A 57,280-nucleotide genomic window follows, 5' to 3' on the forward strand; every position below is an offset into this window, starting at 1 on the left:
TAAGCCCTGACCAGGCGCAGGCGGCCTTGTCGCTCGAGCACGCACGCCAGGAGCAGGCGCGGCATCTGCGATGACAGCCGGGCACAGGCCGTGCTCTGTCCCGTCGTCACAAACCACCGCCAAGGAAACGTCATGGGCAAGTACCTGATCGCCTGGATTCTCGGTGTCCCGGCATTCGTGCTGGTCATCATCTACCTGCTCTTCAATTAGACACCAGCCACCGCCGCGGAGCGGTAACGCTCTCATCCGGCATGCCGTCGGATATGCCGCGGACATCGCGAAGTGCCCAGGGAAGAAAAATGTGGTCCGCTGCAACCTGGCTCGGCCGCGCGGCGACGATCGCGACGCTTACCGCTCTGGCAGGCTGTGCGACCACCTTACCCGTCGTGTCCTCCACCACCGGCAAAGCGCAATCCGGGCGTAAACCCGCAGTCGTCACCGTTGCCCCGGCCACGTCGGACGGAAAGCGGGTGTTGGGCGCCGCAGAGTCCACCGTGGTGGTCGAGCGTATCGAGAAAGACACGACCAGCGAGCTGCTCGCGCGCCATCTGGCGTACGTCGAGGAACATGTCGAGCGTCCGTTGCTGGTCGGCAACCGTTCTCGTTTGCTGGTCGACGGTCCGCAGACGCACAAAGCGATGTTCAAGGCAATTGCTGCGGCTCGGGAATCGATCGATCTGGAGACTTACATTCTCGAAGCCGGGGAGCTCGGCGACCGGCTCGCGGAGCTTCTCACCGAGCGACGCAGCCACGGCGTCAGCGTGCGGGTCCTGTACGACGGGATCGGGTCGCTGAAAACGCCCAAGGAATACTTCGAGCGTCTCGAAGCGGCCGACATTGCGGTGTGTGTGTTCAACCCCATCAAGCCCACCGAGGACAAGCCGCGGCTATCGATTCACAACCGCGACCACCGCAAGATCCTGGTGGTGGACCAGCGTGTCGCCTTCACCGGCGGCATCAACATCAGCAGCGTCTACTCCTCGGGCTCGTTCGGAAAATCGCGCACTCCTTCGGAAGAAATCGGCTGGCGCGACACGCACATCGAGCTCGAAGGGCCCGTGGTGACGGAATTCTCCCGCCTGTTCGATTCAGCGTGGCAAGCGCAAAACTGCGAGGGCGCGCCGGCCATGCGCGCACGCCCGGCGCCGAAACCCGCCGGCAACGAAACCATGCGCGTCATCGCGCAAGACCCGCAAACCAAGCGCAACGAGGTCTATGTCGAGGTCCTTTCGGCAATCGGCCATGCCGAGCAGCGCGCCTGGCTCACCTTCGGTTACTTCGTGCCCGATCCGCAAACCGTCGCCGCGCTCAAGGGCGCAGCCGCGCGCGGCGTGGATGTGCGTCTCATGGTTCCGAGCAAGAGCGATGTCTGGCTCGGACGAGATCACGCTGCAAACCTGGCGCGCGCGTGGCCTCGGTAGTCGCTTCAAGGAAGCCTTCGCCCGCATCTGGGCTTATTACCTGTGAGCGGGCGCGCGCGTTGCGATATTCGTGTGGCGACATTTACATTTCGCTCAAACGACAGGAGAAAGACTATGAATATCAAAGCTTGGATTACAGTGGCTGCATTGACTCTGGGCTCCGTGGGGTGCGCGACCTACGATGGCATGTCGAGTGCGGAGAAGGGCGCTCTGGTCGGCGCCGGAGTAGGGGCAGTTGGCGGTGCGGCCGTCTCCGGTGGCGGCGTGCTGGGCACTGCGGCGGGCGCAGCCGCGGGCGGCCTGATCGGCAACGAGGTCGGTAAGCGCCGCTAAGCCGAATCCCACAGGCATGCAAGCGCACATAGCAATGCGCAGCTCGCGCCGTATGCCGCGATACTCACGAGGGTCGTCATGTCGAACATGGCCATCTATCTGATCGGCGTCGTCATCCTGATCGGCGGGCTGGCGTGGGGTGCGAGCGTCGCCGGGCTGTCACCCACCTGGATCGCGGTCGGCGCGCTGGTGCTCCTGGGCGCCGGTATCGTCGGCGCGGTGGGACGCACGCGCCGGCCCGAGCACTCGCCGAACGACGAGTAGTCTCAATCCAGGCCGTCGTTGCGACGGCCACTGCCTGCGATGCGCATGGCGTTACGCCATGCGCATTTTCGCATCCTGTTCCGCTCGCCGCGCCCCCACTCGCGGCAACCCCGCAACGCCGCGCCCCCACTCGCGGCAACCCCGCATGGAGAGCCGCCGTCTTGGCTCGCTCGTGCGCTATCAGGGCAGTGGTTCCGCGGCCCACGGTCTCCTCGAAAGATTCATGGCGGCCGTCGCCTTCCCCGGCTCGGGCCATTACAATGCTCCACCATGGAGGAACCGTCATGCCCGAAAGCTATGAGCTCAGCGTCAACGGCAAGTCCTGCAGCGTGCAAGCCGAGGGCGATACGCCGCTGCTATACATCCTGCGCAACGATTTGAAGCTCAAGGGCGCCCGCTACGGCTGCGGGGTCGGCCAATGCGGCGCCTGCGCCGTGATCATGGACGGCAAGGACATCTTCTCCTGCGATACGCCGCTGTGGGCCGTCGCCGGCAAATCGATCACCACGGTCGAGGGCTTGGGCACGCGCGACAAGCCGCACGCATTGCAGCAAGCGTTCATCGACGAGCAGGCCGCGCAATGCGGCTACTGCATCACCGGAATCATCATGGCCGCCAAGGCGCTGCTCGACCGTACGGCGCATCCCACCGATGCCGAGATCGATGCCGCTCTGGAACGTCACTTGTGCCGCTGCGGCACCCACAATCGCATCCGGCGTGCCATCCACCGCGCCGCGCAGGCGCTGGGAGAGGACCAATGAGCGCCGCTGCCGAAAAACCGGTCCTGCCCGGCAGCCTCAATACCAACCGCAGCCTCGGTCGCTGGATCCGTTTCGATCCCGATGCGACCGTCGGCGTGCGCGTGGGCAAGGTCGAGATCGGCCAGGGGATTCTCACGGCGCTGGGGCAGATTGCGGCCGACGAGCTCGATCTGCGCCTGGACCAGGTTCGCATCCTCACGGCGAACACCGAGTCGAATCCCAACGAGGGTATGACGAGCGGCAGCCGTTCGGTGGAGGAATCGGGCGAGGCGGTGCGTTATGCCTGCGCCGAGGTGCGTGCGCTCTTTCTGGAAGCGGCGGCGCGCCGGCTCGGCGTTTCGATCGAGAAGCTGCAGGTCGCCGAGGGAATCTTCCATGCCGACGGGAGGCAGGCCACTTACTGGGACCTGGCCGCCGGGATCGATCTCGGCCTCGAAGCGAGCGGCCAGGTGAGCCCGAAGCAGGCGGCCGACCTCACGCTCGTGGGTCGCGCGGCGCCGCGAATCGACCTGCCGGCGAAAGTCTTCGGCGAGCCATCGTACGTGCAAGATCTCGACCTGCCCGGCATGGCGCACGGGCGCGTGGTGCGACCGGCTAACTATTCGGCGACGCTGCGCTCGATGGACGAAGCGGCGGTGCGCGCGCTGCCCGGCGTGATCGCGGTCGTGCGCGACGGCAACTTCCTCGGCGTCGTGGCCGAGCGCGAAGAACAGGCGATTCGCGCGCAAGCGGCGCTTGAAAAGAGCTGCATTTGGGATGCGCCGCAGAAGCTTCCCGGCGAAGCGCAGATCTACGACTACCTGCTCGGCCGTCCGGTCGAAACCGAAGTCGTCAGCGACAAGAACGACGCAGCCGCCAAGAGCCGTGCCAAGGTGACGGTCGAAGCCATTTACCGCAAGCCGTACATCGCACACGCTTCGATCGGCCCGTCGTGCGCCGTCGCGCGCTACGACGGCAATCGCTACGAGATCTGGAGCCATAGCCAGGGCATCTTCCCGTTGCGCGGCGACATGGTGAAGTGCCTGCGCGTGCCCGCCGAGCGCATCGTCGTGCACCACGCCGACGGCTCGGGATGCTACGGCCATAACGGCGCCGACGATGTCGCGCTCGATGCTGCCCTGCTTGCCCGCGCGGCGAGCCCGCGCCCGGTGAAGGTGCAATGGATGCGCGAGGAGGAGTTCAACTGGGAGCCGTTCGGCCCGGCGATGGTGATGAAGCTCGCGGCCTCGCTCGACCAAGCCGGCAACGTGGTCGACTGGAATCACGACGTCTGGAGCAATCCGCATAGCAATCGCTCCGGCCGCGGCGCCGGGTCCACGCTGATCGCCGCGCCGCATCTGGCCGATCCCGTCCCCGTGTCGCCCCCGGTCGACATGCCGCTGCCCGCCGGCGCAAGCCATCGCAATGCCATACCACTGTACGACTTCCCGAGCCAGCGCGTGGCGCGCCATCTCATCACCGATACGCCGCTTCGCATCTCGGCCTTGCGCGCACTGGGCGGGTTCGCCAACGTGTTCGCCATCGAATCGATGATGGACGAGCTTGCGGCCGGTTGCGGCGCCGACCCGGTGGCGTTTCGCCTGCGGCATCTGAAGGACCCGCGCGGCCGGGCGGTGATCGAGCGCGCAGCGCAAATGGCCGCCTGGAAAGCGGGCGAAAAGGGCGACGGCGTGCGCGGGCGCGGGATCGGGTTCTGCAAGTACAAGAACCTCGGTTCCTATTGCGCGGTTGTCGTGGAAGTCGAGCTGGAACAGGGCCTGCGAGTCGTGCGCGCGTGGGCCGCGGTCGACGTCGGACGCGTGGTCAATCCCGACGGCGTCATCAACCAGATCGAGGGCGGGATCGTGCAGGCCACGAGCTGGACGCTCAAGGAGGCGGTGCGCTTCGACACCAGCTTCGTCACCTCGCGCCAGTGGGAAGACTATCCCATCCTCACCTTCGGCGAAGCGCCGCAGGTGAAGGTGGAATTGATCGACCGCCCCGAACAGCCGTCCAAGGGCGCGGGCGAAGGCGCGCAGGGACCGACCGGCGGCGCGATCGCCAACGCTCTGTTCAACGCGACCGGCGTGCGGGTGCGGGAGCTGCCGCTGACGCGCGAGCGGATCGTTGGCGCGATGAGCTAGTGTGGTGAATCGTAAATTCGTTGTAATTCGTCATTCCCGCGCAAGCGGGAATCCAGAACGAGACTCCGCCTGGACCCCCGCGTTCGCGGGGGTGACGAACTTCTGACTCAGGACACTAGCGGGACGTATACCCGCACCGGACGCTGAACCAGCCCGGCATCCGGGCGATACTCACCTACTCGGAGATTCTCGATGCGTGTACTCATCTACGGCGCCGGCGCGATCGGCAGTTATCTCGGCGGCATCCTGTCGGCGGCCGGCAACGACGTGACGCTGCTCACGCGCGGAGCGCAGCACGAGGCTTTGTCGACGCGCGGACTGGTTCTCAAGGGCAAGCGCAGCGGCCGGCCGGATCCGATCCGGGTCCATGCGGTTCGTCCGGGCGAGGAGAAGCCGCCCTACGACATCGTGTTCGTCACGCTCAAGGCGCACCAGATCGCGCCCAACGCCGAGCACATCGCCTCGATGCGCAGCAAGGACGGCTGCTTCGTATTTCTGCAGAACGGACTGCCGTGGTGGTATTTCGATGGCATCGATTCGCCCTACGCGGGCACCCGGCTGAAAACGCTCGATGTCGACGGCACGCTCGCGCGAGTTTTCCCCGCCGAAACGATCGTCGGCGGCGTGGTGTTTCTGCCGACGACGACGGGAGGACCGGGCGTGCTCACGGTGGCCGATCTGCCGTCGGACCGCATGGTGATCGGAGAAGTGGATAACAGCCGCAGCCGGCGGCTGGAAGACATCGTCGCGATGGTGGGCGCCGCGGGCTGGAAGAGCGAGATCAGCACCGACATACGCGGCGCGAAGTGGGGCAAGATGGCCGGCAATTCGGTGTGGAACCCTCTTTGCGCGCTGACGCAGGCGAGCAACAACGAAATCGCGATCTATCCGCCGGCGCGCGAGCTGGCCGTGGCAATGATGAAGGAAGTGATCGCGGTGGCCCAGTCGGTCGGGGCGAAGCTGAACGTCGACGTCGACAAGACAGTGGCCGAGGTCGCGAGCCGACCCGCGATGCTGTCCTCGACGCTCGGGGACGTGCGCGCCGGGCGCCAGCTCGAGCTGGCGGCGCTGGATCTCGCAATCATCGAGATGGGCGAGCTGACCGGCGTGCCGACACCGAACCTGAGGGCGATTACCGCCTGCGCCGGCGTGCTCGACGAGCGCATCGTCAAGGACGGCGTCGCGATCCGGCCGGTCGCGGTGCGCTGATTCGGAGCAGCGGCGGGTGAGCGCGACACCGGAGCCGGTGATTCTCGGCCGCATCGAGGCGCGCAAGGAAGGCGGGCGCGTCGCCTACGTGACGATCAACAATCCGGCCAAGCGCAACGCATTGGCGGCCGAGGACCGGGCGAAGCTCGCAGCCACCATGCGCGAGCTGGCGCAGGACCCGGAGCTTCGCGTCGCAGTCATCACCGGTGCGGGCGACAAGTCCTTCATCGGCGGCGCCAACATCGGGCAGATGTCGACGTTTCCCAATCCCGACGCCGCTGCCGAAGGCAGCCGCATGACGCATCTCGCCTGCGACAGCATGCGCCGCATGCCGGTGCCGGTGATTGCGCGCATCAACGGATATTGCCTCGGCACCGGGATGGAGATCGCCGCGTCCTGCGACCTGCGCGTCGGCTCCGACAATGCGCTGTTCGGCATGCCGGAGGTGCGGCACGGCATTCCGTCCGGCATGGAAGCGTGCCTGCTGCCGCGCCTGATCGGCTGGGGCAAAACGATGGAGCTGGTTTTCACCGGCAAGATGATCGATGCAGCCGAAGCGCACCGCTGCGGCTTTCTCGAGCGCCTGGTGGCACCGGACGCGCTCGACGAAGCGGTCGAATACTGGGTCGAAGCCATCATCACGGCCGGCCCGCGCGCGATCCGGCTGCAGAAAGCGCTGCACGCCGACTGGGAGCGCATGGCAATCGCCGATGCGGTTCAGCGCGGCATCGAGGCGATCGGGAAGGCGCACATGACCGACGAGCCGCGGCGGCTCATGCAAGCGTTCCTGGAACGCCGGCAGAAGCGCTGAACGCGCAACAAGCCACGACCCGCGCATCCGGGACGGTATCTGATCTGGCCCCACAACCATTTACACGCACGGAGGCGTTCATGTCCGAATCGGCCAAGCAAGCATTCGAGCAAGCATCGTTGGGGGCACAGAACACGGCCTACGAGAAGATCGCCCGGCTGGATCCCGAATACTTCGAGAAGTTGAAGGGCTTGTACGTGGATGCCACCTTCGGCCGGGAGGGCGCGCTGCCCAGGAAGATACGGGAGCTGATCATGGTCGGAATCACCTGCGCGCTGAACAGGCCGCGCGGGGTGCGCCTGCACAGCGAACGGGCGCTCGCGCTCGGCGCCACGCCGCGCGAGGTGCTGGAAGCGATGGAAACAGCCGCCATTCCCGGTGGCATGCCCGGGCTGTGGCTGGGCGTGGAAACGCTGGACGAGATCCTGCAGCGCAAGGGTATCGCGCTCGAGTGAGCGGCAATCAGCCTGAGCGGATGACAGCCGCAGGTGTCCAGCTTGGACGCCCACGCGCTCGCCGACCTTCGCCCAACCTTCCGATCCCGATGCCGGGCTTCTCAGCCCCATGACGTTTGCAATCATTCACGGTGGCGCCGTGAACGCCGGCTGAGCTTCCCGAGAACGAGAACTACGCCGCCGCTTCGAGAAGCTCCAGCACCTGCTCGGCGGAGGTGATCCGGCGCGGATTGGTGTGCAGCCAGCTGTCATGCAGCGCGTTGGCCGCGATGACGGGAAACTGCTCGGCCCCGACGCCGACCTCGGACAGCCGGCCGGGCAAGCCGAGCTCGGCCACCAGCGCGGCGATCACGTCGCCCGCCTCCTCGCCCGGATGTCCCATCGCCGCGGCCACCAGGCGCTGGCGCTCGGCGTTCACCGCCCGGTTGTAGCGCAACACGTGCGGCAGCATGACGCACGAGGTGTAGCCGTGAGCAACGCCGCAGGTTCCTCCGAGCACGTGCCCGATCGCATGGCTTGCGCCCATCTGCGCCCCGCCCTGCCGGCCCGCCATCGAGAGCCAGATGCCGAGCTGGCAATCGAGCCGCGCTTCCAGGTCGGCCGGATCGCGCTTCACCCGCCGCAGCGCCTGGCTCAGCAGCTTCAACGCCTGAACATAGCTCGGATCGCCCACGGGACTGGAGAACGGCGAGCACAGCCCCTCGGTCGCATGATCGAGCGCGCGGATTCCGCTCGACAGCCACACCCACAGCGGCGTGTGCACGGTAGGCGCGGGATCGAAAATGGTCACGCGCGGCACGATCAGCGGATGGCGGAAACTATGCTTCTCCTTGACCCGGGTGTCGGTGCAGCCGGCCTGCGCGTTGAACTCGCCCGCCGAGAGTGTCGTCGGAATGGCGACCTGCCGCACCGTGGGACCGTCGAAGCTCGGGATGCTGCGCGTGCCGTCGGCTTTCACCACTGTACGGAAGCGATCGAAGTCGTCCGGCGCGCGGATGTCGTGGCGCAGGCAGAGCTGCACCATCTTGCCGGCGTCGGTGCACGACCCGCCGCCGAAGGTCACGATCAGATCCGCAGCCACCGAGCGCGCCGCCGCGGCCGCCTCGAGCACGGCGTCTCGCGGCGTGTGCGCAGGCATGCGGTCGTACTGCCCCGCATGGCGGCTGCCGAGCGCAGCCCGCACCTTGACGACCTCGTCCGTGGTGCGGTTCATGGTCCCGCTCACGATGAGAAAGACACGCTGCGCGCCGAGCCGCTCGGCTTCCTCGCGCAAGGCCTGCGCCGCCGGTTGGCCGTAGACGATCCGCTCGATCGCGGGAAATACCAATACGCCTGAACGCATGCCGCTCTCCCCTGCCTTGGCGCTGGAATGATAACCGGGCGCGGCCCATTCGGTGCCGGCTGCGTGCGAATGAGGCACACTACGTCGATGAGCATCCGCCGCGGTGTCATTCTGCAGGCAACCTACCGCGTCGCGGCCGGCCGCGCGGGCGCCCGCTCCCCGATCGTGCATCTCTACGGCCGGTTCGAGGACGGCAGCACCTTCGTCGTGCGGGACGATCGCCGGCGCCCGTGCTTTTATATCCGCGCTGCCGACGCCGAGCGCGCGCGCTCGCTCGGTGTGCCCGCGCCCCGGCCGAGCGAGCGGCGCAGCTTCGACGGGGCCGCCGTCAGGCAGATCGAAGTCGCGGTGCCGTCCGACGTGCCGCCGCTGCGCGAGCGCCTGCATCAGGCCGGCATCGACACGTTCGAGGCCGACGTGCGCTTCGCGCAGCGCTACCTGATCGAGCGCGGCATCAAAGGCGGCTGCGAGATCGAGGGCGAAGCCGTGCCAGGAAAAGGAATAGCGTGGTTGTTCGCGAATCCGACGCTCAAGCCCGCGACTGTCGCGCTCGCGCCGCGCGTCCTGTCGTTCGACATCGAGACCGATCCGAAGGCCGAGCGGCTGCTCGCGATCTCGCTTTACGCGCCCGGCATCGACGAGGTGCTGATCGTCGACGGCGCGGGACGGGCGATGCCGGAACGCGCGATTCGCTGCACCGACGAGGCCGCGGCGCTCGATGCGTTCTGCGCGCGTATCCGCGGGCTCGATCCCGACGTGCTGACCGGCTGGAACACGATCGACTTCGATCTCACTGTGCTGGTGCGGATCGCGGCACGGCTCGAGCACCCGCTCGAGCTCGGGCGGGAGCCCGGCGCAATACGACTGCGCAGGGCCGAAGGCTATTTCGGCAGCGGCCAGGCAGCGATCCCGGGACGGCTCGTGCTGGACGGCATCGATCTGCTGCGCGGCGCGTTCGTGCGCATGCAGGACTACTCGCTCGACGCCGTCGCACGCGAGGTGCTCGGCGAGGGCAAGGCGGTCGCGGGCGACGCGCGCGAGCGGATGGCCGAGATCGAGCACAACTACGCGCATGATCTCGCGGCGTTCGCGCTCTACGCGCGCACCGATGCGCGGCTCGCCTACCAGATCGTCGACAAGCTCAGGCTCGTGCCGCTCGCGTTCGCGCGCAGCGCGCTCACCGGCATGACGCCGGACCGCGTCGCCGCGAGCATCGCATCGTTCGACTTTCTCTATCTCTGCGAGCTCGAGCGGCTCGGGATCGTCGCGCCGACCGTGCGCTCGGACGACGCGCGCGTGCACGCCGCGCAGCATGGCGGTCACGTGCTCGCGCCCGTCACAGGGCTGCATTCGAGCGTCTGGGTGTTCGACTTCAAGAGCCTGTATCCGAGCATCATCCGCACGTTCAACATCGATCCCCTCGCCTACGTCGCCGAGCCCGTGCCCGACGACGATCTGATCCGCACGCCCGAGGGTGCGTTCCAGCGCGAGCCCGCGATCCTGCCGCGGCTGCTCGACGAGTTCTTCCCGCGGCGCGAGGCAGCGAAAGCGAGCGGCGATGACGTCGCCTCGCAAGCGATCAAGATCCTGATGAACTCGTTCTACGGCGTGCTCGGCACGCCGGCCTGCCGGTTTTTCAATCCGGCGCTGGCGAATTCGATCACCGGCATGGGCCGCGAGCTGCTGCTGTGGTCGAAGCGCTGGTTCGAGGCGGCCGGTTTCGAGGTGCTCTACGGCGATACCGACAGCCTGTTCGTCGCTTCCGGCCGCGCCGATCCCGAGGCCGCACGCGCCGAGGCCCGGCGGCTCGTGGCCGAGCTCAACGGCGAGCTCACGCGCTACGTCGCCAGCCGCTGGCGGGTGCAAAGCCGGCTCGAGCTCGAATTCGAGAAGCTGTATCTGAAACTGTTCTTGCCGCGCGCGCGGCACAGCGCACGCGGCGCGAGCAAGCGCTACGCGGGGCTCGTCCACGGCCGCGGCCACGACGAGGTCGAGTTCGTCGGCATGGAAGTCGTGCGCCGCGACTGGACCGCGCTCGCGAAGCAGGTGCAGCGCGAGCTCTACGCACGGCTCTTCGGGGACCGTCCGGTCGATGGCTATCTCGCCGAGATCGTGCGCCGCGTCAGGAGCGGCGAGCTCGACCAGGCGCTCGTCTATCACAAGAACCTGCGCAAGGCCACCGGCGACTATACGGCCGGCACGCCGCCGCACGTCGCCGCGGCGCGCAAGTCGACGCAACCGCAGGCACGACTGGTCAGCTACGTGATGACCACTGCCGGCGCCGAGCCGCTCGATAACCGCAGGCACCCGCTCGACCGCGAGCACTATGTCGCCAAACAGGTCAAGCCGGTCGCCGAGCCCATCCTCGAGACGCTCGGCCTCGATTTCGAGCGCGTCATCGGCGACGAGCGGCAGGCGTCGCTGTTCTGACGCAGCGACGATCGAGCGCAACATTTTCACTCGCGGAGCGAGCTCACAGGACCGGAGCGAGACGCAACCACTCGGCTCACGCGGATTGGTCTGCGCAGAGTCGTCAGGCGCTCGTTTCACGACCAGGCAGTCGGCGCCAGCTCGCCGCAGGGCCCAGCGAATGCTTGCCGAGCGGAAGAGGGCACGCTATCGTCACGCGATGGAGCCCTTCCGGCATTTCATCTCCAGCGTGCGTGCGTACGGCATCCCGGCCGCGCTGGCGGCACTCGCCGTTTGCATTGCGCCTCCGGCGTTCGCCGCGAGCTCCGTGCACGTCGTATACCCCGTCAAACCGATCCGAATCGTGGTCGCGGCATCGCCCGGCACGGCAGACGACTTCTTTGCGCGCGTGCTGGGCAAGGAGCTCGCGGAGTTCTACAAGCAGCGGGTCGTGATCGACAACCGGCCCGGGGCAGGCGGGCTGATCGGCAACAAGATCGTGTCGCTCGCCGCGCCCGATGGCTACACGCTCGGCATGGTGAGCGTGACGCGGCTCATTACCGAGCTGATACGCGACGAGCCGCCCTATCGGGCGCTGGCGGACATCGTCGGGGTCGCGCACGTGGCCTCGATCACCAATGTGCTCGTCGTCGCGCCTGCGTTGCCCGTGCGCAGTGCGGTCGAGTTCGTCGCTTATGCCCGGGTGCGTCCCGGTGAGCTCAACTACGCCTCTCTCGGCATGGGCTCGGCATCCCATCTCGCAGGCGAGATATTCACCCGTGCGCTGCGGGTCCATGCCGTGCACGTGCCATTCAGCCGGCTTCCCGACTCGTACGTCGAAATGATGCTGGGTCGCGTGCAGTACGCGGTGCATACCTTGCCCGCGGTGCTCGCGTTGGTCCGCGAAGGCCGGCTGCGCGCGCTCGCCGTGATGTCTCGGAGCCGCAGCCCCACTCTGCCGTGGCTGCCTTCGATTGCGGAAAGCGGTCTCCCTGAGGCGCAGTTCGATCGCTGGTCGGGCGTGGTGGCCCCCACGGGCACCTCGCGGCGCATTGTCGAGCAACTGCACGGGGACATCGTGCGCGCCTTGCGCAAGCCAAGCCTGCACGATCTTTTCCTGAGCCAGGGCGCCGAGTCGACACCGGAGAGCATGCCCGAAGGTTTCATGCGCCTGATGCAGGAGGAATACCTGCACTACGAGGCGCTCATGCGCGGCTGGGGCATCCGCAATGAGTAGGTCGCCAGGCCCGGACCGGCTTCGAGCGGTCGCGATCGGACCGCAATGAGCACCACGTCATCCGGCCGGGACGCCTAGCCGGCGATTAGTGAATTCTTAGGATTCGCCGGTCGCCGGAGGCTACTCGATGTCGACGAGTTGCAGCGGCCGATCGACGCGCAGCTCGAAGCGGCCGCGCCCAGTCTTCTCGATGCGCACGCACGCCTTTCGTTCCGCCAGCCGACGGGCGAGCAGAATGAGCCGCGCCTCCAGGTTGTCGCTCAGATCCGGCAGCCGGATGCGCCGATCGAGTCGCAATGCCTTGTTGCTGAAGCTCACGCGCCCGCGCTCGATGTAGTCGCGCACCAGCGCGCAGAAGATGGCGCCTGCCACGCCCTTGATGAGATAGTCGTCGTCGAGAAAGACGCTGTCGTTCTCCGCGTAATGCCGCACGACCACGGTCGGGCCGGGCGCTGCCTGCGGCGCCTCGACCGCCGCTTCGATCTCGTCGGCATCGACCTGCTGCGCGAGCTGGATCGCCATGCCGAGCTGACTTGCCAAGGTCACCAGCGCGTCCTCGTCGTCGTAGCCGAAGCGCTGATCCTGCGGGCTTTCCATGTAGAGCACCCCGAGCACGCGCGCCCCGGCTCGAATCGGCACGGCGAGCTGACTGCGCGCCTCTGCCAACCCCGGCAGCGGAATCTCGGTCTCGATGCGCGCGCCGTGGCCGCTGCGCCTGAGGCTTTCGCGAATCGCGCGGCCGTACGAATATTCCGCGCTGAAATGCCCGATGCGTATCGGCGTACCTTCCCGTGCCGCCACGCCAATCACGCCGTCACCGAGCGCGATTTCCGCGCCGGCGCCGGAAGCGGCGTAGCCGCGGCTTGCCACTGTGTACAGGCGGCCAGCCGCGGCATCGAGCATCAGCACCATCGCATGGCGGATGTCGAACTGGTTCTCCAGACACGCGAGCACGCCCGTCAACAACGCTTCCAGATCCGAATGAGCGCGCATCGCTTCCGCGCATGCGCGAAGCGCCGCGAGCATGTTCTGTCGCGGCAGCGGCGCCGGCAGCGTCTCACCCGGCACCCGCTCGATGTCGAGCACGCGGTAGATGTCGGATCCGAGCAGGCGAAACACGCCGCTCATTCCCGTGTGCGAGGCGATGCCGGCGAGCTTTGCCTTCATGATCTCGAACACCGGCCCTTCCGACTCGGTTCGCAGGTACTGCAGCGACAGACGGTAGTGGGCAGCCGTGATCGGATCGATGACCGCGACCTTGGCGTAGGGCGAGGCGAGAATGTTGCGCCGGGTTGTGTTGAAGAACTGATAGGACAGCGCGACGCGCTCCGGGTCGACGTACTGCACCTGCGACAGGTACGCGATGTTGGGCGTGCCGTCCGGCGCTGCCGTGGCGATGTTGCCCGGTACGGCGCCATCGAGGCAATCGCGAAAGGATTCCAGGCGAATCTTCATGCGTTCGCCGGCAACGCTTCGCCGGCACGCGGCCCGGGTGTCTGCAAGAATGCGGCCGCGATCGTGAACTGCACCGCGACCAGTTCGTCCGGCGGGCAGGCGAGCAGCGCGCGCATGTATGCCTCGGAAAAGCCGAACGGCGCAACGTCGGCAGCGAAGACACGCACATAGCGCTGCACCAATTCATGATCGCGCGGTTCCAGGAGAACGATGCGCGCATCGGTTCCCTTGAGTTGCAGCGTGCGATGCGTGCTCGGTTGGGTGAAGACGACCGCGACCGTAGCAGTGCGGCGAACGTCGTCGAGCACTGCCGCGCCGGGCGTGGCCGCAAGCAGCAGCGTGACCACCCGCCGATCGGACGAGACCCTGCAGCCCGTGGCGCGCGCGATGTTCGGAAGCGCGCCGGGCCCCTGCGCCAGGCATGAGATGGTGCTACTATCACCACCGAATTGACGGTAAATTTGGTGACTATGTTTACACGTACGCTCGGCCGGCCTCGCTCGTCGTTCTTCCTGTTCGGGCCGCGCGGAACGGGCAAGAGCACCTGGATCCGCAGCCACTTCGGCGACGCTCACGTCGTAAACCTGCTTGCGGCAGATTCGATGCTGCGCTACGAGCGCAACCCGGAGCATTTCCGGCAGGAGGTGCTCGCGCGGCCCACCGATCAGTGGATTGTCGTCGACGAAGTGCAGCGCGTCCCACGGATCCTGGACGAGGTCCACTTCCTGATGGAAGAGCACGGCTACAAGCGCTTCGCGCTGACCGGCTCTTCCGCCCGCAAGCTCAAGCGGGGTGCGGCCAATCTTCTCGCGGGGCGCGCCGTGCTGCGGAAGCTTTTTCCGTTGACGAGCCGTGAAACAGAGTTCTCGGTCCCGACGGACCAGCTTCTGCGCTATGGCGCCATGCCGATGAGCGTAACGGCCGGCGATGACGAGGCTCGCGAGGAGTTTCTGCGGGCATACGTGACGACCTACCTGAGCGAAGAAGTCAAGGCCGAGGGCCTGGTGAGGGATCTTGGCGGCTTCAGCCGGTTTCTCGAGGTGGCATCCCTGGCCGCGGGACAGACGACGAACGTCTCCGGCATCGCGCGCGACGCGGCGGTCTCACGCGAGACGGCACGCGGCTACTTCGAGATCCTGGTCGACACGCTGATCGGGCACTGGCTGCCCGCCTACCGGCCTCGCGCGAAGGTCAAGGAGGTCGCGCTGCCGAAGTTCTACTGGTTCGATGCAGGCGTGCTGCACGCGGCGGCGGGCGGCTTCGACCAGCCGCTGCCGGCCGACTGGGACGGGGTGCTCCTCGAGCATCTCGTGCTGCACGAGATTCAGAGCTACCTGGACTACGCCGGCGTCAAGGGATCGCTGGGCTATTGGGGGACACCGAGCGGCGGCGAGGTCGACTTCGTCTGGTGGCGCGGGGACGATGTGGTTGCCATCGAGGTCAAGCATGATCGCCGCTATCGCCGCGAGTACAAGAAGGGCATCGACGCGTTCCTCGCCGCACGCCCCGCCCGCAGTTACATCGTCTACCGCGGACAGCAAGAGCTCGACGTCGAGGGCACGCGCGTGCTGCCGCTCGAACGCTTCCTCAGGCGTCTGCACGCCGCAGAGATTATCGGCTGACAAGCGCTTCGCTTCCGGTGCGTGATCGAACAGCAGATGCCCCGCCACATCCGCGTCTCGCTTCGCCATGGCATCGAGTATCGCGTCGTAATACGTGCCTCCTGCAGCAAGACCACGAGGCACGCCACCGCGATCAGTGCGGCACTTCGCCGCGCACCAGCACCCGATAGAGCAGACGGTACTCGTTCGGGTCGTAGTCGAAGTGGGCGCGATGCATGGCGGCGCGGTTGTCCCACAGCAGCATGTCGCCCTTGCGCCACGTGTGACGGTAGACGAGCTCGTCGCGCACCGAGCGCGCGAGCAGGTCGTCCAACAGCGCCTGCGATTCTGCCGGACTCATGCCGACGATGTTCTCGGTCTTGACCGGATGAAAATAGAGCGCCTTGGCGCCATTGTCGGGATTGGTTCGCACCAGCGGCTGCAATACCGGCTCGGGCTTGCGCTCGGTCTGGGCGTCCGCCGACTGGCCCGAGTACGTCGCCGCGGCGCTGCCCTGGAAGACGTTCACGGTCCTCATGCCTTCGATGCGCTGCTTGATCTCTTGCGGCAGCGCCTCGTAGCCCGCACGCATGTTGACCACGGCGGTATCGCCACCCGAGGACGGCAGCGATACAGCATAGAGGCAGGTGTACTTGGGCGGGCGCACATGGTTGGTGTGATCGGTATGCCAGCCCGCGCCGTGCTTAACCCGCTTGCCCGACTTGTCGGTATGGCGGTTGGATACCTCGTGCACCAGCGGACAGCCGGGCAGCGCGTATTGCGTGAAGTGCTGCTCCATCGGTTCGCCGAAAAGCGACACGGCGGCAAGATATTGCTCGGGCGTGAAGTCCTGATCGCGAACGACCAGCGCGACGTTCTCGACCACGGCCACGTTGAGGCGCCGGCGCGTTTCGTCGTCGATGTCCGCACGCAGATCGATGCCAGTGACTTCGGCGCCGATATGGGGAGACAAGCGGGCAATGTTCATGATGCTCCTCCGCACGGCCGATTTCGCAAGCTTTGCGCCGCGAACCGGCAGCGCACGCTACTTCATCCGGTACTGCTCGAGCTTCGCTTCGTCGAGCTCCAATCCCAGCCCCGGTCCCTGCGGCAGCGGCAGACTGCCTTTCGAAATGTCGAGGCGCGTCTTGCACACCGTGTCGCGCACCTTGAGCGGCCCGACGCATTCGAGACCGGCGACCACGTTGCACGACGATGCCGCCAGCATGATTTCGGCAATCGTGCTCGGATCGAGCCCGAAGCCGTGGCCGATCACGCATGGAATGCCGGCCGCCTCGGCGGTGGCCAGCATGCGCGCCGCGCGCAGGATGCCGCCCGCCTGCTTGATGCCGAACTTGACGTAGTCGGCCGCGTCGGCCTTGATGACTGCGACCAGGCTCTGGTGATCGCTGACAGTCTCGTCGGCCATGATGGGGATGCCGCCTTCGCGGCGCACGCGCGCGAGCCCCGCGATGTCCTCCTTCGGCGCGGGCTGTTCGAACAGCTGCAGGTCGTACGGCCGCACCATGGCGCAGAGCTTCAGCGACGTATCGGCGGCGTAGAGGCAATTGGCGTCGATGCGAAGCTTCATCGCATTGCCGACCGCGGCACGCACGGCCGCGACCCGGTCCCGGTCGGCCTCGATGCCACCGCCCACCTTGATCTTGGCCGAGCGAAAACCGGCCGCGAGCCAGCGCTTGGCTTCCGCTGCGGCCTCCTCGGGCGGCAGCATGCCGATCCAGCCGTTGAACTGGACGGCCTCGAGCTTGGCGCCGCCGAGGTAGGTGTGGATCGGCACGCCCAGCAGACGCGCCGCAAGCTCTACGCAGGCCATCTCCACGCCCGCCCCTGCGCCGGGCTGCGTGGGCGCGAGTTGATCCAGCCGCTCGATCAGAGCATTGACGTTGAGCGCATCGAGTCCGACGATCGCCGGCGCAATGCGATCGCGCATCGTCGCCAGCAGCTCGACCGCGGTTCCAGGCGACTTGGCAGCCGCGGATGGCTCGATGCTGCTGATGCCGACCGTGCCGTCGGCGGCGGTGAGGCGCACGACGGCACACTTGGTCACGTCCTTGGTGATGCCGGCGCTGGTGAAGGCCCCCGTCAGGGGCATTGCGATGCCGAAGATTTCGACGCGTTCGATGCGCGAGCTCATGGCGGGCTCCCGTTGCGGTCCGGAAGCGCTGAGCCTATCACTTCGCGCATCACTTCGCCTGCGCGATCTCCATCAACCCGCGCAGCGCGAGGTAGTAGCCATAGAGACCGAATCCCGTGACGACGCCGCGCGTGTGCCGCCCCACGTCCGAGATGCGGCCGCGCAGCGCCGGGTTCGACACGTGCACTTCGATCGTCGGGAAATTGACCTGCGCGATGGCGTTGTTGAGCGCGGCATAGCCGACGGTGAAGCCGGCCGGGTTGATCACGCAGCCGTTGCAGCCGGCGTCGTGCGCAGCGTAGAGCTTGTCGATGATCTCGCCTTCCTGGTTGGAGTGGAAGATGTCGAGCCCGACCTTCAACTCGGCCGCGTACTTGCGCACGTGCTCGTCGTACTGCGCGAGCGTCGTCGGACCGAACAGCTCCAGCTGCGACTTGCCGCGCATGTTCATGCCGGCGCCGTGAATCACGAGGATGTTCGCCATTGCCGCCTCCTATGTTCTATCCAGAAACCTGCCCGCCCTGCAAGGGAGGGAAGAGACGCCATGCACATTCGAGGATGCAATCCGCGCTGCTCGTATGGGCGTCTCTTCCGCCGCGCTACTGCGGCTTGATTCCGGCCTGCTTCACCACCTTGGACCACTTGGCCGTCTCGGCGGCCACGAATTTGCGAAACTCGCCCTGGCTCATCGGGTCGGGCTCCGCGCCGTCGTTGGCGAAGCGCTTCATGATATCCGGCAGCGCGAGGATACGCGCCACGTCCTTGTCGAGACGGTCGACGATCGACTGCGAGGTGCCGGCGGGAACGACCAGGCCCCACCAGTTGGCCGCCTCGTAACCGGGCAGACCCGATTCGTCGATCGTCGGCAGCTCCGGCATCGCCGCGATGCGCTTCTTCGATGCGAGGCCGAGCGCACGCAACTTGCCGGCGCGGATTTGCGGCAGCGCCTGCACCAGCGTGCCGATGATGTATTGCGAATTGCCGGACATGACGTCCACCATTGCCGGGAAGCCGCCCTTGAACGGAATGTGCATCACCTCGATTTTCGCCATCGATCGGAACAGCTCGCTCGCCAGATGCACCGAGCTGCCGACGCCGGCGCTGGCAAAGTTGAGTTGCCCCGGCTTGGCTTTGGCCAGCGCGATCAGTTCTCCGGTGGTCCTCGCCGCCAAGCCGGGATGCACCGACAGCACGTTGGGGCCGTTGCCGATCTTGGTGACGAAAGTGAACGACTTCACGGGATCGAACGGAAGCTTCTGGTACATCGACGGGCCGAACGCGAAGGCCGCCGAGATCATCAGCAGAGTGTGTCCGTCCGGGCTGGATTTCGCCGCGAGATCGATGCCGAGATTGCCGCCGGCCCCGGACCGGTTGTCGATGACGAAGGGCTTGCCCAGCCGCTCGCCCAGGTGCAGTCCGATCAGCCGGCCGATGATGTCGTTGCTGCCGCCGGGCGGGAACGGAATGATGAACCGGACCGGCCGGGCGGGCCACTGCTCGGCTGCGTGCACGCCCGGGGCGAATGCCAGAAGAAAGACTGCAGCTGCGATCGACGTACGACGCTCTGACACGTGACCTCTCCCTTCCGGGTGTGATAATCGAAAGACGCTTTTGCCGGCAAACCGGATCGGCCGCAGCCGACGCCGCTCGGCGAAAAACATTCGAACACGATCCGATTGCATTCGCTTGTCATCGCGCTTGAATGCCCGCGCCATTCTAACCAACTCTCCCGCCCGGGGAGATCTCAGCCGGTTGCGGTGGCTAAGGACGCGCGGGCTCGATGCTCTCGCGCAACCAGCGCACGACCTGCTCGGCGACTTCGCCATTGTTGCGGTCCATCATCAGCATGTGACTGTTGCCGGCGAGACCGGCTTCGGGCAGAAGCAGAAACCGCGCTCGGCCGCCGGCCGCAGCGATCGCGTTGACTGTGTCGAGGCAGCCGTTGCGCCGCACATCGCCGTTGCGACCCGGAGCGCCGACGCTGTGGTCGCCCCAAAGCGACAGTACCGGCGCGCGCACGAACCGGGTCGCGATCTCCTCCGTCGTGACCGGCGCCATGTCGCCTTCGATGTTCACGAGCGCGCTCACCCGCTCGGCTCGGCGCCGCACCACATCCATGCCGTACGCCCCGGATTGGGAGTGCACCATGACGATCGCCGGCCCGATTTCGTCGAGCAGCGCAACCAGGGCCGCTACCGTGGCGGCACCGCCGGCCTCCAGCGTCACCTCGGCGTTCGGAACCAGCTGCGCGCTGTAAGCGGCGAAGTGCTCGAATGGAAACTGCGTGTCGGCAAACGCTTGCAGGTAGCGCGGCCCGATGCGGAAGTTGATCCACGCGCGCTCGTGGGTGGCGACCGGCACGGCGATGATGTCGGCCACTTGCGACTCCCCGCGCGCGCGGTTGATCCGCGCGGCGGCAAAGCCGGAACGCCCGCGACCCGAATGATCGACCACGTAGACGCTGAAGCCCTGGCGCGCGAACCAGGTCGCCCAGCCTTCGCGTCCGTCGGGCGTCGTCTCCCAGGTCGCGCCGGTGTGGTTGGAGCCGTGCACCATGACCAGCGGCGGCATTGCGTTCGGCGTTTCGGGGATTCGATACTGCACGTACATCTGCTCGACCGTGGTATGCCCCGGCGCATCCATGCCGGAATTCGGCACGTTCGGCCACTCCGTGGTCAGCACCCGGCCGTTGACGAAAAAGCTGCCTTCGTCCCGCAGCCGCAGCGGTCCACCGAGCGTCGCGCCACGGAAGCAAGCAGCGCACTTTGCTGCAATCGATCCTTCTTCATGGATACCTCGCTCGCATCTTGTATGAAGGGCGCGATTTTTTTGCCCAAAATCCCGCATCGACGATGAACCTGCAAGCACCGGGGCGATCCTATCAGAGCCCACGCTCGCTCAGGGGCGTGCGAGTAGGAACTTCAGTCTGGGCGCCGTAGCGATGAGACGGATGCGCACGCGAACACTCACCATCGTCCTGCTCGTGCTCGCCGTGGCTCCGGGTTTGTTGTTCTATGGCCTGACCCGCACCGCCCTCTACGGCGAGATCGTCAAGTCGCTCGGTGCCAACACAGTGCTTGTGATCGCGATCGTCCTGCTGGTCGTATTGATCGGGGCCGCGGTGTTCGCGGTCGTGTACGGCCTCGCACGCGACGACGATCAACCGCTGCGCCGCCGCCACAAGCGCGGAGGATCCTGACGGCCGCGCAGGCGCGGGGAAGACGAATCAGGTCGCGAGCCGGGCGCCGCTCTCGGCCTGGAAGCAGGCGCGCTTGGCGGCGATACCCCTCATGAGCCCCTGCCAGGACTTCACGAACGCCTGCGCTCCGTCGCGCTGCAACTGCGCCGCCAGCGCAGCGACATCGATCCCCGCCGCACGAAAGTGATCCAGCATCGCGGCTGCTTCGACTGCGTCGTCGGCGAGCGGTTTCTTCAGCGCGCCGTGCCGGGCGAACGCCAGCAGGGTAGCGTCAGGCATCGTATCGATGGTGTCGGGCGCCGCCAGCGCCTCGACGTAAAGCGTTTCGGGAGCGCTCGGATCCTTGGTTCCCGTGCTGGCCCAGAGCAGCCGCTGCGGAGCCGCGCCTGCGGCGGCGAGCTTGCGCCAGCGCTCGGAGTCGAGCAATTTGCGATACGCTGAATAGGTCATACCGGCGACCGCGATGCCGAGCCGATTGCGCAGCTCGTCCGGTACTTTCGCGCTCACCGCCCGATCCCAGCGGCTCACGAACAGCGATGCCACCGAGGCGACGCGCGGGTCGAGCCCCGCGGCGATGCGCCGTTCGATGCCGCGCAGGTAGGCCTCGGCCGCCGCCTGGTAGTGCTCGGGCGAGAACAGCAGCGTGACGTTGACCGGTACGCCCGCGAAGATGGATTCCTCGATGGCGCGCACGCCCTGCGCCGTGCCGGGGATCTTGACGAACAGATTGTCGCGCCGAGCGAGACTGCGGATCGATTTCGCCGCCTCGACGCTGGCGGGGGCATCGTAGGCGAGCAGCGGCGAGACTTCCATCGACACCCAGCCGTCCACCCCGGCCGTGGAATCGTGGATCGGGCGGAACAGATCGGCCGCGCGCCGCAAGTCATCCAACGCAATCGATACGAACAGCGCCTCTTCGCTTGCGCTGCCTTCCGCAGCGGCCCGAATCGACGCATCGTAGGCGTCGTAAGAACCGATCGCCTGCTCGAAGATAGCGGGGTTCGAGGTGAGCCCTGTCAGCGCGTATTCGGCGATGTAGGTTTGCAGTATCCCCTCGTCCAGGTGCCGGCGGCTGATGTTGTCGAGCCACAGGCGCTGGCCGAGGTCGTGCAGATATTGTGTCGCGTTCATGGCTGCTCCTTGTTCCGGGTCCTGCCCGCGTCTTCTATGCCCTTGCAACACGCGTGCACGACGCCAAGGTCGTCTCGTTCGCGCCCAGCACGTATACTGTAGGCTCGAATCGAGGACACAATGAACAGCATCTGGCGTTTCTACAAAGACGAAAGTCGGCAGTGGCGCTGGCAGCAGGTCTCCGTGAGCCGGGTCGTGCTGTCGGAGTCGTCGCGTGGCTATGCGGCCTACGAGGCCTGCATCGCCGACGCGGAAGGGCAAGGCTACGTATACGTAGCACCCAAGGACAAGCCGGCCCGGCCGCGGGCGCGCTAGTCGAGACCCACGGGCAGCCCGGACGACCGCCGCCGCCGCTCTGGCGCGCGCGAGCGTGATAGCCATGCGCGTACGGAAAGATGGCGATGAGCACCTGCTCGTCGCGGCGCGAAAAATAATTTGACCGGGCTCAGTCGAGCGCGTATAAGGGCGCTGGGTCCTTCAGGCGTCGATTTTTCTGGTCCGATGTAACGCCACCGGCACTACTCCGATCCCCTTAAATCCTCCCTCGACGGTCCGCGGCGAGCGCTACCGGCGCTCAAATCAACTTTTCAGGACTAAAGCAAGCATGAGTACAGGTACCGTCAAGTGGTTCAACGATGCCAAGGGTTTCGGTTTCATCACCCCGGACGACGGCGGCAAGGACCTGTTCGCGCATTTCTCCGCGATCCAGGGCAGCGGCTTCAAGTCGCTCAGCGAAGGCCAGAAGGTCAGCTTCGATAAGACCACCGGGCCCAAGGGCGACCAGGCGTCGAACATCCGACCGGCGTAACAGCGCCGGCAGAGCGCTGACGTACGCAGCACGAAAGGCCCGGTTCGCCGGGCCTTTTTCGTTGCGCTCCGCGCGAGCATCCCTTGGTCTGTGAACCAAGGGCCATCGCCCGCGATTCCGCGGACATGCTTTCAACATGGCGCTGATTCGCAGGCGTGCTATGCGCCGAGCGTATCGTCCGCCTCCGGCCATAACCTGGGAAAAAGCCATCGCAGCGACTTCAACGGAATGGCGAACGCGACGGGACCCAGGCGGCTGCCGGAACGAAGCAATCCGTAATCGAGCAGGCTCGCGAGCACGCGTCGTGCCGTGCGCTGCGGCAGACCCGTCATCGCCAGAAACGTACTGCGCTCCACGGCCCCGGTGAGGGCCACATAGTGAATCGCAGGCAGCGCTTCGGGACGCACCACCGATTTCTCCGAACCGATGCCCCAGGGACGAGCTTGCAGGAACTGCAACATCTCTTCCAGTCGGTCACGAAAGCGGTCGAGCGCGAGCATGCCGCGCATGAATTCGACCTGGTCCAGGCACACGTCGAGGAAGTACTGCGCAAAGGCCACCAGTTCTTCGGTCGACAGCGGCCCGCGGCCGTCGTAGTCGTTGCGGCGGGGCAGATCAGCGTTGTTCAACCGCGCGTAGTAGGTCTCGTGCGAGCGTGCGAGGCCGCGCATCGGCGACCAGAGCCCGTCCGAAAGACCGAGGCGATACAGTAGCAGGTGCGTATGCAAGCGCGCAGTGCGCCCGTTGCCGTCGATGAACGGGTGCACCCAGGTCAGGCGGTGATGAGCGCAGGCAGCGCCGACAATCAGGCGCTCGTTGCCGCGCAGGTCTCGGTAGCGGGCAGACCATGCATCTATGAACTCCGACACGTCCTCGGCCGATGGCGCGATATGACGGCCCGTGACGACCCGCCTGGTGCGCCAGGCGCCGGCAACGATCGGTTCGCCTTCTTCCGTCAGCCGGTCGGATTCGGGCAATCGGCCGTAGAGCGCGGCATGGATCGCGCGCACCCGATCCGGCGAGAAGAGCTCACGGGCTTCGAGAGCCAGTAGGCTGCGTTCTAGCTCGACCTCCGCTTCCATGTGAGCGATCGCCAGCCGTTGCCTGCGCTGCAATTCCCGGTCCGCATCGAATTGCCGCTCGATCGCGCGCTGGATGTCCGCCGGCAGCGTGTGCTGGCCCTCGATCTTGTTCGTGTAGTAGGAGTTCATCGCTCGCAGAGTAAGCGCGAGAGATGCGCGAATCGAAGGACTCGCCTGTCCCAGCAAGCGGTGGCAATCCACGATCAGTCGCGAGGCCCGATCGAGCAGATCCCCGAGCATGTGCTCCTCGGGGAAAAGCGGCTGGAACAGATTGGTGGCGGCCACCCGGACGCCCTTCTGGACGATTCCTTGACCGCCTAGCTTAGAGAACAATCCGATATAACACAATGCGATACCAATACGACCGAGCGGAACCTTGGACGACTTCCTGGCCATCCCTCGAGCGAGCCGTCTGAAGCTACGATATGAGCCGATGGCACGAATCGGCTCGACGCGAGTACATTGAACAACGCGAAATTCGCAATTCCTGCGAATTAGTGCCCTACTGCTTGCGAATCCCCGCCTGCTCGATCACCTTCCCCCAGCGCGCCTGCTCGGCCTTGCGGAACGCGCCGAACTGCTCCGGTGTCGTGCCGTTGGCCTCGAATCCGTGCGAGGCGAGCTTCGCGTGGATGTCCGGCGCATGCATGGCTTTCACCATTTCGCCGTGCAGCCGGCCGACCCGCTCGCGCGGAACGCCCGCAGGTAGCAGCGCGCCGTACCAGTTGAGCACTGCCACGCCGGGGAGCGTTTCGTTCACCGTGGGCAGCTGCGGCAGGATGGCCAGGCGCTTCGGCGCCGTGGTGGCCAGCGCGACGAGCCGCCCCGCCTTGACGTGCGCCAACCCGATCGATACGGCGTCGATGCAGTAATTCACCCGCCCGCCCATCAGGTCGTTGAAGGCCGGGGCGCTGCCCTTGTACGGAATGCGGCGCGTATCGATGCCGCTGGCGAGCCGGATGAGCTCGCCGGAGAGGTGCGGCAGACCGCCATCGCCGCTCGAAGACCAGGTGAGCTCGCCGGGTTTCGCCTTGGCGTAGGCGATGAGATCGCCCAGCCCCTTGAACGGCAACGAAGGATGCAGGTAGACGATGAACGGCAGCGACACCACTTGCGTGAGCGGCGCGAAGTCGCGGTCGACGTCGAACGGCAGCTGCTTGCGAATGACCGGGTTGACGCTGATATGCCCGGTCGTGCCCATGTAAAAGGTGTAACCGTCGGCAGCAGCCTTGGCGACCACCTCCATGCCGATGATGCCGTTGGCGCCGCCACGGTTGTCCACCACTACCTGCTGCCCCAGGTTCTCGGACATCTTCTGCGCGATGATGCGCCCGGCGAGGTCGATGCCGCCGCCGGGGAAGGAACCTATGACGAGCCGGATGGGCTTGTTGGGATAGGTCTGCGCGTGAGCGGCGAACCCGGTGACTGCCAGAACCAGTGCAAAAGCGATTTCGAAACCCGGGCCATGCCCGTCCCCCCCTCCTACTTTGCCGTCTGCTTCACCGCGCCCACGCCGATCCACGGATGATCGGCGATATCGAACAGGCAGTTCTCCGGCCCCTTGAACTTGTCGGAGCGCTTGGGCCGGTAGTACGTCTCCTTCTCCTTCGGGTCCTCCGGCAACTCGTCGTAGGTGACGCAGCCGTTGTCCAGGCAGCGTTTCGCCGTGCCGTCCAGATCTTCGACGAAGACGCCGAAATGATGCAGGCCGGTGAAGTCCAGACCGTGGTCGATCTGATCCTGATGAAACTTCAATACCGAAATGTTGATCGCGCCGTCGGTCAACACCACGCCCGTTGCGCGCGGGTTGTCGATGCGCTTGACCTCCTCGAAGCCGAAAACCTTCTTGTAGAACGCCGCCTGCTCTTCCGGGTCGAGACTGGCAATGGCGAGATGCTGAATGCGCGCCATGATCTTCTCTTTGCGATGAGGATCGTTATGGTGGGTGAGTAAACCGCGATTTGCTGCCGAGTATTCCGACTCAGCTTGCCGGGGTCAAGCTGGAGCTTCGACGAAGGTCAGCATGCGGACGTGGCCGCCGCAGTAATCCGAGCGTACCGAAGCCAATCCCGGAGCCCCTCCGTCATGGCCACCCAACGCCGCTCACGAGCTTGCGCTACGTTGCTTCCGAATCGCGTCCAGCGTCGCGCGCGCGAAGCAAAGATCCACCCACGCTTTCGCCTTTTCCTGCAGGCTGCGCAACAGGTACGCCGGGTGATAGGTGACGATCAGAGGCGTGCCGCGATACTCATGCACGCGCCCGCGCAGGCTTGCGATCGAGGCGTCGGTCTGCAGCAGATGATTGGCGGCCACGCGCCCGAGCGCGACGATGAGCCTGGGCTCGATCAATTCGATCTGGCGAGCGAGGTAGGGCTCGCAGCAGGTCATCTCGCGCTCTTCCGGGTTGCGGTTGTTCGGCGGCCGGCACTTGACGACGTTGGCGATGTAAACGCCCTTGCCGCGCTCGAACTCGATGGCCGCGAGCATGTTGTCCAGCAGCCGCCCCGCCTGGCCGACGAAGGGCTCGCCCTTGGCGTCTTCTTCCGCCCCCGGGCCTTCGCCGACGAAGAGCCAATCGGCCCTTTCGTCGCCGACGCCGAACACGGTCTGCGTGCGGGTGCGATGGAGCGGACAGGCGACGCACTGCGCGACCGAGCCCTTCAGTGCTGCCCAATCCATTTGCATGATGCGCTGCCGGCGCACGCGCGCCTCGGCCTCCTCCGCCTCGGGCAGCGGCGGCGTTGCGCGCCTTTTCGCAGCGACGTCCGTGTCTGGCTGAGCCGCAGGCCTGTGGGCGCGGCTCGCCGGCTCGGGCACATCGGACGATGATGACGTGACCATGGATTCCGTGTGGCCAGCTTTGCGCACGCGGCTCGCCGGCTCGGTCGCAGGCTGCGCGACGGCACGCTCGACTGCGGGTGCAGGCGTGTCCGCCACGGCACTCTCGGCCTCGGTTGCACTCGCAGCCGAAGCCTGTGACGCATCGCTGCCCGCCGGTGCGCGCAGCCGCCACAGCGGCGCGATGCCCATCTCTTCCAGGATCAGCTTGCGGCTCATAGCGGCAGCGCGAGCAGCAGCGCGTCCTCGCGCCCGCCATGGTCCGGGTAGTAGCCACGGCGCACGGTGATCTGCTCGAAACCGGTGTCGCGATAGAGCGCGCGTGCCACGGTGTTGGAAGGGCGCACTTCGAGCAACAGCAGCCGGGCGCCCTGCCCCCTCGCCAGGTCGATCTGATTGAGCAGCAGCGCCCGTCCATGGCCGTGTCCCTGCCATGGCGCGTCGATGCTGAGATTGAGCAGGTGCGCTTCGCCGGCAGCGGCGGTGAGAATGGCGTAGCCCATGAGCGTCGATTCGCACGCCATCACCGTGCCGTGGTAGCGCGCGATCAGCGAATCGGCGAAGTTTCCGCGCGACCACGGAAAAGGGTAGATGCGCTGCTCGATCTCGCAGACGCGGTCGAGGTCCTCGATCCACATCGGACGATACGCAATCGCCGGATTCGGTATCGCGCTCACGGCTGCTCCTCGATCGTCAACGCCACCTTGTCGCGCACGTACACCGGCACGGCTGCGGCCGCCGGCTTGCCGCCGCCGCGCACCATCTCGGCCGCCGCCAGAATCGCGATCTCGCGCGCGTGCGGCAGGGCGATCGGCGCGACTGCCGCCAGCGCCTCGCCGAGCCTCGCCCGCAATGCATCGGCGTAGACGATGAACCCGTTGCCGCAGCCGGTCCACGACCCGGCAGGGAGCGCCGGCACGGATTCCGGGGCGTGCACGCCCGGCGCTCGCACCGTCTCCCAGCCGCCGGCGGTTCGCCGGTATGCGGCCGAATACACCTGCCGCATGCGCGCATCCAGGCAGCACACTGCTTCGTTCGCTCCCGACGCCTGCGCCAGCGCAACCAAGCTCCCGACCCCCATCACGGGGAGCCCCGCGCCGAATGCAAGCCCTTGCGCCACGCCGCAAGCGATGCGCAAGCCCGTAAACGAGCCCGGCCCTTCGCCGAACGCGATCGCATCGAGCGCGTGCACGCCGACGCCGGCACCGCGCAGGAGCTTGTCGATCATCGGCAGCAGCAGCTCGGAGTGGCGTTGCCCCGCATGCACCGCGTCCGCCGCCACCTCGCCCTCGACCCACAGCGCGGCCGAGCACAGTTCGGTGGAAGTGTCGATGGCGAGAAGCTTCACGGAGCAGGCAAACCGAACGCGGATGCGGGAGGGGCAGGTCATTATACGGCGCCGCTGCGCCCGGTTTGCGGATGGCAGACTCGCAGGCCGCCGATTGGACACAACGCACGCGGATGCCTAGACTCAGCGGCTGCATCGTTGCTCGCGCAACCATCGCCAAGCCCCATGACCACGCTCGTCGATCGACTCAGCGACTATGTCGCCGCGCTCTCCTACCCGAGCCTTCCCGGCGACGTGGTGCACCAGACCAAGCGGCTGATCCTCGACACGATCGGCTGCGCGCTCGGCGGCTATGCCTCGGAGCCGGCGCGCATCGCGCGCGAGCTTGCCGCCACCGTAACAGCCACGCAAAGCGCAACCGTGCTCGGCAGTGGCAAGCGCACGAGCCCGGATCTCGCCACCTTCGCCAACGGCGTGATGATTCGTTATCTCGACTTCAACGACGGCTACACGAGCAACGGCGAATCGGGCCATCCGAGCGACAGCATGGCCGCCGCGCTGACGGTGGGCGATCTCATGCGCCGCGACGGGCGCGAGCTGATCGTCGCCACGGTGGCGGCGTACGAGGTGTTCTGCCGCGTCTGCGACCAGGCCGATCTCAAGCCGCTCGGTTTCGATCACGTCACCGTCGGCGGCATGGCGAGCACCGCGGCCGCGGCACGTCTGTTCGGGCTCGCGCCCGAGCCGATGCGGCATGCATTCAACCTCGGCATCGCGCCCAACGTCGCGCTCTACCAGACACGCATCGGCAACGTATCGATGTGGAAGGGCTGCGCCTACGCCAACGCCAGCCGCAACGCCGTGTTCGCAGCCATGCTGGCCGAGCGCGGCATGACCGGGCCCTCGCCCGTGTTCGAAGGCGTCGGCGGCTATTTCAAGGCGGTCACGCGCAAGCCGTTCGACCTCGGCCCGATGGGCGGCGGCGCCGAGCCGTTCAAGATCATGCAGTGCCTGATGAAGCGCTTTCCGCTCGGCCAGTATTCCCAGACCGTTGCCGAAGCCGCGATCGCCGCCCGCGACAAGATCGGATCGATCGACCAGATCGCCGAAGTGCACGTCGAGACGCTCGCGACCGCCATCCGCCTCATGGCGGGCGACGCGCAGAAATGGGAGCCCGAGACACGCGAGACGGCCGATCACAGCATGCCGTATACGGTGGCGACGGCATTGACGTACGGCGATATTGCCGACGAGCATTTCGACCCGACGCATCTGCGCGATCCGAAGCTGCGCGAGCTGACGCGCCGGGTGAAAGTGAGCGAATGGGAGGAAGCCAATCGCCGCATGCCGGAGGCGATGCTCTGCCGCGTGACGGTGACGACGAGAAGCGGTGCGAAGCACGAATCCTGCGTCGAATATCACCGCGGCCATTGGCGCAATCCGATGAGCGATGCCGAAGTCGAAGCCAAGTATCGAAAGATGGCGCTGCAACGGCTGCCCGCGGCGCGCGTCGACGAGCTGGCCGAACGGATCTGGCGGCTGGAGGAAACGCGCGACGCCGGCGATATACTGCGTCTCACCGTCATGGCCTCGCCGCATTCGAAGGATTCGCCGACATGAAAACAAAAACGCCTGCGTCGCTCGCGACAAGCAAAATGCCTGCGACATTGCGCAAAGCGAGAACGTCAACGTCGCTCGTGCGATCTGCGTGCGCCCTGCTCGGCGTCCTGCCGCTTGCGACCGCCGCGGCGGACACCTCCGCGCTCTACCCGTCGCGCCCCGTTCGCTTGCTGGTGCCCTTCGCCCCGGGCGGGGGCGCCGATACCCTGTCGCGCATCATTGCGCCGAAGCTGAGCGATGCGATGGGGCAGACCTGGATCGTGGACAACCGCGGCGGCGCGGGCGGCAACCTGGCCGCCGAGCTGGTCGCGAACGCGACCCCCGACGGCCATACCGTGTTCATGGGGTTCAGCACGGTGCTGACGGTCAACCCGGGCCTGTACCAGCTCGCTTTCAACGTGCAGAAAGACCTGCAGCCGGTGACGCTGCTCGCCACAGCGCAATACATCCTCGTCGTCCATCCCAGCGTGCAGGCGACCAGCGTGAAGGAGCTCGTGGCGCTCGCCAAGGCCAAGCCGAAGTCGTTGAACTACGCTTCGGCCGGCGTGGGCAGTCCCCTGCACCTCGCCGCCGAGCTTTTCAAGAAGCGCGCCGGCATCGACATGGTTCATGTCGCGTACAAGGGCGGAGGACCTTCGGCAGCCGCGCTGCTCGCCGGGCAGGTGCAGGTGCTTTTCGGCAGCGTCGCTTCCTCGCTCCCACACGTAAAATCCGGGCGCCTGCGCGCACTCGCGACCACAGGAGCCAAGCGCAGCAAGGTCGCTCCCGATCTGCCCACCATTGCCGAATCCGGCTACCCGGGATACGAAGTCGGTTCGTGGTACGCGCTGCTGGTCCCCGGCGCGACGCCGAAAGCGATCGTCGAGCGCATCCGCAACGAAACGATCAAGGCGCTACAGCACGCGGACGCGCAGCAGGCGATGGCGCGCCAGGGGCTCGAGCCCGAAACCAGCACACCGGCACAACTTGCGGAACGGATCAAGCGCGAGACCGCAACCTGGGCCGGCGTCATCAAGGACGCCGGCATCAAGGCACAGTAGCGCGCAGCTTGAAGCTCGCCTTCTCCCTCCGGGAGAGGGGCTGGGGGGTTAGGGCGGGAATTCGCGGACCATGGTCCGCGCCGACGGAACGGCATCGGCCTGCATGCCGATGCGCGCACTACAAGTGAGGGAGTCGTGAGCACGACGCATGATTGTCCCTCACCCTCGATCCCTCTCCCGGAGGGAGAGGGAAGACAAGCACCCCATTGGGGTGGAGTAAGGGAACGCTCGATAAACCGCAAGGAGCACCGCCATGCTTGATGCCGCCATCGTGGGTCTCGGCCGCTGGGGCAAGAACTTCGTCCAGTCGGTTCAATTCCAAAGCGAGCGGGTACGGTTCGTTCTCGGCGTCGACGCGGCGCCCGACCGGCTGCGCGAGTTCGCGCGCGCCCACGAGCTGCCGCTTTCCGCGGATTTGGCCGCCGCGCTGGCCGATCCGGCGGTGAAGGCGGTGGTCATCGTCACGCCGCACTCGCTGCACCGCCCGATGCTCGAAGCGGTGGTGCGCGCGGGCAAGCACGTGTTCTGCGAGAAGCCGCTCGCGCTCAATGCAGCCGATGCGCGCGCGATGATCCAGACCTGCCGCGATGCCGGCCGCGTCCTCGGCGTCGGACACAACCGGCGCTTGTGGCCGTCGATGCAGGCGCTCAAACGCATCACCGCATCGGGCGAGCTGGGTCAGATCCTGCACATCGAAGGCCATTTCAGCAATCTGCACTCCGACAACACGGCCGGAACCTGGCGCGATTCGCCGCTGGAATCGCCCGGCGGCGGAATGACCGGCGCGGGCCTGCACATTCTCGATGCGTTCCTGAACCTCGTCGGCCCGTTCGCGCGCGTGCGCGGTCAGCTCGTCGTGCACAAGCCCCCGCCCGTGCCGCGCGATGTCGCATCGCTCATGGTGGAGTTCTCCAACGGCGTGAGCGGCGCTTTCTCGACGGTGCGCGCCTCACCCCTGTACTGGCGCGTGCACGTGTTCGGCGACAAGGCCTCGGCCGAGTCGGTCAGCGAGCACGAAGTGCTGTTGCACCGGCACGACGCAAGCCCGCAGCGGCTGACGTTCGAGCCGGTCAACGCGCTCAAAGCGGAGCTCGAGGCCTTCGCCGATGCGATCGAGGGCCGCGCGCCGTTTCCGCTGTCCACGGAGGAAATGATCGCCACCGTGAGCACGTTCGAGGCCGTGGTTCGGGCGCTCGAAAGCGGCGAGACGGTCACGCTTTAGCCGTTCCCATCCTTACCAAGGAGGGGCGGGACGCGACGATATCGCGGACGGGGTGGTCCTCGACCGAAAACCACACCACCCCGCCTCCTTCGTCGGCACCCCTCCTCATGAGAGGAGGGGAAACACTCCACCCCGGCGCTTCGCGCCACCTCGCCTCGTGAGAGGCGGAGACTGCTTACGTCATTCCACTGAAGAGGCGGGAACTGCGTAGCACCGCAATACGCGGTTCACATGCCGGACGCCGTACGCCGCGCAAGTCGGCGCCGCGGTGTTGCGCTTGGCACCCAGCTTCACGTGAAGCATGTCACGCCGGGCCCGAATCGTTGCCCGGCGCTTGCAACATGAGCGCGAATTGCGCGTATATTCCCATTCAAACAAGGTCCGACACGTCCGCACTCGATTGCGGTCGCCTGCTTCGGGCTGCTCGACAAGACAGGTAGGGACACGCGGGGGAAGGCATGAAACTGCGCTGGTGGGTCGCGGCCGCGTTGGCATCGACGGTGGCCGCTGCGGTCGGGGGCACGTTCTCCAACGTGCTGGATCCGAAACGGGCGGCCATTGCGGCCGCCGCCGAAGCAACCCAGGAGACGGCGCCAGCCACCGACCAGCCGCCCGCACCAGCCGCCGCATCGTCATCGTCATCGTCATCGTCATCGTACGACGATGCCGGTTTCCGGCTCGGCGAAGCGGGCTTGAGCCCGTCCGCAAGAGTCGGTCGCGAGATCTGGTACAAGGCCACCGCCGGCAACGACCGATTTCACACCTACGTATTCCAGCAGCGCGTCGGCGTCATGATCGACTGGTTTCGCGTCTTGCGCTCCGACGAGCGCAGCGACCGTTTCGCCGCCTGGGGCCTCATCAACGATCCCGGCTGCTGCGCGCCCGGCTCGGCCAACTGCCCGGCCAAATCGCCCGAGGAGACCTACGGCTTCGACTGGTGCCCGGGCGACGAGACGCTGCTGCAATTTGTCGGCAAGCCCGGTTACCGCGATCCGGCGTGCGAATTCAAGGACGCGCCGCTCGATCCGAACGACGTGCACGCGAAAAACGGCGATCAGCGCCAGTCGGCGTGCGATCTCAAGTTCGGCACCTCCACCGGTGCACTGGGCTTCCGCAAGTTTCCCAATCCGAAGTTCGACAAGGCCGCATGGGTGAAGGTGAACGGCAGCTTGTCGACCTGGCAGGGCTACAACGCCAAGGTGGCCGACAAGAGCGGGGAAAAGAGTCAAAGCGCTGAAGCGCCCGCAAGCCGCCTGCAAGACGGCTCGATCGAGCCGCCGTTCCTGATCGGCACGGCGTGCGGTTCGTGCCACATCGCGTTCGACCCGCTCAATCCGCCCGAGGACCCGGCCCATCCGACGTGGGAGAACATCAAGGGCCTGGTGGGCAACCAGTACAGTCGGGTCTCGGAGATCATGGTCTCCGGCATGTCGAAGAACACGCTCGAATGGCAGATGTTCGCGCACGCTCGCCCGGGCAGCACCGACACCTCCGCCATCCCGACCGACCAGGTCAACAACCCCGGCACCATCAACGCGCTCATCAACATGGCGCATCGACCGGTGTTCGAAAACGAGTCGATCATCAAGTGGCGCAAGACCGACAGTTGCGGAGCCGAGAAGAACACCGCGGCGTGCTGGTGCGAGCCGGGGCGCAAGGGCAAGTGCTGGTCGCACGGCGAAGTGAAGGAGACCGTGCACCACATCCTCAAGGGCGGCGAGGACTCGATCGGCGCGCTGGAAGCGATCCAGCGCGTGTACTTCAACATCGGCTCGTGCTCGGAGCAGTGCTGGGTCAATCACCTGAGCGACCTGCGCCAGCTCGATCCGCAGCAGCGCGGCTTCGGTCAGACGCCCTTCAACATCGGCCAATGCCGGCGCGACTGCCCGAACTTCCGAGCCATCGAGGACCGGCTGCACAACATCCTCGACTTCTTCATGTCCTCCGAAGGCTACGCCGTCGACCTGCACGCGGCGCGGCAGCACGAGCGGCGCAAGGCCGATCCGAAGACGCTGTACACGGCCGAGAACCTGGTGGCGGACCTCGAGCAGGAATTCGGCAAGGGCGCGGTGGCGCGCGGCGAGAAGGTCTTTGCTGCGCAGTGCGCCCGCTGCCACTCCTCGCAGCCGGCGGCGATCGCCCGCCAGACCGAGGGTCTGGATTTCCGCAAGGTCTCGGAGAAGACGGGACTGCGCGAGGATTTCCTGAGCAACGACCGTTCGACCCCCGCGAGCGAAGTCGGCACCTTCCGCTGCCGAGCGCTGCACTCGAACCACATGGCGGGGCGCGTCTGGCACGAATACGGCTCCGAGACGCTGCGCGCGCGCAAACCCGATCCGAACATCGCCGAGGTGCGCGGGAGCAGTGGTCCGGACGGGCGCACCTTCTATCGCAACATCTCGCTGCTGAACGCCTGGGCGCATGCGCCCTTCATGCACAACAACGCGATCGGCCCCGAGCTGTGCGGCAATCCGCTCAACAAGGAGAACGACTTCTACGGCCAGCGTCCACGCTACGTCGATGCGAGCAACATCAAGCTGCTCGCGGCCGACAAGCAGCCGGCCTGCTTCGAATACGATCCGAGCGTCGAAGGCCGCTACAAGCTGTACACGGCTTCGATGCAAGCGCTGCTCAACCCCGACAAGCGTATCCCGAAGGTCACGCTGCTCAACCAGGACGTGGTGCTGCGAGTCGGTCCACAGCTGTGGGACGGCACCAGCCGCGAGACGCTGCTCGGCTTCCAGATCACCATCCCGTCCGAGATCGAGGGGCGCGGCGTGACCGCGGGCGCGCTCGGCAACTTCCAGCACAAGCAGTTCGTGGTCGACCTGGTGCAGGCGAAAGTGAGCCCGGATGCGTTGGAGCCGCGGCTCGCCAGCCGCTTCGGCCCCGATCGCGGCAAGCAGGTGCTGAGCGATCTGCAGGCGATCGGCGGCGAGATCGTCGACAAGCCGGGCAACCTGGTCGAAGCCCTCAGAAAACGTCCCTACCTGGTGAAGGAGGTGTACAGCTCGTGCACCGCCGACATCGAAAACGCCGGCCATCGCTTCGGCGAAGATTTGCCGGCGGCGGACAAGAACGCATTGATCGCCTTTCTGGCGACGCTGTGAGGGGCGGATCATGACGACCGAGCTCAAAGCCTTGCACGCCGCTGCGCTGGCCGTGGCGCTGTTGCTCGTGCTGGTGCTCGCGGCCTGCTCGCGCGAGGAAAGCGCGCCCGACATCAAGTTCGCCTCCTACGGCGCAGCCTACGAATCGAAACCCGATCTTGCCCAGGTCGAGCACGAGTTCCCGTTGACGCCCGAGGATCTCGCGCGCATCACGCCCACCAACATCGCGCTGCTCGACCAGGAACAGGTCGACCAGATCTACGCGCGCCTGACCGCGGGCCCCATCCCGGACGGTCCGTTCGACGGCACGCTGTTCTTCCCGCGCGGGGGTAGCGGCAAGCTGCGCCTGTCGGAGATCGTCGGCGGCGGCCTGAAAGGGTTCGTGGTGAACTTAAGCGGCGCCAAGGCCGACCTCATCGGCGAGACGCTGTGGAAAGGCAAGGTGTTCTTCCGCGACGAGCGGGTGCTGCGCAACCGCATCGAGGATCTGTCGGCGCTGAAGAAGATCGGCCTGGTGGAAGAGGACGCCGCCCATCCGCTCACGAAGATCACGGTCGACGGCAAGGAGCAGTGGCTGCTGTTTCCGGCGAAACTGTATTGCGGACAGAGCCTGCTCGACAGCCGGCGCGAATCGATCATCATCGACTACGCGTTCAGCGACGACATACCGGGCTATCGGCGCATGCCCGACATGCTCGCCAGCCGGCAAGGCTTCAAGGTCCGCGACGAGATCCGCATGGTGCGGCCCGGCTTCTACCTCGGGCGTGCCTACATCGATCGCGCCTTCGCATTGAACTTCGTGCTCTACAACAAGCAAATCGCCGAGCGCGACGGACCCGGCTTCGAGAAGACCGGCACGGTGAAGGAAGACTGCTGGACCGGGACGCAGCAGCGCACTGCCGCCACCGGTTAGCGGCCTGCTATCGATCAATGTATATGACCCGCAAAGGCGTCGGCGGCTGCGCCGATTCGCTTTGCGGTCGATCCCCGCAAGCGGGGCACCTCCGAACCGTCAGCGTAGAGCAACCGGCAAGGGCGTCGGTGCCCGGCGCCTCCACCGGGGAAGCTCACGGCGCTGCACGCCGGTTGCGCATGATGCGCCGTGTGCCGGCAGCGATGCTCACCGCAGTGCTGTCGTGCCCACCGGCCGCACTGCAGGCGGCGGCCGATCTGCCGCCGGCGGGGCGCTCGCTGTTCGATCACCTGACCAGCCGCAGCATCGACGGGCACAGCGTGCAACGCATCCCCTACCCTTTTGAGGCTCTGCTGGCAGCCCTCGAGCACCATGCCGGCACCGACACGCTCGGACGCCCGGGGCTCGCTGCCGTGCTCATCCCGCTGGGACGGTCGCTGCAGCGCAACGCCTCGGCAGGAGATTACTTCCGGCACCCGCGCGTGGTGGTTGCGATTACGGGCGAAGCGCGCACGGACGGCAGCCCGCGACTGCTGCTGAAGGATCGCCTGTTCCTCGGCTTCCAGGACGAGGCAGGCGTGATCGAGGTCATCAGCTACAACGAGCAGGCGGGACGCTTCGAATTCCAGGTGGTCACCGACTATCGAGCGGGCGCCGTACCGCGCGTCGCGTATGCGCGCAGGGCCGTGTGCAGTGCCTGTCACCACGCTGCGGCGCCGATCTTCTCGCGTCCCGGCTGGGACGAAACCAACGCCAACCCGGCGGTCGCGCGCGCACTCTCGGCGCATGCGCAAAGCTTCCACGGTGTGGCGGTCAAGCGCGGCGTGGACGTGCCGAACGCGATCGATGATTCGGTCGCGCGCGCCAACCGCATGGCGCTCGCGCAAACGCTCTGGCGCCGGGGCTGCGACGCGGCGCAGGCGCCGTCCGATCCGATCGCGTGCCGCGAGGCGCTGCTGCTCGCCGTTCTGGATCGCCGCCTGCGCGCCGCGCAAGCGCGCTACCGCACGCAGCCGCCGCAGTCCGCGCTCGATCCGCTGGCCGCGTCGTGGGCAACGCTTTGGCCCCAGGGCCTTGCCGTACCCGATCCGAACATCCCCAATCGCGATCCCTTCTTCGGCCAGGCGCAGCAGTTCGCGGCCGAACGCCCCGTCGCGCCGTGGGGCGCCGAGGAAGTGGTGCCCGCGCTCGATCCCATGTCGGCACGCCCGCCGGTGGATCGGTGGCGGCCCGATGCGCGCGGCATGGATGCGTTGCTGCATACGCTGGGGACGTTTTTCGCCGAGGCCGATGTGCACGCACTCGAGCGCGCGCTTGCGCGCGGCGATATGGGCACGGGCCGCCTGCCTGGCTCCGAGCACACGCCGCAACGCGACGCGATGCGCGACCGGTCCGGCCAGAATCCGACGACGCTCGTTGCCACCGCGAATCGCGCCGAGGAACCGGCTCGCCGGCTCGCCCGCGCCGTTGCGGCGCTGGCCGACGAAACCCGCGCCGGCACGAGCGACGCGCTCGTCTCGGCGGCGTTGCGCCGCGGCGCGCTGCTGCGCGCGCTCGCCCCGCATCTGGGCATGAAACTCGAGCTCGACTGCTGCGACCAGGCGGCGCCGGCATTGGCGCCCGCCGTGCTCGAAGGGGCCGCGCGTTCCGTGCCGGCTGCAATCCCCGAATCGTTGCGTCCCTTCTATACCCATTGCGCGGCATGCCACGATATGCCAACCGCATCGCCACCCGGTTTCCTGCACGGCAGCATCGAGACGGTGACGCGCAACATCGCGCGCTGCGCGCCGCGAATTCGATACCGTCTGGCGATGTGGCAGCTGCCGCCAGAGAGCCGCTCGAAGACGCCCATGCCGCCGCCGGTATTCGTACCCGCGTGGGAGCGTGCGGCCCCGCGCGCCGACATCGAGAGCATGATCGACTACGCGATCCGTGCGATGCCCGTCACGGCGACAGACCGCGCGCCGCAGCGCGGCTACGAGGCCTTGCCTCAATGCCGCGAACCCGGTTCGGAAACGCACGGCGCGCGGGCGCAGTGAGAGGCGCCCGCGGGCAGGGAGGAAAGCAGCGATGAGCCAGATCCACCCTTCAGTGCGGCGCAGCCGAGGCGACGGCGCGAACCCGTGGCGCTGGCGCAGGCGCTTTTTCCTGCTGGCTGCGCTGCTGATCCTGATCCCCGGGATCGCGCTCATCTACCTGGCCAACCGCTTCCTGCAGGATCGCCCGATTATTTACGAGGGCATCGAGGATCACTTCAAGTACGGTTCCACCGGCGGCGAGCGTGAATCCGGTTTCCCGTACTGGATATTCCAGGCGATGCCGCAGGTGTGTGCGCACCACCTGCCGGGCCCCGGCTACGGCTCGCTCGGATTCATCTACGAGCCCGACAAGGACCTGCCCGTCGGCATGAGCAAGCGCCGCCACATGGGCATCGACCGGGTATTCCTCAACTGCGCCGTATGCCACGCAGCCACGGTGCGCACCGACGCCCAGGCCGCGCCGCAGATCTACACCGCGATGCCCGCGCACCGCTTCGATCTGCATCGGTTCGAGAAATTCATTTTCGACTGCGTCGCCGACGAGCGCTTCAGCGGCGAGTACCTGATACCCGTGATCGATCGCATCAGCGGGGGCTTGAGCCTGCTCGACCGTTACCTGGTCTACCCGGTGGCGATCGCATTGATGCGCGAACGCACGCTCATGCTGCGCAGCCGCTTCGGCTTCGTCTTCGATCAGCCCGATTGGGGACCGGGGCGCGTCGACACCTTCAACTCGGCCAAGGTCCTGTTCAACTGGCCGATGGACCAGCTGCCGAAGAAGGAGCTGATCGGCGCCTCCGACTTCCCCTCGATCTGGAATCAGCGCCAGAAGGTCGGTATGCAGTTGCACTGGGACGGCAACAACACCCGCGTCGAGGAACGCAACAAGAGCGCGGCGTTCGGCACCGGCACCACGCCGCCCACGATCGATCTGCAAGCGATCGGGCGCATCGAGCAGTGGCTGCTCGATCTGAAGCCCCCGCGCTATCCATTGCCGATCGATGCGGCACTGGCCGAGCGCGGCGCTCCGATCTATCGCAAGCTGTGCGCGAACTGCCACGGTATGAGCGGCTCGGACTTCAGCGGCGAGCACGTCGGCAAGGTCACGCCGATCGCCGACATCGGCACCGATCGCGGCCGCCTCGATTCCTATACCTACGATCTGGCGGTCAACCAGGCGACCCTGTACGCCGGCTATCCGCACCGTTTCGCGCATTTTCGCAAGACTTACGGCTACGCCAACCTGCCGCTCGACGGGCTCTGGCTGCGTGCGCCCTATCTGCACAACGGCTCGGTGCCGACATTGCGTCATCTGCTGGACCCTTCCGAGCGGCGCCCGCAAACCTTCTATCGCGGCAACGACCTCATCGACGCGCGCAATGTGGGCTTCGCGTGGGACGTCGAGGCCGATCAGGGCAAACGCTACTTTCTGTTCGACACCCGCGTGCCGGGCAACTCGAACAAGGGCCACGAGGGCGCGGATTACGGCACGACCTTGAGCGACGCGGACAAGGACGCGCTGGTGGAGTACCTGAAGACATTCTGAGGGAGATGCCGATGGCTCACGCACACAGCAGCAAGAGGCACCTGAGGGTGCTCGCCACGGCGCTCGCCGTACTGGTGCTCCTGGTCGGCGTGCTGGCCTACGTCGGCTGGTATCGATTCTTCCGCGAGGAGCCGCAACCCGACTGGGTGACCTCGACGCCGGAAATGCGCTTCAAGTACGGTTCGATCGGTGCCGAATGGGACGCAGGCATTCCGTACTGGATCTTCTATGTCATTCCACGCGTCTTTCCGGACAAGTTTCCCGGCCCGGGCGGCTACGCCTCGCTCGGCGCGCCGTGGGAGCAAGGCCAGGAGCTGCCGATCGGCTTCACCAAGAAGACGATCGGCTTCCCGCGCGTCGCCAACACCTGCGCCGTGTGCCATACCGCCTCGTACCGCTCCAAGCCCGACGAGACGCCCACGTTCGTGGAGACAGGCCCCGCGCACACGCTCGACGTGGCGGCTTTCTTCCGGCTGCTGGTCAACGTCGCGAAAGACCCACGCTTCAATGCCGACGTCCTGATGCGCGAGATCGAGCTGGTGACCGATCTCGACTGGATCGATCGGCTCGCCTACCGTTTCGCCATCATCCCGATCACGCGCAAGCGCCTGCTCGAGCGCGAGGCGCAGTTCGCCTGGCTCTACCGCAAGGATTTCCCCGACTGGGGTCGCGGGCGCGACGACGCGATGAACCTCACCAAGTATTTCATGATCGAGGCGCCGATGGACGATACCTTCGGTCCCACCGACATGCCCTCGGTCTGGAACCTCAAGAAGTACAAGCCGGAAAAAGGCATGTTCCTCAATCTCGCCGGCGACAGTCACGACGCGTATTCGGTCATCATCGACTCGGCCCTCGGTTTGCTCGGCGCCGAGCCGCACGACAAGGAGCGCTTTCTCGCCGAAGTGAAGTGGATGCACGACTATCTTTCGAACAAACCCGCACCCAAGTATCCGTTCGCCATCGACATGGCCAAGGCCGAAGCGGGCAAGGCGGTGTTCGACGCGCAATGCGCACGCTGCCATGCGAGCGAGCGCACCGGCACGCGCATGCCGGTTGCCGAGGTGGGCACCGACCGCAATCGCCTGCAATCCTGGAACAAGCAGGCGGCGATCGATGCCAACCGGGTCGTGCGCGAGATGGGGATCGAGCGCAAGGGCCTGGTGGAGGAGACGCTCGACGGCTACATCGTGCCGTTCCTCGATGGCATCTGGCTGCGTGCGCCTTACCTGCACAACGGCTCGGTGCCGACGCTGCGGGATCTGCTCGAGCCGGTCGCGCGCCGGCCGAGCGAATTCTGGCGCGGCTACGACGTATACGATCAGAAGCGCATGGGATTCGAGTTCGATTCCGCGGAAGCCAAGCGCGTCGGCACGCGCCACGACGTGGCCGCCAAGGGCGGCGGCAATCAGGGTCACGAATACGGCGTCACGCTGCCCGCTGCCGACAAGGACGCGCTGGTCGAGTATATGAAGACGCTGTAGGAGCGCAAACCACCTCGTCACTTCGTGACACCCCTCCTCGTGAGCAGTATTAGCCCGCAGGCGGGCAGGCGCGGCTAAGAAACCTGGTTGGGTTTCTTGAGAGAGAAGGGGAAACACACCACCCGGCGCTACGCGCTACCGGCCCTCATCAGGAGGGGGGTGTTTTTCATTCCCCTCCTGCGAAGGAGGGGCGGGACGTGACCGCAGGTCACGGACGGGGTGGTCCCGGCGCACGAGAATAACGCGGACGTGCTGTTCCAAACAGCAGCCTACTCGAGAGGGCGTACCCGCATACGCGGGCATCGATAATTCGAATCGAAGCGGTTCAGCGATGCCGCGGCGGGCGCACGCGCCCGCTCATCGGCGCAAGTGTGCGAAACGAGCGCATGCCGTGCGTGGCGGCGTAGTCGCGTTTGCCGTCGCGGCCCGTATGCCACGGGCTCGAAACCCAGCGGTAGCCGACTGGCGCTGCGTCGTCCCGGCCGTCGAACGCAACGCGAGCCATCGGCGCGGGCGCGGATTGTCTCGCCTCGCCGGCAGCGAACGCGACCGGCGCTGGCGCAGGGGTATCGACCGATTCGACCGCAAACGCCGGTGCCGGAGCGAGCTGAACGTTCGCTTCTTCGCTCACGCGCTCCTCCTGAGCGGACTCTTTCCAGCTGAACCACTTGCCGGTGCCGACGACCGCAAGCGTGGCCAGCACCGGTCCGCCGGTGTGCGCCCACGGCAGCTGGGTATCGACCCACAGGCTGATCGCCGGATCGCTCACCAGCATCTCGCCCGCAACCCAGCCCAGCAGTCCGCCGCCCACGGTGACGATGAAGCTGAAGCGGTTCATGAGCTTCAGCACCAGCGTGCTGCCGTAAATGATGAGCGGAATGCTGATCACCAGCCCGATCACCAGCAGCGGCACGTTGCCCTTGGCCGCGGCCGCGACCCCGAGCACGTTGTCGAGGCTCATTACGAAGTCGGCGATGATGATGGTCTTCACGGCCGCCCACAGGCTCGAATGCGCATCGAGATCCGTCCCCTCGTTCTGGGGAAGAAGCATCTTGATTCCGATCCATATCAGCAGCAGCGCGCCGATCACCTTGAGAAACGGCAGCTCGAGCAGGAACACGGCGAAGAAGGTGAGGATCACCCGCAGCAGGATGGCGCCGAAGCTGCCGAACAAAATCGCCTGCTTCTGCTGTCTGGGCGGCAGCGACCGGCTCGCGAGCGCAATGACAACGGCGTTGTCACCGCTCAGCAGGATGTTGATCATCATGATCTGGGCGAGCGTCACCCAGAAGAAGGACGTCGTGAGCAGTTCCATTCCGGTTCTCCCGTGACCTCCGCACACGAAAGTGCGGACCGAAAGGCACGAGACTATGACCGGCTGATGAACTGACGCTGTCTACAAGATGACTTTTACCGATCGTTTACATGAACACAGCCTTACATAGAGCGCGCAGTTGCCGACCTGCGATGATCTGATGAAGTCATTCCCGCGCAAACGACGCGGAAGCGGGAATCCACACAATCAAGACTTTCTGGACGCTCGCCTGCGCGGGGGTGACGACGACGATCCTGATCAGAGCTTCCCTTGACCTGCCTGTGGAAAGATCACCCGAAACGTATTGCCGACGCCGTCGGGATCGTCGGCCAGCGTGATTTCCGCGCCGTGAATGCGAGCGATCTCCTGCGCGATGGCGAGCCCCAGGCCGCTGCCGTCGCGCGAAGTGCCGAGGAGCCGGTGGAAGCGCTCGAACACGCGCTGGCGCTCCTGCGGCGGAATCGAGGGTCCGTCGTCATTCACCGACATGAACGGGCCAGGTTCGGCGCCGACGTGAACCGTCACGCGCCCGTGCGCCTCGCAGTAGCGGATGGCATTGTCGAGCAGGTTGTCGAACAGCTCGCGCAGGCGCCCGGCGTCGCCCTCGATCATCACCGGCGAGCCAGCGCCTTCGAAACCCAGATCGATCGAGCGCTTCAGAGCTTCCGGCACCCAGCGGCTCGCGACTTCCAGAGTTACCGCGTTCAGGTCGAGCATCTCGAGGCGCACCAACGCGGCGCCCTCGGGCTCGTTGCGAGCGAGCGACAGCAGCTGGGAAACCAGGCGCGAGAGCCGCTCGAGCCCGGCCTGCAGAATCCGGGTCGATGCGCGCAACTGCGCCGGGTCGTCGTTGCGCAACGCCAGCTCGATCTGCGCCTGCAGCGCAGCGACCGGCGTTTTCAATTGATGCGCGGCATCGGCGACGAACCGGCTCTGCAGCGTCAACGCCCCGTCCAGGCGCTGCAGCAGGTCGTTGATCGAGTTGAGCAGCGGACGCACCTCGCCGGGCACCTCGGATACCGCGACCGGACTGTGATCGTGCGGCGAGCGGGAGGCCACCGCGCGCTGCAGACGCATGAGCGGCGAGAGTCCGTGACTGACGCCGACCCAGACGATCGAACCGGCGATGAGGATGAGCAGCACCTGCGGGATGATGACCGAGAGCAGGATCTCGCGCGTGAGCTCCTTGCGCTTGCCTTCCGTTTCCGCCACCCGCACCAGCGCGGCGGGGCGTGCGTTGTCGGCATTGGCGTCGATGCGCATCTGCACCGCTCGCACCGGCTCGCCCTGCATGGAGGCGTCGTACAGCACCTCGGCGCGCGGCCCCTTGGCAATGATTCCGTTCGGCCCCGGCAGCGCATCGCCCGCGATGGGCACCCCGCCTTCCGCGATGATGCTGAAATAGATGCGATCGCTCGGATCGTTCAGCAGCACCCGGCGGGCGGCATCGGGCAGTTCCAGCTCGAGCTTGCCGCGATCGACATGCACGTGCAGCGCGATCTCGTGCGCCACCTCGATCAGCGAGCGATCGTAGGCCTCGCGCGAGAATCCGAGCGCGACACGGTAGCTGATGTACGCATCCGCGCTCAGCAGCAGCGCGAGCGGCACGAGCAGCCAGACGAGCAGCTGGTTTCGCAGCATCCGCTGTTTAGCCCAAGTTCGGCTAGCCGGCATGGGACTTTTCGATCATGTAGCCCATGCCGCGCACGGTGCGAATATCCACGTCCGACTTCTCGAGCTTCCTGCGCAGCCGATAGATGAACACTTCGACCGCGTTGCTGGTCGAGGCGTCTTCCCAGCCGTAGAGGTGATCCACGATCTGCTGCTTGGTGACGACCCGGCCCTCTCGCAGCAACAGCAGCTCGACCACCGCAAGCTCGCGCGCGGATACTTCGAGCGGGATCGAATCGCAATACAGGCGCCGGCCCGCCATGTCGAGCCGCAGCCGCCCGTGGACGAGTTCGGAGCTGGTGCCGGCATTGGCGCGCCGGATGAGCGCGCGCACCCGCGCCTCCAGCTCAGCCAGGTGGAAGGGTTTGGTCAGGTAATCGTCCGCGCCCAGATCGAGACCCGTGATCCGGTCGGTCACGGCGTCGCGCACGGTGAGAATCAGCACGGGCACGCGGCTGCGGCGGGCACGCAGGCGTTTCAGTACCTCGTAGCCGTCGAGGCCAGGCAGTCCGAGGTCGAGCAGCACGAGGTCGTACTGGATCGCACCAAGCGCCCGGTCGGCATCCTCGCCGCTGCGCGCGGTGTCGACCGCATGCGCCGATTGAGACAACGCCCGTGCGACCGCATCGGCCAGCATGGCATCGTCCTCGGCTACCAGTATCCGCACACTCGCCCTGCCATGCGCAGCCTCAGCCGTGCGAAATTCCGCCTGTCCATGTCGATGGACATTCTAGCCGACGACGGACGATGCAATGCGGCCATCGTCTTTCGCGCATGCCAAAGTCACGGAATTGCGTAGATGCCGGATGCGAGTCCGCGGGGGCGAGCCAGGCAGGCAGGATAAGCACCCGCGCGAATGAAGTCGGTCGCGCCAACCGCAACGAGTATCAGGCGGCAGCGTGCAGCGGAATTTGCGCCGGAGCCCGCAGCATCGCGGTGATGTCGTCGGCGCAAACCGGCCGGCTGAAGAGATAGCCCTGCATGAGAGTGCAACCGCGCTCGCGCAGGAACGCGGCCTGCGCTTCGGTTTCGACCCCTTCGGCCACCACCGCGAGCCCCAGGCTCTTGCCGAGCGCGATGATGGCGCCCGTGATCGATGCATCCTCGGCGTTGCGGATCACGTCGCGCACGAACGAGCGATCGATCTTGAGCGTATCGATGGGAAAGCGCTTGAGATAGGCGAGCGAAGAATAGCCGGTGCCGAAGTCGTCGACCGACAAGCCGACGCCGTGCGCCTTGAGCGCGTGCAGCGTCTGGCGTGCTGCCTCGACATCTTGCATGAGCACGCTTTCGGTAAGCTCGATCTCGATCGCTCCCGGCTCGAGCTTCGCCTGCGCGAGCACCGCCGCGACCTTCGGCACGAAGTCCGGCTGGGCGAAGCTGGGGCTCGCCATGTTGACCGCGATGCTGATGGGCGGCAGCCCCGCCGCGCGCCAGGCGGCCGCCTGCCGTGCCGCCTCGCCCAGCACCCAATCGCCGATCGGCACGATCAGTCCCGTCTCCTCGGCCAGCGGAATGAACTCCCCCGGTGCGATCATGCCGAGCTCGGGATGCTGCCAGCGGATCAGTGCCTCCACGCCGGCGATGCGCCACGAAACCGCATCGACCTTGGGCTGATAGTGCAGCAGCAGCTCACCGCGCTCGATCGCCTTGCGCAGCTGGTTCTCCAGCGTGAGCTTGGTGAGCGATGACGCGTTCATCGACGGCGAGAAGAACTGGTAGTTGTCCTTGCCCTGATCCTTGGCGTGGTACATCGCGCTGTCGGCGTTCTTCAGCACCGTATCGACGTCGTCGCCGTCGTCCGGGTAGACCGCGATGCCGGCACTGGCGGTAACGACCACTTCCTGGCTGCCGAGGCTGAACGGGTGCGACAGCGCGCTCAGGATGCGCCGCGCAACCTTCGCCACGTCCGAGGCTTGCGCGAGCCCGGTCACCTGGATGGTGAATTCATCGCCGCCCAGGCGCGCGAGATTCCCGGCCAAGGGTGAAGCGTCGGTGCGCGTCACGTAGTCGGCCGAGCGCAGCGATTGCGTGAGCCGGGCACCGACCGCGGTCAACAGCTGGTCGCCGACATTGTGTCCGAGCGTTTCGTTGATGCGCTTGAAGCGATCGAGGTCGAGCACCAGCACCGCGACCTTCTGCCCGAGCCGCTGGGCGTGCGCCAGCGAATGGCCGAGCTGCTCCTTGAAGAACTGCCGGTTCGGCAGCTCCGTGAGCGTATCGTAGAGCGCGAGGCGGCGGATGCGCTGCTCCGCCTGCTTGCGCTCCGTGATGTCCTGCGTCGTGCCGTGAATGCGAATCGGGCGTTTCGCGCCGTCGCACTCGACCACCGCCTGTTCGTGCAGCACGCGTTCGGCGCCGTCGGCGCGCACGATGCGGCACTCCAGGCTGTACGGTTGCGCCAGCTCCAGCGCGCGCCGCACGGCCGCGTCCAGCTCGCCGCGGTCGCCCGGATGAACGAGCGCCGCAAAGGCTGCGTAATCCATGGGCGCCAACGCGTCGGGGTAGCCGAGAATGCGCAAGGCTTCCGGCGACCGATAGACCTCGTTGCTGGCGAGATTCCAGTCCCAATGGCCGAGCCGGGCAAGACGCTGGGCATCGGCCAGGCGCGCTTCGCTGCGGGCGAGGCGATCGAGCGCCTGGCTCGAACGCAACATGTAGCGGCAGCGATGGGCCAGGATCGGCCAGGTGATCGGCTTGGTGATGAAGTCGGTGGCGCCGGCCTCGTAGGCGCGATTGACCGATTCGGAATCGTCCAGGCCGGTCATCATGAGAATCGGTGTACGGCTGCGTGCGGGGATCGCGCGCGCCTCGGCACAGACCTCGAAGCCGTTCTTTCCCGGCATCATCACGTCCAGCAGCACGATGTCCGGGTCGACCCGAACGAGCTCGTGCAGGCCGCGGCTGCCGTCCTCGGCCTCGGCCACGTCGATGCCGGCGTTCTCCAGCGTCTGGCGCACCAGCAGGCGTACCGTGTAGTCGTCGTCGATGACGAGCGCCAGCGGCGGAGAGCTCTCGGTGCGTTGCTTCATGGCGTACCTATTACGGCCGCTTCGACCCCGAGCTTGATCGCAGTCGCCCGCACGTTCAGCCCGCCGCCTGCTGCGCCAGCTCGGCTTGCAGCGCTTGAGCGACTCGCTCGAGCTCGCGTTCGAGCTTCGACAACACTTCGGTCGCGCCGGCCGTAACGCCGCTGCGGCCGGTCATCTCCAGGTCCTTGCACAGGCCCGCCAGGGCGAGCGCGCCGAGATTGGCGCTGGCCGACTTGAGCGTATGAGCGGCAACCTGCAGTCCGTGTGCGTCCTCGCTCGACGCGGCGGTGCGCATGCTCGCGACCAGCCGTGGCGCATCCTCGGAATAGCGGTCGATCACCCGGCGCAGCAGATCGCCCGAACCAGGGCGCTCGAGCGCGCGGATACCCGCCAGGGCGGCGCGGTCGAGCACGATCGCCTCCATGGCCTCGTTCTTTTCCCGGGCAGGCACGCTCGCCGGCGCGAGGACTGCGCCATCGTGCTCGGTGGAGGCACCCGGGCGGGCATAGGCGAGGCGTAAGCCCTGCGCCGGCGCACTCGCTTTGGCCGGCGCACTCGCTTTGGCCGGCGCACTCGCTTTGGCCGGCGCGGCGGCGCCCGCGCGCGCGGGCATGCGCCCATGCGCGTACTGGGCGAGCACGGCTTCGAGCTGCTGGCGCTTGAACGGTTTCGCCAGGTAGTCGTCCATGCCGGCGGCAAGGCAGCGATCGCGATCGCCCTGCATGGCATTGGCCGTCAATGCGATGATGGGAATGCGGTGCGCAGTCGGGCTCACCTGCTCGCGGACGCGAATGGTGCGCGTGGCTTCGAAGCCGTCCATCACCGGCATCTGGCAATCCATCAGCACCAGGTCGTAGCGGCGCGCGGCCGACATCTCGACCGCTTCGGCGCCGTTCACGGCCGCGTCCACGGTGCAACCGAGGGAAGCGAGCATCGCCGTGCAGATCTCGGCGTTGACGGTGTTGTCCTCGACCAGCAGTACACGCGCATCGAAGCGTTGCATGAGCACGATGCCATCCGAGCTGCGCTCTTCGACTTCGCCCAGGACGCGTGCCAGACAGCGCAGCAACTCGTCGCGACGCACGGGCTTGCTCAGATAGGCGTTGAATCCGCAGCTGCGCGCAGTGTTCGACACATCGTTCGCCGTCATCGAGGTGAGCAACACGAGCGGCTGCGTCGCCAGGAGCTTCTCGCGCAGGTGCCGTGCGAGCTCGGGGCCCGACATGCCCGGAAGCTTCCAGTCAATCAGGACGAGGTCGACGTCTGCGCTCTGCAGATGCGCCAACGCCTTCTCCGCGCGGTCGACGCACGTGGGCTTCATGCCCCAGGCCTGCGTGTAGTGCTGCAAGATGGCGGCGTTGGTCGGATTGTCTTCGACGATCAGCACCTGCAGGCCGCGCAGCGATTCGCTCGCCGCCATGTCTTCGGGCAACGCCGCACTGATGCGCAGCCTGAGCTGGAACCAGAATCGCGAGCCCTTGCCCAGCTCGCTTTCCAGGGCGATCTGACCGCCCATCAGCTCGACCAATTGGCGGCTGATGGCAAGGCCCAATCCGGTGCCGCCGTAGCGGCGCGTGGTGGTGCCATCGGCCTGCGAGAACGGCTGGAACAGCCGCGTCCTCGCCTCCTCGCTCATGCCGATGCCGGTATCGATGACGGAGAGCTCGAGCGTGCACAGCTCGGGGTCCGCGCCGGGAGGATCGACGCGCTTCACCGCGACCACCACCTCGCCCGTCTCGGTGAACTTGACGGCGTTGCCGATCAGGTTGGTCAGCACCTGGCGCAGCCTGCCGGCGTCGCCTTCGACGCCGACCGGAACGTCGGAAGCGATGTTGCAGGCGAGCTCGACGCCCTTGGAGTGCGCACGCGCGGCGAGCAGCTCGGCCGTCTCCTCCACCACAGAGCGCAGGTCGAAGGGGCTGCAGTCGAGCTCCATGCGGCCGGCCTCGATCTTGGAGAAGTCGAGGATGTCGTTGATGATGTTGAGCAGGGCCTCGCCGGAATTGCGGATGGTCTGGGCGAAGCGGCGCTGGCGCTCGCTCAGGTCGCTGTCGAGCAGCAGCTCGGTCATGCCGAGCACCCCGTTCATCGGCGTGCGGATCTCGTGGCTCATGTTGGCGACGAATTCGGATTTTGCCCGGCTCGCGGCTTCCGCCACGACCTTCGCCTGGCGCAGCTCCTCCTCGGCGTGCTTGCGCTCGGTGATGTCGGATTCGATCGCGATGAAGTTGGTGAGCTTGCCATCCTTGTCGCGGATCGGCTGGGCGTCGATGGCGAGCCAGTAGCGGCGCCCGTCCTTCGCCTGATTGACGATCTCGACCTGGAACGGCTCGCCTTTGGCCACGCACGCAGCGATATGGGCGACCGTTTGCGCGTCGGTTTCCTCGTTCTGCAGGATGTGGCCCGGCACGCGGCCCACCACTTCGTGCAGCTTGTAGCCCGTGAGCCGGGTGAAGCCTTCGTTCACCCACTCGATGCGACCCGAGGCGTCGGAGATGATGACCGCGTTCTGGGTGCGGCTTGCGACCAGGGCGAGACGGTTTGCCTGGGCTTCGCTTTCGCGCAGCGCCATTTCCACCCCGCGGCGCTCGGTCAAGTCGGTGATGATGCCAACCAGCATGCGCTTGCCCCCGGGCAGCGCGTACCCGCGCTTGCGGGTGAGTATCCAGTGCGGCACGCCGGCGGCGTCGGTGAACGATTCCTCGTTCTCGTTCGGCATGGCGCAGTCGAACACTTCCTGGTCCTTCGCCCAGAAGACGTCGGCCTCATGCTCGGGAAATACGTCGTAATCGCTCTTGCCGAGCAGCTGCTCGCGCGGCTTGCCGATGAACTCGCACATGGCGTCGTTGAGCGCGATGTACGTGTGCTGCTCGTCCTTCACGAACACCGGGCTCGGAACCGCGTCGATGATTGCGCTCATGAACACGCGCGCGCGCTCGGCCTGCGACTCGGCGGCCTTGCGCTCGGTGATGTCCTCGAGCAGGGCGTAGTAGCCGAGCACCGCGCCGCCGTCGCCGCGGTGGGGCACCAGGCGCGAGTAGTAACACACCGCTCGGCCATCTTTGCCGGTGTACTGGCACTCGTACGAGACGATTTCGCCTTGCAGCGCCGCGTGGATCTGCGTGCGCACCGATTCGTAGAGCGTGGCGCCGATCACTTCGGGCACCGAGCGGCCGACCACCGCTTCGACCGGTCGCTCGCACCACTCGGCGAAGCGCCGGTTGACGTAGCGATAGCGAAGGTCGCTGTCGACATAGGCCACCGCGAGCGGCAGCGAGTCGGTCACGAGCCGTACTTCGTGTTCGCGCTCGAGCACTTCCCGGTTCGCTGCCGACAGCGCAGCCGTGGTCCGATCGATCACCGCGACCAGCGAGTCGATCTCGCTGCCTTCCCTGCTGTCGATCGCCTGCCCGGTGATGTCGTTTGCGAGCTTCACCGCCCGGCGCTTCAATTCGACCAGCGGGCGCACGATGCGGAAGGTCAGCAGCGTCCCGAGCACGATTGCGGCGCCGAGCAGCAACGCCGAGAGCGCAATCTGATAGTCTCGGGCCTGCTCCATCAGGTCGGCCAAATGCAAGGTGTCCGTCTCGATCACCATCACGAGCGGTTCCTCGGCAACCGCCAGCGGCAGGAACAAGCGCGCCTTGTGCGTCTTGGCGTCGGTCTGGAACAGCGGCCTTTCGCGGCTTGCGCTGCTCTCGATGACCTGGCGCACCTCGGCATCGAGCTTCTGGCTGCCAGGGCGCGAACTCGCCCATACACCCTGCGCCGAGGCGAACGAGATCTCGGCCTTCACCTGGCGCGCGAGGCGCCGCGCATAGGCGTCGTTCAGCAGCGTGCCGACGATGATCGCACCGATCGTCCGCCCCTCGAGCGACAACGGCGCTACAGCGCGGACGGCCATGCCCGAGGCCACCTCGCGGGTCTCGATGACGTCTTCGCCGGCCAGAGCCTTGGCGAGGCTGGGGAGTTGTACGCGGTCGCCGTACCTGCCCGGGTCGTGTGCGCGATACGCGATGTACTGCCCTCGGTCCGAGACCGCAAGCACATCGACTCGCGTATCGAGGTAAATCCGGTCCAGGACCGAGCGAAACGCTGCCGCGTCCTCGTCTTGCAGGGCGAGATGCTGTTTCAGCTCGGCATGGTCCTGCAGCGAGCGGGCGAGCGCGCTCAGCCGCGGCGCCTCGGCCCGAATCGCGGTCTCGACGATGTAGCCGATATGGTCGAGCTTGTCGCGCTCCGACTCATGCAAGCTGCTTTCGAGGGCGCGCATGTTGACGAAGTGGCTGACGATGGCGCTGCCCGAGGACACGAGCACGAGCAGGCCGATCAGCGGCAAGGCTATGGAGCTGCGAAAGCGCATGATCAGTCCCCAGCGGCCACAACGCACTCACGCTGCGGCGCAACATGCGATCCGCTGCGGCGGTGCTGCTCGCGCGCGCCGTGACCAAGGCGGCGCGTATGTAGTAGTTCCATTGCTGCTCTCCAGCGCGCGACCCGGGTTGTACCGGGCCGCTGACCGCGAACGTGACCGGGGCCATCCCTGCCCGCGTGCGGATCGTCCCCGGCAATATCGGCAGCCTGCCTCCTGAGGTTGAGCGGCTTCGAGCGGGCCTTGCTGGTTAGGGCTATGTACCGAATTCGTCTAGACTTTGCCGTTCACACGGCAAGAGGTAAGGGCAATGCGCGAATATCGGTTGGCGGCGATCCCCGGCGACGGCATCGGCAAGGAAGTCATCCCCGCGGGGTTGAAAGTGCTGGCAGCACTGGCCGAGCTGGAAGACTTTCGGCTTGCCGTCACGGATTTCGACTGGGACAGCGAGCGCTATCTCGCCCGGGGCGCCTACATTCCAGACGGCGGATTGCAACGATTGCAGGGTTTCGATGCGATCTTCTTCGGCGCGGTGGGCTCGCCCAAGGTACCCGATCACGTATCGCTGTGGGGATTGCGGCTGCCCATCTGCCAGGGCTTCGACCAGTATGCCAACGTGCGGCCAGCGCGGGTGCTGCCCGGCGTGCAAAGCCCGCTCAAGCTGCGCGATCCTGCCGATCTGGACTGGGTCATCGTGCGCGAGAATTCAGAAGGCGAATATTCCGGAAGCGGCGGGCGCGCGCACCGCGGGCTGCCGGAGGAAGTTGCAACCGAGGTCTCCGTATTCACCCGCGCCGGCGTGACGCGTATTCACCGTTTCGCTTTCGAGCTCGCGCGCGGCCGAGCGCGCAAGCACCTGACGCTGGTCACCAAGTCCAATGCACAGCGCCACGGCATGGTGATGTGGGACGAAATATTCTTCGAGGTGGCGCGCGATTATCCCGATGTCGCCTGGGATCGCGAGCTGGTCGATGCGATGACCACGCGCATGGTGTCGCGCCCGGGCAGCATCGATGTCGTGGTGGCGACCAACCTGCACGCGGATATCCTGTCGGATCTCGCCGCCGCGCTGTCCGGGAGTCTCGGCATCGCGCCCACCGCCAACCTCAACCCGAGCGCCGCTTCCCGTCGATGTTCGAGCCGATCCACGGCTCGGCATTCGACATCACCGGCAAGGGTATCGCCAATCCAATCGCGACCTTCTGGACCGCGGCGATGATGCTCGAGCACCTCGGAGAACAGAGTGCCGGCCGCAGGCTCATGCGCGCCATCGAAGCGGTCACGACGCGCAAGATCTTCACGCCGGATCTGGGCGGGGAAGCCGATACGGCCGTCGTCACCGCCGCCGTGATCGCAGCGCTAAACAAGGAAGTCTGAGCGGGACAGACGCAATTCACGAAACCCCTGATCGGCTGCTCGACCGTCAGAGACGAGGGTGTGGTGTTCCCCTCCTCGTCGAGGAGGGGTGGCGGCGCAGCCGACGGGGTGGTGGGGCTTGGCTGCCGAGATACCACCCCGTCCACGACGCAGTCGTGTCCCGCCCCTCCTTGGCAGGAGGGGAGAACAAAAGAATTCTGCCTGCTCGCGGGTCGCGCTGCCTGCGTTCTACGCCTGTGCCGCGAGCGCGGCCAGCATGCGCTGGTGCGCGCTCGCGCCATAACTCACGCAACGCACCTGCTCGATCGAATCGATCCGATCGAGCTCGGCGGCAATCGTCCGGGCCGCGATGGTGCACGCCCGCTCGACGGGAAATCCATAGGCGCCGGTGGATATTTGGGGAAAGGCGATCCTGCGTACACCGTGCGCGGCGGCGAGCGCTAGGCTCTCCCGATAGCAGCCCGCGAGCAAGCGCTCCTCGTCAAAATCGCCGCCCTGCCATACCGGGCCGATGGTGTGGATGATCCATTTCGCGCCGAGACGAAAGCCCGGCGTGATCTTGGCCGCTCCGGTGGCGCAACCGCTTAAGCTTGCGCAAAACGCGCGCAGCTCCGGACCGGCCGCGCGGTGAATCGCGCCGTCGACCCCTCCGCCGCCGAGCAGGCTCGCATTGGCTGCGTTGACGATCGCATCCACCGGCTGGATGGTGATATCGCCTTCGACTGCAACGATACGCTGCATGGTCACTCCTCCGACGAACGCCTCGCTTGCACCGGAAATGTTAGCAGCCTTGCATTCAAGCGATCGCCTTGTCGCGCCGTAACAGGCTTCGTCAACGTGCCGACAGGCAGGTGCGTGCCGCCGCGAATTGCCCGCGCGCACTGCACGCGTTTCAGTCTCGCACGACAGGCCGCCAGAGCCGACACCCAGCCTGACCAGGAGGCAATTTGTCACGAAACGCTTCATGTCCGCGAAGAGAACGTCTCAACCGACTGCCGATAGCGTTGCCGTCCTGGTCATCGAATCCAGCAAATTCGAGCGGCGCTCGCTCTGTCGGCTCATGCGTGCCGCCGGCGCACAGCGTGTAGCCGAAGCGGCCAATCTCGAAGGCGCACGCCATCTGTTGGCCGTTCGCCAGTGGCCGCACTGGCTGCTCGTCGCTGACCCGGACCGACTGGGCGAGGACTGCCTCTATGTCCTGCGCGACCTGGCTGTCGAGCAAACGCTCGCAACGGCCCTGCTCCTGACGCAACGCCGGCAGCCTGAAGCCGAAGGCTTACGCAGCCGCGCGGCCCAATGCGGCTTACCTGTCCTTGCCGTCATGCGAAAACCCCTCAGCGCGGAGCAGGCGGGCACGCTGCTGCGCGGGCTCGGACAGCCTGCCGCCACTGCGACCAAGGCGCCGTCCCTGAGCAGGGACGAGCTGAACGAGTGCCTGCGAAGCGGACGCGTACGCGCGCGCTTCGAGCCCAAGATCAACCTGCAATCCGGCCGGCCGGTGGCCTGCGAAGCCATCTCCTACGTCTCGCATGCACGCTACGGCGAGGTGCCCGCCGCCGGATTCGGCCACGCGATGGCGCAACTCGGCGCCCAGCGCGTGATGACCGCAACCGTGCTGCGCGACGCCGCCGCGTTGGTGCGTTCGCTGCGCGCCAAGAGCCTGGATGCCAAAGTGTCCGTCAATCTCGGTTACGAGGTGCTGTCCGAGTGCGGCGACGCGAATGCGCTCGACGCCTATGTGCGTACGCTCGGAGTCGCAGCGGCGGACCTGGTGCTCGAGATCGATGCGGGCCGGCATGCCGCCTCGCCGAACTTCGCCGACAATCTGGCGCGTCTGAAGCTGCGCGGCTATGCGCTGGCTCTCGACCACCCCGCCACCACGCTGGCGCTCGACAACCCGGCCCACGAGCACTTCTGCGAAGTGAAACTGAGCTGGCCCGACGCCACCGCAGCGCACTCAGCACCCGAGCACCAGAGCCTCGCGGCCGCCGTGGTCAACGCACGCAAGCAGGGCATGACGGCGTGTGCGGTGGGGGTACGTACGCTGGCCGACCTGACGCACGCACGCCAAGCAGGCTTCGAGGCCGGCCAGGGCGAGCTCTTCGCCGCGTCCATGCTGGCCGCGGAGACCGTGCTATGGGTGGAGCGCGAAGAGCGTAATCGAAGCTTCGCCGACCGCGCCCAGACGCTGAACCAGGCCAGTTGACCGGTTCGCCTTGCCTTCGACCCGACGCCCGGCTGCTTCGCATCGACCGGATATCCGTGGCGAGCGGCGCTAGCGGCTCGCGCGCCACTGCGCAAGGCGCTTTGGATCTACCGGGTGCGCTCGGCTGCTCGCTTCCTTCCGGCTCATCACCACGGCCTCGCCGCAGCCATGCACGCATACGGATGCCTGCACCACGCCGCGTCGCTCCGACGGATCGCCGTGGCGATCGGGCTCCCCGGGCCAGGGCAGCAGGAACGTACCCGCCAGGCCCAGGATCGTAACCACCAGTTCTTTCGCGTTCATCGTGTTCGCCTCTGCCTCGTGACCAGCCCAGTATCGACGGCGTGAGGCTCACTGCATGAGCCCGGCGTCAGCGATAATGAGGTGATATCGCGGCCACCGACCCGAGCGCGGATGCCTGCACCGCCTCGGTCTCGTGCCGGCCGTGTCTGCCCTTGGCACATCCGACGGAACCGTACCGATGCCGACATCCCCGAATGAATGGACTGCAAGCGAGATAGCCACTGCCACGCGATCCGGCAGCCTCACATGCGAGGCGGTCATTCGCGCCTGCCTCGAGCGCATCCTGGCGCGCGAGCCGGCGGTACAGGCCTGGCAACACCTGGACGCCGAACGTGCGCTCGAGCAGGCCCGCGCGCTCGATGCGGGCTCGGGTCCGCGCGGGGCGCTGCACGGCGTGCCGTTCGGCGCAAAAGACATCATCGACGCGGCCGACATGCCATCCGAGTACGGCAGCCCGATCCATCGCGGCCATCGGCCGGGCCGGGATGCGGCCTGCGTGGCGCTCATGCGACGCGCGGGGGCGGTCCTGGTCGGCAAGACCGTCACGACCGAATTCGCCAACGTCCATCCGGGCAAGACGCGCAATCCGCTCGACGCCGAACGCACGCCCGGCGGGTCGTCGAGCGGATCGGCGGCGGCGGTCGGCGATCGCATGGTGCCACTGGCCTTGGGAACACAGACGACTGCCTCGACCATCCGCCCGGCCTCCTTCTGCGGCGTCGTGGGCTATCGACCGACGTGGGGCGATCTGCGCATGTCGGGCGTTCTCGAAGCGGCGGGCTCACTCGATACGCTCGGCTTGTTCGCGCGCTCGATCGAGGATGTCGCGCTGCTGCGCGAGGTGCTGATCGGCGCGGAACCGAAGCCGCTCGAGGAAACCGGCAAGCCTCGCATCGGATTCTGCCGCACGCCCCTGTGGGAAAAGGCGGATGCATCGACTCAGCGCCTGCTCGAGGACGCGGCTTCGACGCTGGCACGAACGGGCACGAGCGTGAAAGACGCCCTGGTGCCGGCGGCATTTGCCCGCATTCCCGATGCCCATCGGGCAGTCTCGAGCTATGAATTCACGCGCAATTTCGCCTGGGAGATCGATCATCACTGGAACGCGATCAGCGAAACTTTGCGCAACGGCCGCCTCGCGCACGGCATGGCGACCAGCTTCGAACAGTATCGCGAAGCGCGCGAATTCCTCGCCGCCTGCCGCCGCACGCTCGACCAGGTGTTCGAGAGCTACGACGTGCTGCTGACGCCCGCTGCCGCAGGTGAAGCGCCGATCGGGCTCGAATCGACCGGTTACACGGGCTTCTGCACGTTGTGGACATCCACGCACGTGCCGGCCGTTACCGTGCCGGCCCTGCAAGGGCCGAACGGATTGCCGATCGGCGTGCAACTGATCGCGCGGCGCGACTGCGATCGCGAGCTGTTCCGCTTCGCCCGCTGGGTGCAGCGCGCGCTTGCGTGAGCGCATTGGCGCAGAAGCGATTCGCCATCGCGCCGCATGGGTAGAGGCCAGCCCGGATATTTCACCAGGCCGGCCCCGATGAAATATTCGGGCTAGCCACCCGAGCGCAGCAACTGCGCCGGAGCGATGCGAAGCTGCCGCAGCAGATAGGTCCCGCCGAGGCCGAGGCTGCACGTGCTGACGACGACCGCCGTGGCGGCGCCGATCCAGTAGAGGCGCGCAAGCTCGAGATCCAGCCGGTAATGGAGCAGCAACGCGGCGAGCGCGCTGCCCGCGGCAATCGCGAACACCGAAGTGAGGAGCGCGAGCACCGCGTACTCCACCTGCAGGCTGCGGCGAATGACCGTTACACGGGCACCGAGCGCGTTGAGCACGCTCGCCTGGTAGACCTGGCGCGCCAGGCTTGCCGCGATGACGCTCGCCAGCACCAGGAGGCTTGCTATCAACGTCACGCCGGCGATCACCGAGAGCCCGGCGCCGGCGCGTCCGAGCAACGTGCGCGCCTCGTTCAGGATGACATCCGTGCGCACGGTCACCACATGGGGCGCGGCCGCCGCGATCCGATCCTGCGCGTTCGCGGCGGCACCAGCAACCATGTAAGCCGCGCCGACGTAGCGTGTGACATGGGGATCGAGCACGCCGTCGG

Annotated in this window: 47 protein-coding genes and 1 pseudogene; 25 read left to right on the forward strand and 23 right to left on the reverse strand. The window is 66.5% G+C overall.

What is annotated here, in order from left to right:
* The first annotated feature begins 251 nt into the window (after window positions 1-251).
* From GEV05_12185 to GEV05_12220, 8 genes are all read left to right on the forward strand, one after another.
* Window positions 252-1,421, forward strand: a complete 1,170-nt coding sequence (locus GEV05_12185) for a cardiolipin synthase B (GenBank protein ID MPZ44141.1) — start codon at window positions 252-254, stop codon at window positions 1,419-1,421.
* A gap of 114 nt (window positions 1,422-1,535) precedes the next feature.
* Complete coding sequence (locus tag GEV05_12190; protein MPZ44142.1) at window positions 1,536-1,754, forward strand: glycine zipper 2TM domain-containing protein; 219 nt, start codon at window positions 1,536-1,538, stop codon at window positions 1,752-1,754.
* Window positions 1,755-1,832: 78 nt separating this feature from the next.
* Window positions 1,833-2,018 (forward strand): hypothetical protein, encoded by a 186-nt coding sequence (locus GEV05_12195; protein ID MPZ44143.1) that lies wholly within the window; start codon window positions 1,833-1,835, stop codon window positions 2,016-2,018.
* A 284-nt stretch (window positions 2,019-2,302) separates the two neighbouring features.
* Window positions 2,303-2,779, forward strand: coding sequence for a 2Fe-2S iron-sulfur cluster binding domain-containing protein (locus GEV05_12200; protein ID MPZ44144.1), 477 nt, complete (start codon window positions 2,303-2,305; stop codon window positions 2,777-2,779).
* A complete protein-coding gene (locus GEV05_12205; GenBank protein ID MPZ44145.1) occupies window positions 2,776-4,902 on the forward strand; it encodes a molybdopterin-dependent oxidoreductase in 2,127 nt (708 codons plus the stop codon). Before GEV05_12200 ends, GEV05_12205 begins: the two co-directional genes overlap by 4 nt.
* A 192-nt stretch (window positions 4,903-5,094) precedes the next feature.
* Window positions 5,095-6,111, forward strand: coding sequence for a 2-dehydropantoate 2-reductase (locus tag GEV05_12210; GenBank protein MPZ44146.1), 1,017 nt, complete (start codon window positions 5,095-5,097; stop codon window positions 6,109-6,111).
* A gap of 16 nt (window positions 6,112-6,127) precedes the next feature.
* The gene (locus tag GEV05_12215; protein ID MPZ44147.1) at window positions 6,128-6,922 is read left to right on the forward strand and encodes an enoyl-CoA hydratase; all 795 of its coding nucleotides are present in this window, start codon (window positions 6,128-6,130) and stop codon (window positions 6,920-6,922) included.
* A gap of 80 nt (window positions 6,923-7,002) precedes the next feature.
* Window positions 7,003-7,377: a hypothetical protein gene (locus GEV05_12220; protein MPZ44148.1), complete on the forward strand. Its 375-nt coding sequence runs from the start codon at window positions 7,003-7,005 to the stop codon at window positions 7,375-7,377.
* A 172-nt stretch (window positions 7,378-7,549) separates the two neighbouring features.
* Here the strand turns inward: GEV05_12220 and GEV05_12225 are convergent, their stop codons facing one another.
* A complete protein-coding gene (locus GEV05_12225; GenBank protein ID MPZ44149.1) occupies window positions 7,550-8,719 on the reverse strand; it encodes an iron-containing alcohol dehydrogenase in 1,170 nt (389 codons plus the stop codon).
* A 27-nt stretch (window positions 8,720-8,746) separates the two neighbouring features.
* On the opposite strand from GEV05_12225, the gene GEV05_12230 reads away from it, so the two are divergent.
* Complete coding sequence (locus GEV05_12230) at window positions 8,747-11,149, forward strand: DNA polymerase II (protein MPZ44150.1); 2,403 nt, start codon at window positions 8,747-8,749, stop codon at window positions 11,147-11,149.
* Window positions 11,046-12,365 (forward strand): tripartite tricarboxylate transporter substrate binding protein, encoded by a 1,320-nt coding sequence (locus GEV05_12235; GenBank protein ID MPZ44151.1) that lies wholly within the window; start codon window positions 11,046-11,048, stop codon window positions 12,363-12,365. Before GEV05_12230 ends, GEV05_12235 begins: the two co-directional genes overlap by 104 nt.
* A 120-nt stretch (window positions 12,366-12,485) precedes the next feature.
* On the opposite strand, the gene GEV05_12240 is transcribed toward GEV05_12235, so the two are convergent.
* Window positions 12,486-13,820 carry a GAF domain-containing protein gene (locus GEV05_12240; protein ID MPZ44152.1) on the reverse strand — a complete coding sequence of 445 codons (1,335 nt, stop codon included), beginning with the start codon at window positions 13,818-13,820 and terminating at the stop codon, window positions 12,486-12,488.
* Complete coding sequence (locus GEV05_12245; protein MPZ44153.1) at window positions 13,817-14,281, reverse strand: hypothetical protein; 465 nt, start codon at window positions 14,279-14,281, stop codon at window positions 13,817-13,819. Before GEV05_12245 ends, GEV05_12240 begins: the two co-directional genes overlap by 4 nt.
* A gap of 9 nt (window positions 14,282-14,290) precedes the next feature.
* On the opposite strand from GEV05_12245, the gene GEV05_12250 reads away from it, so the two are divergent.
* A complete protein-coding gene (locus GEV05_12250; GenBank protein MPZ44154.1) occupies window positions 14,291-15,442 on the forward strand; it encodes an AAA family ATPase in 1,152 nt (383 codons plus the stop codon).
* Window positions 15,443-15,575: 133 nt separating this feature from the next.
* Here the strand turns inward: GEV05_12250 and GEV05_12255 are convergent, their stop codons facing one another.
* The 5 genes from GEV05_12255 to GEV05_12275 all read right to left on the reverse strand — a co-directional run bounded on the left by GEV05_12255 (window position 15,576) and on the right by GEV05_12275 (window position 20,234).
* On the reverse strand, window positions 15,576-16,409 hold the full coding sequence (locus tag GEV05_12255; protein ID MPZ44155.1) for a hypothetical protein: 834 nt from the start codon (window positions 16,407-16,409) through the stop codon (window positions 15,576-15,578).
* Window positions 16,410-16,466: 57 nt separating this feature from the next.
* Window positions 16,467-17,576 (reverse strand): hypothetical protein, encoded by a 1,110-nt coding sequence (locus GEV05_12260; GenBank protein MPZ44156.1) that lies wholly within the window; start codon window positions 17,574-17,576, stop codon window positions 16,467-16,469.
* 49 nt (window positions 17,577-17,625) lie between these two features.
* A complete protein-coding gene (locus tag GEV05_12265) occupies window positions 17,626-18,060 on the reverse strand; it encodes a type II 3-dehydroquinate dehydratase (protein MPZ44157.1) in 435 nt (144 codons plus the stop codon).
* A gap of 115 nt (window positions 18,061-18,175) precedes the next feature.
* Window positions 18,176-19,402: a tripartite tricarboxylate transporter substrate binding protein gene (locus GEV05_12270; GenBank protein ID MPZ44158.1), complete on the reverse strand. Its 1,227-nt coding sequence runs from the start codon at window positions 19,400-19,402 to the stop codon at window positions 18,176-18,178.
* Window positions 19,338-20,234, reverse strand: a complete 897-nt coding sequence (locus GEV05_12275; protein MPZ44159.1) for a hypothetical protein — start codon at window positions 20,232-20,234, stop codon at window positions 19,338-19,340. The genes GEV05_12270 and GEV05_12275 overlap by 65 nt, the downstream gene beginning before the upstream one ends.
* Before the next feature lie 292 nt (window positions 20,235-20,526).
* Between GEV05_12275 and GEV05_12280 the strand changes: the two genes are divergently transcribed.
* Entirely contained in the window at window positions 20,527-20,775 is a 249-nt protein-coding gene (locus tag GEV05_12280) for a hypothetical protein (protein ID MPZ44160.1), read from the forward strand.
* Window positions 20,776-20,802: 27 nt separating this feature from the next.
* On the opposite strand, the gene tal is transcribed toward GEV05_12280, so the two are convergent.
* Complete coding sequence (tal, locus tag GEV05_12285; GenBank protein ID MPZ44161.1) at window positions 20,803-21,906, reverse strand: transaldolase; 1,104 nt, start codon at window positions 21,904-21,906, stop codon at window positions 20,803-20,805.
* Between the two features lie 120 nt (window positions 21,907-22,026).
* Here tal and GEV05_12290 point away from each other — a divergent pair, with 120 nt between their 5' ends.
* Both GEV05_12290 and GEV05_12295 read left to right on the forward strand, forming a co-directional pair.
* Window positions 22,027-22,221 (forward strand): DUF1508 domain-containing protein, encoded by a 195-nt coding sequence (locus tag GEV05_12290; GenBank protein MPZ44162.1) that lies wholly within the window; start codon window positions 22,027-22,029, stop codon window positions 22,219-22,221.
* A gap of 289 nt (window positions 22,222-22,510) precedes the next feature.
* Complete coding sequence (locus tag GEV05_12295; protein ID MPZ44163.1) at window positions 22,511-22,714, forward strand: cold-shock protein; 204 nt, start codon at window positions 22,511-22,513, stop codon at window positions 22,712-22,714.
* A gap of 158 nt (window positions 22,715-22,872) precedes the next feature.
* On the opposite strand, the gene GEV05_12300 is transcribed toward GEV05_12295, so the two are convergent.
* The 6 genes from GEV05_12300 to tsaB all read right to left on the reverse strand — a co-directional run bounded on the left by GEV05_12300 (window position 22,873) and on the right by tsaB (window position 27,982).
* Window positions 22,873-24,036, reverse strand: a complete 1,164-nt coding sequence (locus tag GEV05_12300; protein MPZ44164.1) for a Fic family protein — start codon at window positions 24,034-24,036, stop codon at window positions 22,873-22,875.
* 262 nt (window positions 24,037-24,298) lie between these two features.
* Window positions 24,299-25,318: a tripartite tricarboxylate transporter substrate binding protein gene (locus GEV05_12305; GenBank protein MPZ44165.1), complete on the reverse strand. Its 1,020-nt coding sequence runs from the start codon at window positions 25,316-25,318 to the stop codon at window positions 24,299-24,301.
* Complete coding sequence (locus GEV05_12310; protein ID MPZ44166.1) at window positions 25,279-25,707, reverse strand: hypothetical protein; 429 nt, start codon at window positions 25,705-25,707, stop codon at window positions 25,279-25,281. Before GEV05_12310 ends, GEV05_12305 begins: the two co-directional genes overlap by 40 nt.
* 192 nt (window positions 25,708-25,899) lie before the next feature.
* A complete protein-coding gene (locus GEV05_12315; protein MPZ44167.1) occupies window positions 25,900-26,853 on the reverse strand; it encodes a uracil-DNA glycosylase in 954 nt (317 codons plus the stop codon).
* Window positions 26,850-27,272, reverse strand: coding sequence for a ribosomal-protein-alanine N-acetyltransferase (gene rimI, locus GEV05_12320; GenBank protein ID MPZ44168.1), 423 nt, complete (start codon window positions 27,270-27,272; stop codon window positions 26,850-26,852). Before rimI ends, GEV05_12315 begins: the two co-directional genes overlap by 4 nt.
* Before the next feature lie 35 nt (window positions 27,273-27,307).
* Window positions 27,308-27,982, reverse strand: coding sequence for a tRNA (adenosine(37)-N6)-threonylcarbamoyltransferase complex dimerization subunit type 1 TsaB (tsaB, locus tag GEV05_12325; GenBank protein MPZ44169.1), 675 nt, complete (start codon window positions 27,980-27,982; stop codon window positions 27,308-27,310).
* Between tsaB and GEV05_12330 the strand changes: the two genes are divergently transcribed.
* From GEV05_12330 to GEV05_12365, 8 genes are all read left to right on the forward strand, one after another.
* Complete coding sequence (locus GEV05_12330) at window positions 27,896-29,542, forward strand: MmgE/PrpD family protein (protein MPZ44170.1); 1,647 nt, start codon at window positions 27,896-27,898, stop codon at window positions 29,540-29,542. The genes tsaB and GEV05_12330 overlap by 87 nt on opposite strands.
* Window positions 29,539-30,582: a tripartite tricarboxylate transporter substrate binding protein gene (locus tag GEV05_12335; GenBank protein MPZ44171.1), complete on the forward strand. Its 1,044-nt coding sequence runs from the start codon at window positions 29,539-29,541 to the stop codon at window positions 30,580-30,582. The genes GEV05_12330 and GEV05_12335 overlap by 4 nt, the downstream gene beginning before the upstream one ends.
* A gap of 253 nt (window positions 30,583-30,835) precedes the next feature.
* Window positions 30,836-31,804 (forward strand): gfo/Idh/MocA family oxidoreductase, encoded by a 969-nt coding sequence (locus GEV05_12340; protein ID MPZ44172.1) that lies wholly within the window; start codon window positions 30,836-30,838, stop codon window positions 31,802-31,804.
* Between the two features lie 692 nt (window positions 31,805-32,496).
* Window positions 32,497-34,914 (forward strand): cytochrome c, encoded by a 2,418-nt coding sequence (locus GEV05_12345; protein MPZ44173.1) that lies wholly within the window; start codon window positions 32,497-32,499, stop codon window positions 34,912-34,914.
* Window positions 34,915-34,924: 10 nt separating this feature from the next.
* Window positions 34,925-35,827, forward strand: a complete 903-nt coding sequence (locus tag GEV05_12350) for a hypothetical protein (GenBank protein MPZ44174.1) — start codon at window positions 34,925-34,927, stop codon at window positions 35,825-35,827.
* Window positions 35,828-36,006: 179 nt separating this feature from the next.
* Complete coding sequence (locus GEV05_12355; GenBank protein ID MPZ44175.1) at window positions 36,007-37,866, forward strand: hypothetical protein; 1,860 nt, start codon at window positions 36,007-36,009, stop codon at window positions 37,864-37,866.
* A 109-nt stretch (window positions 37,867-37,975) separates the two neighbouring features.
* Complete coding sequence (locus tag GEV05_12360) at window positions 37,976-39,412, forward strand: cytochrome c (protein MPZ44176.1); 1,437 nt, start codon at window positions 37,976-37,978, stop codon at window positions 39,410-39,412.
* A gap of 11 nt (window positions 39,413-39,423) precedes the next feature.
* Window positions 39,424-40,896, forward strand: a complete 1,473-nt coding sequence (locus GEV05_12365; GenBank protein ID MPZ44177.1) for a hypothetical protein — start codon at window positions 39,424-39,426, stop codon at window positions 40,894-40,896.
* 325 nt (window positions 40,897-41,221) lie between these two features.
* Here GEV05_12365 and GEV05_12370 read toward each other — a convergent pair whose 3' ends face one another.
* The 5 genes from GEV05_12370 to GEV05_12390 form a co-directional block, all read right to left on the reverse strand.
* A complete protein-coding gene (locus tag GEV05_12370) occupies window positions 41,222-42,211 on the reverse strand; it encodes a YjbE family putative metal transport protein (GenBank protein MPZ44178.1) in 990 nt (329 codons plus the stop codon).
* A gap of 258 nt (window positions 42,212-42,469) precedes the next feature.
* The gene (locus tag GEV05_12375; GenBank protein ID MPZ44179.1) at window positions 42,470-43,852 is read right to left on the reverse strand and encodes a sensor histidine kinase; all 1,383 of its coding nucleotides are present in this window, start codon (window positions 43,850-43,852) and stop codon (window positions 42,470-42,472) included.
* Between the two features lie 22 nt (window positions 43,853-43,874).
* Window positions 43,875-44,549 carry a response regulator gene (locus tag GEV05_12380; GenBank protein ID MPZ44180.1) on the reverse strand — a complete coding sequence of 225 codons (675 nt, stop codon included), beginning with the start codon at window positions 44,547-44,549 and terminating at the stop codon, window positions 43,875-43,877.
* Between the two features lie 220 nt (window positions 44,550-44,769).
* A complete protein-coding gene (locus GEV05_12385; protein MPZ44181.1) occupies window positions 44,770-46,884 on the reverse strand; it encodes an EAL domain-containing protein in 2,115 nt (704 codons plus the stop codon).
* 85 nt (window positions 46,885-46,969) lie between these two features.
* The gene (locus tag GEV05_12390) at window positions 46,970-51,277 is read right to left on the reverse strand and encodes a PAS domain-containing protein (protein MPZ44182.1); all 4,308 of its coding nucleotides are present in this window, start codon (window positions 51,275-51,277) and stop codon (window positions 46,970-46,972) included.
* Between the two features lie 319 nt (window positions 51,278-51,596).
* On the opposite strand from GEV05_12390, the pseudogene GEV05_12395 reads away from it, so the two are divergent.
* Window positions 51,597-52,663 (forward strand): annotated as a pseudogene (locus GEV05_12395) (tartrate dehydrogenase).
* 228 nt (window positions 52,664-52,891) lie between these two features.
* On the opposite strand, the gene GEV05_12400 reads toward GEV05_12395, so the two are convergent.
* Window positions 52,892-53,404: an O-acetyl-ADP-ribose deacetylase gene (locus tag GEV05_12400; protein ID MPZ44183.1), complete on the reverse strand. Its 513-nt coding sequence runs from the start codon at window positions 53,402-53,404 to the stop codon at window positions 52,892-52,894.
* A gap of 223 nt (window positions 53,405-53,627) precedes the next feature.
* On the opposite strand from GEV05_12400, the gene GEV05_12405 reads away from it, so the two are divergent.
* The gene (locus GEV05_12405) at window positions 53,628-54,869 is read left to right on the forward strand and encodes an EAL domain-containing protein (GenBank protein MPZ44184.1); all 1,242 of its coding nucleotides are present in this window, start codon (window positions 53,628-53,630) and stop codon (window positions 54,867-54,869) included.
* Between the two features lie 69 nt (window positions 54,870-54,938).
* Here the strand turns inward: GEV05_12405 and GEV05_12410 are convergent, their stop codons facing one another.
* Window positions 54,939-55,172: a hypothetical protein gene (locus GEV05_12410; GenBank protein ID MPZ44185.1), complete on the reverse strand. Its 234-nt coding sequence runs from the start codon at window positions 55,170-55,172 to the stop codon at window positions 54,939-54,941.
* Window positions 55,173-55,350: 178 nt separating this feature from the next.
* Here GEV05_12410 and GEV05_12415 point away from each other — a divergent pair, with 178 nt between their 5' ends.
* Window positions 55,351-56,634 carry an amidase gene (locus GEV05_12415; protein ID MPZ44186.1) on the forward strand — a complete coding sequence of 428 codons (1,284 nt, stop codon included), beginning with the start codon at window positions 55,351-55,353 and terminating at the stop codon, window positions 56,632-56,634.
* Window positions 56,635-56,726: 92 nt separating this feature from the next.
* Here the strand turns inward: GEV05_12415 and GEV05_12420 are convergent.
* Window positions 56,727-57,280, reverse strand: a 554-nt coding sequence (locus GEV05_12420; protein ID MPZ44187.1) for an FtsX-like permease family protein, incomplete at its 5' end; no start/stop codon positions are given.

Source organism: Betaproteobacteria bacterium, assembly GCA_009377585.1.
Taxonomy (GTDB): domain Bacteria; phylum Pseudomonadota; class Gammaproteobacteria; order Burkholderiales; family WYBJ01; genus WYBJ01.

Coding starts and splice junctions, on each gene's coding strand:
- GEV05_12350 (MPZ44174.1), top strand. CDS start 34,925: ATGACGACCGAGCTCAAAGCCTTGCACGCCGCTGCGCTGGCCGTGGCG.
- rimI (MPZ44168.1), bottom strand. CDS start 27,272: ATGTGGATCGAGGACCTCGACCGCGTCTGCGAGATCGAGCAGCGCATC.
- GEV05_12400 (MPZ44183.1), bottom strand. CDS start 53,404: ATGCAGCGTATCGTTGCAGTCGAAGGCGATATCACCATCCAGCCGGTG.
- GEV05_12250 (MPZ44154.1), top strand. CDS start 14,291: ATGTTTACACGTACGCTCGGCCGGCCTCGCTCGTCGTTCTTCCTGTTC.
- GEV05_12355 (MPZ44175.1), top strand. CDS start 36,007: ATGATGCGCCGTGTGCCGGCAGCGATGCTCACCGCAGTGCTGTCGTGC.
- GEV05_12230 (MPZ44150.1), top strand. CDS start 8,747: ATGATAACCGGGCGCGGCCCATTCGGTGCCGGCTGCGTGCGAATGAGG.
- GEV05_12185 (MPZ44141.1), top strand. CDS start 252: ATGCCGTCGGATATGCCGCGGACATCGCGAAGTGCCCAGGGAAGAAAA.
- GEV05_12280 (MPZ44160.1), top strand. CDS start 20,527: ATGCGCACGCGAACACTCACCATCGTCCTGCTCGTGCTCGCCGTGGCT.
- GEV05_12210 (MPZ44146.1), top strand. CDS start 5,095: ATGCGTGTACTCATCTACGGCGCCGGCGCGATCGGCAGTTATCTCGGC.
- GEV05_12415 (MPZ44186.1), top strand. CDS start 55,351: ATGCCGACATCCCCGAATGAATGGACTGCAAGCGAGATAGCCACTGCC.
- GEV05_12365 (MPZ44177.1), top strand. CDS start 39,424: ATGGCTCACGCACACAGCAGCAAGAGGCACCTGAGGGTGCTCGCCACG.
- GEV05_12265 (MPZ44157.1), bottom strand. CDS start 18,060: ATGGCGAACATCCTCGTGATTCACGGCGCCGGCATGAACATGCGCGGC.
- GEV05_12255 (MPZ44155.1), bottom strand. CDS start 16,409: ATGAACATTGCCCGCTTGTCTCCCCATATCGGCGCCGAAGTCACTGGC.
- GEV05_12295 (MPZ44163.1), top strand. CDS start 22,511: ATGAGTACAGGTACCGTCAAGTGGTTCAACGATGCCAAGGGTTTCGGT.
- GEV05_12195 (MPZ44143.1), top strand. CDS start 1,833: ATGTCGAACATGGCCATCTATCTGATCGGCGTCGTCATCCTGATCGGC.
- GEV05_12270 (MPZ44158.1), bottom strand. CDS start 19,402: ATGGCGAAGTCGCCGAGCAGGTCGTGCGCTGGTTGCGCGAGAGCATCG.
- GEV05_12375 (MPZ44179.1), bottom strand. CDS start 43,852: ATGCTGCGAAACCAGCTGCTCGTCTGGCTGCTCGTGCCGCTCGCGCTG.
- tal (MPZ44161.1), bottom strand. CDS start 21,906: ATGAACGCGACACAATATCTGCACGACCTCGGCCAGCGCCTGTGGCTC.
- GEV05_12390 (MPZ44182.1), bottom strand. CDS start 51,277: ATGCGCTTTCGCAGCTCCATAGCCTTGCCGCTGATCGGCCTGCTCGTG.
- GEV05_12260 (MPZ44156.1), bottom strand. CDS start 17,576: ATGAGCTCGCGCATCGAACGCGTCGAAATCTTCGGCATCGCAATGCCC.
- GEV05_12235 (MPZ44151.1), top strand. CDS start 11,046: ATGTCGCCAAACAGGTCAAGCCGGTCGCCGAGCCCATCCTCGAGACGC.
- GEV05_12310 (MPZ44166.1), bottom strand. CDS start 25,707: ATGGCGCGCATTCAGCATCTCGCCATTGCCAGTCTCGACCCGGAAGAG.
- GEV05_12370 (MPZ44178.1), bottom strand. CDS start 42,211: ATGGAACTGCTCACGACGTCCTTCTTCTGGGTGACGCTCGCCCAGATC.
- GEV05_12405 (MPZ44184.1), top strand. CDS start 53,628: ATGTCCGCGAAGAGAACGTCTCAACCGACTGCCGATAGCGTTGCCGTC.
- GEV05_12315 (MPZ44167.1), bottom strand. CDS start 26,853: ATGAGCCGCAAGCTGATCCTGGAAGAGATGGGCATCGCGCCGCTGTGG.
- GEV05_12340 (MPZ44172.1), top strand. CDS start 30,836: ATGCTTGATGCCGCCATCGTGGGTCTCGGCCGCTGGGGCAAGAACTTC.
- GEV05_12225 (MPZ44149.1), bottom strand. CDS start 8,719: ATGCGTTCAGGCGTATTGGTATTTCCCGCGATCGAGCGGATCGTCTAC.
- GEV05_12290 (MPZ44162.1), top strand. CDS start 22,027: ATGAACAGCATCTGGCGTTTCTACAAAGACGAAAGTCGGCAGTGGCGC.
- GEV05_12240 (MPZ44152.1), bottom strand. CDS start 13,820: ATGAAGATTCGCCTGGAATCCTTTCGCGATTGCCTCGATGGCGCCGTA.
- GEV05_12205 (MPZ44145.1), top strand. CDS start 2,776: ATGAGCGCCGCTGCCGAAAAACCGGTCCTGCCCGGCAGCCTCAATACC.
- GEV05_12300 (MPZ44164.1), bottom strand. CDS start 24,036: ATGCTCGGGGATCTGCTCGATCGGGCCTCGCGACTGATCGTGGATTGC.
- GEV05_12190 (MPZ44142.1), top strand. CDS start 1,536: ATGAATATCAAAGCTTGGATTACAGTGGCTGCATTGACTCTGGGCTCC.
- GEV05_12335 (MPZ44171.1), top strand. CDS start 29,539: ATGAAAACAAAAACGCCTGCGTCGCTCGCGACAAGCAAAATGCCTGCG.
- GEV05_12220 (MPZ44148.1), top strand. CDS start 7,003: ATGTCCGAATCGGCCAAGCAAGCATTCGAGCAAGCATCGTTGGGGGCA.
- GEV05_12330 (MPZ44170.1), top strand. CDS start 27,896: ATGCACCGCGTCCGCCGCCACCTCGCCCTCGACCCACAGCGCGGCCGA.
- GEV05_12200 (MPZ44144.1), top strand. CDS start 2,303: ATGCCCGAAAGCTATGAGCTCAGCGTCAACGGCAAGTCCTGCAGCGTG.
- GEV05_12410 (MPZ44185.1), bottom strand. CDS start 55,172: ATGAACGCGAAAGAACTGGTGGTTACGATCCTGGGCCTGGCGGGTACG.